Raw genomic sequence first — 56,291 nt, forward strand, 5'->3', positions numbered from 1 at the left:
ACCACTACCGTCAAAACCCGACCGTCACGACGGCCGAGACCAGAGAACCGAGCCTCCACTGAAGTCGGGGCGGTTCAGAACGTCGTGACGTCAGGGGTCGTGAAGGTAGCGTCAGACACGTCGAGGTCTTCCTGGATGGTGGCGTGAGAACTTCCATCCTCGGGAGGCCTCGACCTCTACCCGGGCACCGACGCGCCGACCGCCCCGCGCGCCACCCGACCGCCAACTACACCCTCAACTGGGAAGAGCCGGCTAAGCCTGACGCGCGACACGTTAATCCTGAAGGTCTTCTTGAACTGGTCTGATCTGTCCGTCGCAAGACATATCATCCCAGGTCAGCAGCACTTTCTTCGTCTACGGGTTAGGAGTCAGACACTGCAACTGATGCTCACAGGTCGCAACGCCTTTGACTGGCTTCACACAGACCCTTGACTCGCTAATCGCTCTCTCGCTAGCGTCGCAGGCATCGCCACCAGCAGGGGGTTGGCGCTATCCACAGGGGGAGAACCATGCGTATGCGAAAGTCAACGAAGACTGGCACTCCTCGTCGATCGCGGCGGGCCGGCGCCAGCATGATCCTGGCGATGGTCGCGGTGATGGGTGCCACGGGAACGGCGTACGCAGCTGGCTCCTTCACCTCGAGCCTTGACAACGTCCCCCCGGGCTTCGGCTCTCGAGAGTGGTCCGACAGCAACAGTGACGCGAACCAGACAACCATTCGCACCTGGTCGTGCTGGGACAACCTGGTCTTCCAGTCGACCGCCAAGCCGACGTACGAGCTCCTCAAGCGCAACGTGGGCCCGGTGACCAGTTACGGACGGGTCGAGACGACCGATTGCAAGGGCAACCAGTATTCGTACGCACGCTGGACCCGGCCCCCGTCCGGGACCTACAACTTCGCCTACCGGCTGGTCAACGGTCGCAGCGACAACTTCTCGGCAGCCGAGATCTACGTGACCTGGTAAGCGCTGGTGCAATTCTCAAGTGTGAGTCATCGCTACGGCCGTGCCCGCGTGCTGGAGTCGTTCGACTGGGTTGTCCCGTCCGGGCGCACTGCACTGCTGGGGCCCAACGGTGCTGGCAAGTCGACCCTGCTAGCCATCGGCGCTAGCGGACTGCGCCCGCGCGGGGGCCACGTCGCGATCGACAGCGTGACGTGGCCCTCGCGGCGCGGGGTTCGTTCCTACCGTGCCCACGTCGGCTGGATGCCGCAGCAGAACGAGTTCGCTCCTCACCTGACGGTACGGGAGAACGTCGAGCTGGCGGCGTGGCTGAAGGCGGTTCCCGTGCAACAGCGGCGGAGCGCCGTCGGTGAGGCACTCGAGCAAGCGAACCTGAGCGGGCGAAGCGATGACGTGGCTCGCCGGCTCTCGGGCGGACAACAACGTCGACTTTGCTTCGCGCAGGCGATCGTGCACCGTCCGACCGTGCTCCTGCTCGACGAGCCAACAGTCGGCCTCGACCCGGCCCAACGTGAGGGCCTGCGGGCGGTGCTCGCTGGGGTCGAAGGCGCTGACATCGTGATCTCGACCCACCAGGTCGATGACATCGACGAGGCGTTCGACACCGTCGTCGTGCTCCATCAGGGCCGGATCCGATTCCAGGGCAGCACCGAGCAGTTCCTCGGCCTCGTCGAGCCCGGGGACCGGCGTGGTGAGCGCGCTTACCTCGCGCTAGCACCTGACGTCAACGCGTGATCGCGGTCCTCTTCGGCCTGGCGCGCTGGCGTTGGCTGTTGCCACTGACCTGGGCGCTAGCCATCTGGTGGGCGCTCATCACCGACCCGAATCTCATCCAGGGCCGCTTCCTCAATGCGGCAGTCCAGGGCGCGCAGGTCGTCATGTTCCTGGCGCCGGCGACCGCGGTCGCCGGCGTACTGGCCGGGGCGACGATGCGCGCGAACACCCGTCGGGTCCTCACCGGAGTCCCCCCTCAGATGCTGCTGATGGCCGGGGTATGCGCCGTCCACACGCTCATCTGCGTGAGTGCGCTCACGCTTTGCGCTGTCATGATCGGTCTGATCGAGCACGCGGCAGGCGCCGACGGATGGCAACTGATCGCACTGGCTGGGTTAACGGTTGCGGGTTCCAGTGCAGTGGGCCAGGCACTCGGCCGGGCGCTCCCGGAGGTCGTGGCGGCACCCGTCGCGCTCCTCGGCTCCTACGTCGTACTGGCTTTCCCGCGCAGCTTCGGCGATCCGTTGTGGCTGCGACACCTGGCCTTCGTCGACAGCTGCTGCAACTCCCCGGACCAGGTCAGCCCTCGCGTTCTCGCGGCGATCGCGACTCTGGCCAGTGCCACCGTGGCGGCAGCGCTGCTCACCACCCTTCGGGGACGCCGCCGGGCACCAGGCCTGCTGGCCGCCGCGGTCGCACTCGGCCTCGCATGGAACCTCAGCACGTCCCTGGTAGACGACCTGGACTGGTCACCGGCTACTCCTCGCGCCGGGCAGACTCGGTGCGAACCCTCTGGTCATGGCGAGGTGTGCGTCTGGCCCGAGAACACGGCCGCACTCCCCGACCTGGCCGCGGCCTGGGCCACCCTTCAAGCCACAGCTCAAAAGCACGGACTGGACCTGCCCACCACTGTCTCCGAACGCGCCCAGGGTCAGGTCGTCTACGGTGACGGCCATATCTCGCTCACGCCGCAGATCTCTGCTGACGTCATACCGGAACTGCTCGCTACGGGCGCTCTGCCGGCCATCGATCCCTGCGTCATCGGCGGCACCATGGACAGCAGGATCGACAACGCGTGGCTGACCCTCGCGAGGTGGTGGCTTACCACCTCCGGTTACAGCCCCTCTCGCAACCTGCTCGAGCCCCCGTACGAGTACCTCGACGTGCCGCCCGACCAGCTCGACGCACGACTGCAGACCCTCATCGACGCCATCCGCACCTGCGACGCGAGCAACTTGCCATGACCGGATGGCTGCGAGCCCGTCGCGCTGGTTGGTGCACAGTCGTCGCTGTCGCACTTGCATTGACCGCCGGGCTGGCGGCTGGCCGCCTCCCCTCCTTGAATCTCCTCTACCGCACAAGCGAAGGTGCACCCTTCCGGCTGGTTCTGCCGGCTCTCGTCTCCACCGCGATCCTGACCGCGCTCATCAGCCCCACCCCACGAGCGGACTTCACCTCGTCCAGGAACGCAGGCCGGGATCTCGCCATCGCCGGTGTTCTCGCCATTGCCTCGATGGTCTCGGCGGAGACAATTCCCCTCGTGCTGAACGACGCCGACGCCCCGGGCACCTTCACCCGGAACCTGCTCGGCTTCCTCGGCATCGGACTCATCGTGCGAGTCGTCATTCCCGCGTCGCTCGCTCCGTTGCTTCCCCTGGCATGGATGATCCCCACCCTGACGCTGGCTCCGCCCGAGGGCACCCTTATCGCCTGGCCTCTGCTCATCGACGCCTCAGACCCTCGTGGCATCGTCGCAGCGGCAACCCTGCTAGCTGTAGGACTGACCACCGAGTACACCCGGACAAGGCGCGCTCCTCAACGCGCACACTGACTTCTCCTCTGGATGAGCAGTGCGCCCAGCCTTCACCGGCGGCCGACCGTCACGGGGGTAGTACCGCCTCGGCGTTCTCCGCCGCGGCACGGGTGCGCTCGGCCTCACCCTGGCCGCGGTCGTGCTCGCCACGCTCCATCGCCGCGCGCACGGCCGACGGGTCCGCGTGCAGCTGGTCGACGTCGACGCCGTACCGGGTGCGCAACTCCTCACGCATCCGGGTCTGCGACCGGTGACGTCGTGCGCGGTGCGTCGTGCGCCTGTCCGGCCCGCAACCGCTCCAGGACGGCCTGCGGGTGCGGCGCCGCACCAGCCGTCCTGCCGTCCTGCCGTCCTGCCGTCCTGCCGTCCTGCCGTCCTGCCGTCCTGCCGTCCTGCCGTCCTGCCGTCCTGCCATGATGGACGGGGCGGCGACGACGCGGCCCGCGCCGGCGAGGAGGCCACGGATGACGAGCAGCGACCACCCGGCTCCGAGGTCGCAGAGCGGCCGGGCGCCCGGTCCCGTGCCGGACCCGCGGGACGGCTGGCACCCCGACGTCCTCGGTGAGGGCTGGGAGGCCCTGACCCTGCCGTTGGGCCCGGACGTCCAGGGCGACGGCGTCGCCACGCTCGTGCGGCGCGTACGCACGTCCGACGACGCGCGGGGCGCGAGCCCGGCCGCCGGCCCCCGCAGGCGCGCGGTCCTCTACGTGCACGGCTACGTCGACTACTTCCACCAGCCGCACCTCGGGGACTTCTGGGCCGGCCTGGGCTACGACTTCTACGCCCTCGACCTGCGCGCGCACGGCCGGTCGATCCTCCCCCACCAGCTGCCGAACTTCTGCACCGACCTCGCGGTGCACGCCGAGGAGCTGGACCTCGCGGCCCACATGCTGCGCGAGGACGGGTACGACGTCGTGATCGGGCACGGTCACTCGACGGGCGGCCTGCTCCTGGCGTTGTGGGCCGACGCGCGGCGCGACCGCGCGCAGGGTCCCGTCGTCGACGCGCTCGTGCTCAACAGCCCGTGGCTCGAGCTCAACCGGGGCTGGTTCGACCGCCACGTGACGACCCGGGTGGTCGACGTCCTCGGGGTCGCGGCGCCGCACGTCGTCGTCGGGCAGATCGACCGGAGCTACGGCGAGCACCTGCACCGCAGCACGGGTGGGGCGTGGGACTACGACCTCGCCTGGAAGCCGCTCGAGGGGTTCGGCGCCCGGGCCGGGTGGCTGCGTGCGATCCGTCGCGCGCACCGCCGCGTGCACCGCGGCCTCGCGATCGACGTCCCCGTGCTCGTGTGCACGAGCGACGCGACCGGCCCCGCCGACCGCTGGCACGACGCGCTCGACAGGACCGACAGCGTCCTGTCGGTCGACGACATCGTGCGGTGGGCACCCAACCTGGGCCCGGACGTGACGCTGGCCCAGGTCCCGGGCGGCATCCACGACCTCGCCCTGTCGGCCCTGCCTGCGCGCACCGCCTACTTCGAGGCCGTCTCGCGCTGGCTCGCCGAGCGGCTGCCCGTGGCCGGCGGCGCGGCGCACGCGTAGGGACGGCGCACTCGTAGGACCGTGCACGGTCGGGGACGGCCCACTGTCCGGGACGTCGGGCCCGGGGCGCCGTCGGGCCCTGTGGGATCCTTGGTCCCACGAAGGGGAGTAGCTCCCGGCCGTCGATGCGTCGACAGCCGGAGGTGTGTCGACATGCTGGTGGGAGACCACCCGGTGCACCGCCCGACCGCTGTCAGGTGAGCGAGACCTTCGGCACCTCTCGTGCCGGAGCGACCCCTCATGGCCTTCGGCAGCCGCACGACCGGAAGGCCGCACCTCCCCCATGTCCGTCCTCACGTTGCTGCTCATCGCCCTCGGGGTGTCCGCCGACGCCTTCGCCGTCGCCCTGGGCAAGGGCCTGCACATCCGCCGGCTGTCGGTGCGCGACGCCGGCGCCATCTCCCTCTCGTTCGGCTTGTTCCAGGGCCTCATGCCGGTCCTCGGCTGGCTGCTCGGCAGCCGCCTGCGTGACTACATCACCGAGGTGGACCACTGGATCGCGTTCGGGCTGCTTGCCGCCATCGGCGGCAAGATGCTCTACGAGGCCCTCGGCTCGAGCGAGGACCGCGAGCCCGACGAGGACCACATCGGCCTCCGGGAGCTGCTCGTGCTCTCCGTGGCGACCAGCATCGACGCCCTCGCCGTCGGCATCGGCTTCGCGTTCCTCGACGTGCAGATCATCCCCGCGGCACTCACCATCGCGGCCGTCACGGCCGTCATCTCGCTGGGTGGCGTGCTCATCGGCCACCGCGCGGGTGTGCGGTTCCGCGGACCCGCGGAGGTCGTGGGCGGGCTCGTCCTCATCGCCGTCGGGCTCCGCATCCTCCTGGACCACCTCGGCGTCTGGTGACCCACCGAGCCCGGGCAGGCAGGTGAGTCCCGGCTAGCGTGGGGTGATGGGCGACGACGCCGCGCGGCACACCATCGAGGGCCTCTTCGAGGGGCACCCGGACGGGCTCGCGATCTGCCGGGCCGTCGAGGCCGCGGTGCTCGCCCTCGGGCCGGTGCAGGTGCGGGTCACCAAGAGCCAGGTGACGTTCGCGCGCCGACGCGGCTTCGCCTTCGTGTGGCGGCCCGGCCAGTACGTGCGCAGCGACGTCCCCGCGGTCCTGTCGATCGCCCTTCCGCGGGCCGTCACCTCCAGCCGCATCAAGGAGGTCGTGCACCCGTCCGGTCGGGTGTGGGTGCACCACCTCGAGCTGTGGGCGACGTCCGAGGTCGACGACGAGATCGGCAACTGGTTGGCCGAGGCGTACGACGCCGCCGCCTGACCGCGCGTCGGGCGCTGGATCGCCAGGCGGGCGTCGGGCGTCAGGCGGGGCCGCCGCCATCGTCGTGCGCGACCCAGCCGGGGGCGTCGAGGCGTACCGGCCGGGGGCCGACGAGCGCCGTGAGGTGCGCCTCGAGGTCCGCGAGCGCGTCGGGCCCGATCTGCTGAAGCCAGCGGTCGCGGAGCTCGTCGAAGATCGCCTCGCCCTGCCGCATGACCTCCTCGCCGAGCGAGGTGACCTGGAGGAGCTTGCGGCGCGCGTCGGCGGGGTCGGGCTCGCGGGCGACGTAGCCGCGCTCGGCCAGGACGGCGATCGTCTTCGCCGCCGCCTGCTTGGACACGGACATCCGGCGGCCGAGCTCGGAGGCGTTGTCGGCTCCGGCGGCGATCGCCCGCATGGCGAAGTCGTGCACCGGGCGGACGTCGTCGAAGCCGCGGCGGGCCAGCTCGGCGGTCGCGTCGTCGACGAGGGTGCGGAACCCCCCGAGGAGCAGCAGCGCGAGGTCGGCGCCGGACCGTGACATGGGGCAAGCCTACGGACCCCGGACCTCGACACGGACAACCTTGTTGTCTATTGTTAGACAACAAGGTTGTCTAACACAGGAGCTCCCATGGACATCGCCCCCACCGGCCGCACGATCCCCGAGGTCACCCACCACCACGTCGAGCTCGACGGCACGCGCCTGCACCACGTCGCCGCAGGAACGCACGGGACCCCGATCCTCCTGGTGCACGGCTTCCCGGAGAGCTGGTGGACCTTCCACAAGGTCATCCCGCTGCTCGCCGAGGCGCACCGGGTCGTCGCCGTCGACCTGCGCGGCTTCGGCGACTCGGGCACCGCCACGGACGCGTTCGACAGCACGGCGGCCGCCGAGGACCTCCACCGGCTGATCGAGCACCTCGGCGTCGGGCCCGTCCACCTCGTCGGCCAGGACATCAGCGGCGCGACCGTCGTCCGGCTCGTCACCACCTACCCGCAGGACGTGCGCAGCCTCACCGCGATCGAGATGGGCCTGCCTGGGTTCGGGCTCGAGGCGCTCGCGGACGTCACGCACGGCGGCGCCTGGCACATCGGCGCCCTTGCGGCACCCGGCATCCCCGAGCTCGTCCTCGCCGGGCGCGAGCGCGAGCTCCTCGGCGGACACCTGTTCCCCGCCATGAGCGCGACGCCCGGGGCGATCACGGACGCCGACGTCGAGGAGTTCGCGCGCACCTACGCGCGGCCCGACGGCTGGCGTGGCGCCGCCGGCCTCTACCGGTCGATGCTGCGCGAGGGTGAGGAGATCAGGGCCATCACCCGGTCCCCCGGTCTGACGGTGCCCGTGCTCGCGATCGGCGCAGGCGGCGGCCCGTTCACCGCAGACACGATGTCCCGGGCCACCGGTGGCGAGGTGTCCGCCGCGCAGCTCGCGGGCGTCGGCCACTACGCCGCCATGGAGGCCCCCGGCGAGGTGGCCCGCGCGCTCCTCGACTTCCTCACGGACGTCGACGCGCGGTAGCCGGGCGGGCGCTCGGACCGGGGTCGCCGTCTGCGACCGAGACCGCCGTCACGGACCGGCGACCTCGGTCGGGAACGGCGACCTCGGGCTCACCTCGTCGTCGACACAGGGAACGTCCTCCATGGGGTCGGCCCCCTCCGCGCCCTCCGCGTCCTCGCGGTGGTCGCCGAGGAGTCCGTCGAGCGCCACCGCCGCCGGACGCCACACCGACGCCGCACCGAGGGCCAGCGCCACGAGCCCCGCCTGGGCGAGGAGAGCGTCCGCTCCACCGTCGAACCACGCCGCCGCGTCCGGCCCCGCCAGCCACACCGCGGCGACTCCTGAAGCGACGAAGCCGTGGACTCCCCCGCCCGCGAGGCCGGCAAGGGTGAGGGCGACCGCGAGGGTCACACTCGACGACGCCAGCGACCACACGGCGTCCGGCCCGCTCAGGTACCCCTCCTGCACCTCCGTGACGCCCTCGAGCGCGAGCGCCGCGACGCCACCCAGCACGCAGAGGCCACCGCACAGCAGGGCCGCGGTCACCCGGGCGACCCCCGAGGGGCGTCGGGGCCCGACGAGCGCCTCGGCCGCACCCCTCCGAGCGGTCAGTGCGGCGACGACGAGCGTGGTGACGACGGCGAGGACGACCCACGTCACCGGATGGCCCGGCGTCCACGAGGTGTCGCGCGGCAACAGGGTCCAGGGCACGAGCGGCAGCGGCCACTCGACGAGTGCGCCGGACGCCGACAGGTCGCCCCAGCTGATCTGGACCCAGGGTGAGGCTGCGGAGAGGGCGAGGACGACGGCCGCGCCCGCGAGCACGACGAGCACGGGAGCCATTCCCCGAAGTGCTCGGCTCCGCCGGGTCGCCGCGTGGACGAGCGCGGCCAGCGCCGCCATGGCCGGGAGCCACGTCGCCGCTCCCACGAGCGCCTCGGGCACCGTCGGCTGCCACGCGGCGATCACGGCCGTCAACGCGTCGGGCTCCGACGCGGCCGAAGCGGCAGCCGCGAGGTGCCGCATCTCCACGAGCCACGCCGCCGCGGTCACCCCTGCGGCCATCAGGACGGCGCCGCCGGTCACCGCCCAGCCGGCGAACGCTCGACGACGAGTGCTGCGTCTCCGTGTCGACATGGCCACGGGTGATCATCGGCACGACTCGGAGCCACATCAAGGGCGTCTGGCGCCCGACGGCATGCGGGTGGCCCCCCTCGGCGACCCGCATGCCGTCGGGCGCCAGACGCGAGGTCGCCGGGTGCGACCGAGACCGCCGGTCAAGATCGGCGCCCTCGGGCAGGATCGGCGACCTCGGGCCGGTCGGGGTTACCGTTGCCTCGCGGTGCGCGACGGCCACGGGCCCACGCGCGCCCACCAGACCTGCCTCACCTCATGCTTCACACCCGCCGGAGGACCCCATGGCCATCAGCCCCGTCACGATCACCACGCAGCCCACCCAGGAGTCGGCGGGCGGCTGCGGCTGCGGTGGGTGCGGCTGCGGCGGCGCGTCCGCCGAGGTCGACGCCGCGCAGGGCACGGCGGCCGGCTTCACGGCCGCCTACGCCGTCGACGGGATGACCTGCGGCCACTGCGTCTCCGCCGTCACGCAGGAGGTGTCCGCGATCGAGGGCGTCACCTCGGTGGACGTGGTGCTCGTCGCCGACGGGACCTCGACCGTGACCGTGGCCTCCGAGGCCCCGCTCGACGACGAGGCCGTCCGGGCCGCCGTCGAGGAGGCCGGCTACGTGCTGGTCGCCGGTCGCTGATCACGCCCCCTCCACCCGCACCCTCCCCCGTGCCCGTCCAGGCCGCTGCGGCTCCGACGCCGCTCACCAGCGCGTCGGAGCCCGCGTCGACCGCACCCGGGGTGCCGCGGCTGCAGTTCCGGCCCGCGGCCGCGCACGACGCGGTGCGGACGTTCCACCCGCGGCGCAGCCCGCTCGGGCCCGCGCGGCTGGCGGCCCTCGAGGAGCTGTGGCCGACCCACGGCTTCTCGGTGCACGACGCCGCCGCGGGTCCGCCGCCCCTCACGTCCGCCGGGGCGCTCGACCTCCCGCGCCTGTTCGGCCGGACCGCCCCCGTGGTGCTCGAGATCGGCTCGGGCATGGGCGAGACGGTCGCCGCGATGGCCGCCGCGGACCCAGGGCGTGACTACCTGGCCGTCGAGGCCCACCTGCCGGGGATCGCGAACCTGCTGCGCATCGTCGAGGCCGGCGGCCCGACGAACGTCCGGGTCGCCCACGGTGACGCGCTCGAGCTGCTGCGCCTCTACGTCCCGCAGGCCACGCTCGACGCCGTGCACGTGTTCTTCCCGGACCCGTGGCCCAAGGCGAAGCACCACAAGCGCCGCATCATCGCCCCGGACCACGTGGCGCTCATCCGCTCGCGCCTCCTCCCCGGCGGGACGCTGCACTGCGCGACCGACTGGGCGACCTACGCCGACGTCATGCTCGCGACGCTCGAGGCCGACCCGGGCCTTCGGAACGTCCACGAGGGCTTCGCGCCGCGGCCCGCGCACCGTCCCGTGACGAAGTTCGAGCAGCGCGGGATCGACCTGGGCCACGAGATCGCAGACCTGATCTTCACGCGCACCGCGTAGGCCCCCGCGCGCCCTGAGGCGCGCGTTCCCGGGCGCGCCGCGACGCTGCGGGCCCAGTCGGGCCTCACCCGTGCCACCCCCGTCCACGGCCGCGGCCGCCCGACGCCCCGACGCCCGCCCTCGGAAGCGCCGTCGCCTCACCCAGCCCGCGTCACGCCGTCGGCCCTCGCATGCGCCCTCCGGAGTGAATTGGTCCAAAGAACCACTAGACCGGTTGACGCAGAACTAGACCACTCCCTACAGTGACGCTCAGTTGGTCCGACTTTCACGGCATGCGGTCTAGCCGCCGAGGGTCAGCCCCGCCAGCTCGCCCGGCACAGCCGCCCGGCGCCGCGTACGACCCGAGGAGTAGCTCCGTGCTCGACATCGACACCTCCACCATCGACTTCCTGGTGACCGACACCATGGCCGACGAGGCGGACCAGCTGCTGGCCACCGGCCTGGCCCAGGTGGACGCCGTGTTCGCCTCGCTCGGCGACCGCCGGGTCGAGCGCGTGGTGTTCGTCGCCTGCGGCTCGCCGCTGTGCGCCTGCGAGACGGCCGCGATGCTGCTCACCCAGTACTCGACCGTGCCGTGCCTCACGACGTCCGGCTGGGACTTCCTCGACCGGACGCCGGCCGGCCTCGACGAGACGACGCTCGTCGTCGGCGTGAGCGACTCGGGCAACACCGAGGAGGTCGCCAAGAGCCTCGTCGCCGCGCGCGCCGCCGGGGCCGTGACCGTCGCCGTCACCAAGGACGCGACCGGCAACCTGGTCGCGGACGCCGCGGAGCACGTCGTCGCCTACGGCGGCTCGGCGATCTGGGTCATGCACTGCCTCATCGGGTACGCGATCGCCATCGCGGTCATCGACTCGCACGGCGGCCACCCGGAGATCGACGGCCTGCGCGCGGACCTCCCCCGCCTGCCCGGGGTGCTGCGCCGGCTCGTCGCGGAGCAGGAGGGCCCCGCCAAGGAGCGCGCGGCCCGCGCCGTCGCGTGGCCCTTCGTCTACACCGTGGCCGGCGGCAACCTCGTGCCGCTGGGCTACAAGGAGGGCATCATCACGATGCTCGAGTTCACGTGGACGCACGGCGCCGCGCTCAACGCGTCGGAGTTCCGCCACGGCCCCCTGGAGGTCGTCGAGCAGGGCGTGCCGTACGTGTTCCTGCTCGGCACCGACGGCTCGCGCCACACGACCCAGCGCTGCATCGACTTCGTGACCAAGCTGACCGACGACGTGCTGGTGTTCGACGCCGCCGAGCTGGAGACCGGTCTCCACCCGGCCCTGGACCCCATCGCGCTGTTCGTCCCCCTCGAGTACTTCTACCTGCACCTCTCGCTCGCCAAGGACCACAACCCCGACGACCGCCGCTACTACGGCGGCCTCGTCGCGTACTGACAGCACCGTGACCGAGCCCCGGCTCCACACCCGCCGCGCGACGGCGAGCCCGCGCGTCCTGACGCGCCGGTGAACGACCCGCGCGTCGTCCTGCGCCCGCCGGGCGACAGGATGGCGCGCGGCGCTCCGGTCCCACATCGACGTGGGTCCGTCCAGACAAGGAGCACGTCCATGAACAGCAGTGCAGCGTCCGGCGGACAGGCTGGACACCTCGCCCGACGCCTCGGCCTCCCGGCCGCGGTCGCGATCTCCGTCGGCACGACCGTCGGCTCCGGCGTGTTCTCGTCGCTCGGCGAGATCGCCGGGGCCGCCGGGACCGCGACGTTCGTCATCCTCGCGTTCGTCATCGGCGGCCTCATGCAGATCCCCGCGAACCTCTGCTACGCGGAGCTCGCGACCGCCTACCCCGAGGACGGCGGTCAGTACATCTACTTCCGCGAGGCCGGCTCCCGGCCGCTCGCGTTCCTCACGGGCTGGATCAGCTTCTGGGCGACCGACCCGCCGTCGATCTCGATCATGGCTCTGGCCATCGTCAACTACATCGGCTACTTCATCGGGATGACGCCCTTCGTCAGCTCGTGCGTCGCCGTCGCGTTCGTGCTCGTCTTCATGGCCGTGCACGTCAGGTCGGTCGAGGGTGGCGCCCGCTTCCAGACGGCCATCACCGCGATCAAGATCATCCCGTTCGTGCTGCTCATCGGGATCGGCGCGTTCTTCATGAAGGGCGACTACCTGTCCGCGCCCGCCGCGATCGGTGCGCCCGTGGGCATCATGGCGCTGCTGGCGGCCGTGTCGGCCACCACGTGGTCGTACGACGGCATGGCGTCCGTCTGCTACATGAGCGGCGAGATCAAGGACCCGCACCGGACGATGCCCCGCGCGCTGATCATCTCCGTGCTCACGGTCATGGGCCTGTACGTGCTGCTGTCCACCGTCGCGAGCGGCCTCCTGCCGATCGGTGAGCTGGCCAGCAGCGACGCCCCGATGGCCGACGCCGCCGCGCAGATCCCGTTCGTCGGGAGCGCCGCCGGCGCGGTGACGGCGGTCATGGCCATCATCGTGATCATCGGCTCCCTGTCGAGCTGCATCATGTTCCAGCCGCGCATGGAGTACGCGATGGCGAAGGACGGTCTCTTCTTCCGCTCGTTCGCCAAGGTCCACCCGCGCTGGCAGACGCCGGCCTTCTCGATCGTCGTGCAGTGCGCCGTCGCCATCGTGCTGATCTTCGCCTCGAACCTGACGACGCTGCTCGGGTACTTCACGCTCGTGGCCCTCGTGAAGAACTTCCTCACGTTCGGCACGATCTTCGTGCTGCGCCGCAAGGTGCCCGGCTACAAGCCGAGCTGGCGCATGCCGTTCGGGTACGTGATGGCCGCGGTCGCCATGTTCATGACGGGGACCCTGATCGTCTCGACGTTCTTCTGGGCGCCGATCCCGGGGCTCATCGCGGCACTCGTCGCCATCGGCACGGGCCTGCCCGCCTACTACTATTGGGCCCGCCGCGGCGGTGGCACACCGACGGCGTCCACCGCGACCGACGTCGCCGCGAGCGTGTGAGCGTCAGCGAGCGCGGCCGGGAGGACCAGGACGATGCAGCGGCTCACCGTGCGACCCGCGCAGGCGGCGCAGGAGCGCCTCGAGGCGTACATCCGCCACGAGGGTCTGCGGCCCGGCGACCGGCTGCCCGCCGAGCGGGACCTCGCCGAGCGCTGGGGCGTCAGCCGGGGCGCGGTCCGCTCCGCGATCCGCACGCTGTCCGAGGAGCAGGTGCTCAGCCAGCGTCAGGGTGCCGGCACGTTCGTGGCCACGCCCCGGGTGCTGCGCAACCTGCGCGACCTGCGCCCCTTCGCGCAGGTCGTGCAGGACGCCGGCCGGTCGGTCCGCACGGAGGTGCTGGTCTGCGCCACGGAGGCCGCGGGCATGCAGCTCGCGGACCGGCTCGAGCTCGAGCCCGGCGAGCGCGTGTGGCACCTGCGGCGCCGTCGGTGGATCGACGACCGTCCGGCGGCTGTCGAGGACTCCTACCTCGGGGTGGCCCGCTTCCCCGGGCTCGCTGACCACGTGACCGGGGACCGCTCGCTGTACGAGGTGATGGCCGACCACTACGGGGTCGACGTCGACCACGGCTACCAGCGTCTCGAGGCCTGCGACACCGACCGGGAGGACGCCGAGCTCCTGGACCTCCCGGTCGGTGAGGCCGCGTTCCGCCTCACGGGTGTCGCGGACGACGCGGACGGCTCGCCCGTCGAGTACTTCACCTCACGGGTCCGCGCTGACCTCGTCGCCTTCGCCAGCACGCTCGACGTCGCCCGCGCCTGACGCCGGCACCCCTTCCCCCACCCACGGCTCGGACCACCCGGTCCGGGCCCGGGTCCACCATGCTCATCGAGGAGCCCTCATGACCAGCATCGTCGCGGTCGGTGACAACTGCATCGACTACTACGCCGCGCTCGGCGTCGCGCGCCCGGGCGGCAACGCCGTGAACGTGGCCGTGAACACGGTCCGTCACGGCGGGACCGCCGCCTACGTCGGTGTCGTCGGCGACGACCCGCACGGCGTCCTGCTGCTCGACGCGCTGCGCGCCGAGGGCGTCGACGTCAGCCACGTGCGGGTCGTGCCCGGCGCGACGGCCGTCACCCAGGTCGAGCTCGTGGACGGCGAGCGTGTGCTCGGCGACTACGACGACGGCGTGCAGGCCGACTTCCGGCTCACCGAGGAGGACCTGGCCTTCGTCGCGGGCCACGACCTGCTCACCGCGGGCCTGTGGGGGCACGTCGAGCACGACCTGGCGGCGGTGCGCGCGCTCGGCGTCCCCGTCGCGTTCGACTGCGCGACCGAGCCCGGCAACCCGGTCGTCGACGTCGCGCTCCCCTCCGTCGACGTCGCGTTCTTCTCGACCGACGGGCCGTCCGACGCCGCGCTGGAGGACCGGATGGTGGGCCTCGCCCGGCGCGGCCCACGGCTCGTCGTCGCGACGCTCGGCGAGCACGGGTCGGCGGCGTGGTCCGACGGCGCCCTCGTCACGTGCCCGGCCGAGGTGACCAGCGTGGTCGACACCATGGGCGCCGGTGACAGCTACATCGCCGCGTTCTGCTGGGCGATGGTCAACGGCGCCCCGGTGGCGGAGTGCATGCGCGCGGGCACCCGCTCGGCGACACGCACCCTGCAGCTCGACGGCGCCTGGTGACCCGGCGACCGGGGACGCGCGAAGATGGCCGGTGATGGACGCCACGACCCCCCGCTACCTGGAGCTGCGCCGCTGGTTGCGGCGACAGGTCGAGCAGGGGACGTTCCAGCCGGGGGCACCGATCCCCTCGCTCAACGAGCTCGCGGCGGAGCACGGCGTGAACCGTCTGACGGTGCTCAAGGCCGTCGAGCCCCTGGTGGGCGAGGGCATCCTGAAGCCCGTGGTCGGCCGGGGCTTCTTCGTGGTCGGCGAGGCAGTGGCCCGCGAGCTCGAGACGCTGGACGGGTTCACGCGCACGATGACGGAGCGCAACGCCCAGCCGTCCGTGAAAGTGCTGACCAAGGCGCTGCGCCCGGCCGGGCCCAAGCACGCGGCGACGTTCGGCCTCGCGGAGGACGACGACCTGGTGCTCATCAAGCGCCTGTGCCTCGCCGGTGGGGAACCGTTCTCGCTCGAGGAGATCCTGTTCCCGGCGACGCTCCTGCCCGACCCGGGGGCCCTCGACCTCAAGGTCTTCTCGCTCTACGAGCTGTTCAGCTTCTACGGCGTCACGCTGTCCCAGGCGTGGCAGACCGTCGAGCTGACCCGCCTCGACCAGAAGGACGCGCGCACGCTCGGCGTGACCGCTGACACCGCTGTGCTGCTCTTCGAGTGCACGAGCCGGGACGCCGACGACCGTGTCGTCGAGTTCACGCGCACGTACACGCGCAGCGACCGCGCGAACTTCGTCATCCACTTCCGCCGCTGACCCCCGGTCCACCCGGGGAGACAACGAGGTCTCACCATGCCGTCGCCGACGGTCGATCTTCTGCTGCGCTCCGACCTGATCCTCACCCCCTCCGGCCTGCTGGACGGCTACCTCGCGGTCGCCGACGGGCACGTCGTGGCCGTCGAGCCCGGACCGCCCAGCCCGACGCTGGTGGCCGGCGCCACCGAGGTCCTCGACCTCACCGGTCGCCTCGTCACGCCGGGGTTCGTCGACGTCCACACCTTCTTCCCCGGCTGGCTCGCCGAGCGCGAGGGCGTCCCGCTGGAGGACGCGGGCCCGCTCCTCGCCGACCCCGTACGGGTGCGTGAGGGGTTCGCTGCCTACCAGGCGCTCCTGCACTCCCGGGGCGTCACGACAGTCAAGGAGATGGCGTTCGACGACGGCGGCGGGATCCCCGAGCTGCTCGTCGCACTCGACGCCGAGGACGCACTGAGCCTGCGCGTCCACGTGATGTCCCAGCCCGTCGAGGCGGCCCTCGACGTGAGCACCGGCCGCCGGCTCGACGCCCTGCTCACCGGTCCCCGCCTGCGGTTCAGCGGCTTCAACGTCATGACCGACGGGTCCCTGAGTGACCACGAGGCGGACCTGCTCGACCCCTACGTGGACGGTGCGCCCGGCCCGGAGGTCGACTGGGACGGCATCGCCCGGGCCGTCCTCGACGCGGACCGGGCGGGCTTCCGCGTCGCGCTCCACGCGCAGGGCGACGCCGCGGTCCGACGGTCCCTCGACGTCCTGGGACGCTGCCGGCGCGACACGTCCGGCCGCCTGCTGCTGCGGCACGCGCTCACCGACCTGGAGATGACCGACCCCGCCGACGTCCGGCGGATGGCCGAGCTCGGCGTGGTCGCGGAGATCTACCCGCAGATCACCTCACGCCGGACCCGTGCACAGGCGGCCGAGCTGCTCGACGCCACGGTCGGGCCCGCGCGCCGCGACAGGTTCTGGCGACGGCGCGCGATGGCCGACGCCGGGGTCGCGCTCGCGTGCGCCACGGACCTGCCGCTGCTCGTCCCGGACGTCCCCGCGTCCGTCGACCACGCGTGCCGGGGCCTCTTCGCCGACGGCGCGGGCCCGCTGGTCGAGGGCGGAACCCTGACGCCCGAGGAGCTCGTGCACGCGTGGACCTCGGGCGGCGCCTGGGACCTCGGCGCCGAGGCGGAGATCGGCGCGCTCGCGGCCGGGCGCCGGGCTGACATCGCGGTCCTGGACGCGAACGTGCTCGCCCCTGACGGAGCCGCGCCCCGGGCGACGGGCGTCGTCCTCACAGTGGCGGGCGGTCGCATCGTGCACCGCGCCTGAGGCGCGCAGGAGAACACGGGGGAACGCCGCCGCGCCTCCTGCCGCGATGATCACGCGGACCACATGTAACGCGCGTGGCGCTCGTTTACCGACTGGGTTCGTCGTGGGGCGCTTCGGGTGTTCGCTCGACCTGGAACTCACCCGCTCGGAGCATGCCCAAGACGGGCGGCGCTACACCCAGTCGCGACGCTGTCGTGGAGACGGACTCTCGTACGTACGGGAATGCCGCCATGACGCTCACCCGCTCGACGAACTCGGTGACGACCGCCTCCGGCACGGTGAGCTCTTCGGCGAAGCGGTACAGGACCGCGACCTCGGCCGAGATGTCGGCGTCGGCAAGCGTGATGTCGATCCGTACGCGGGTCTCGAGTTCTCCCGTATCCCCACGTGCCTGGATACTCATCGATGTCCGCGGCTCGGTCGGTCGCCCGTCGCTCTCCTCGGCGTGGACGCCATGGACGAGGAGATGCCGGATACCGACCAGCTCGGTGAGCCCAACGAGTTCTCTCGCGTCCGCTACGCCACGAGGCCGTGCGTCTTCGCTCATGCGGCGAGGCCGAAGCCCACGGGCGCGGACGTCGGCGCTGCCACCGTGTACGCCGTTCGCGCGGGTCCCGTGTGAACGGTGAACGCGACGTCCACGTCGATCGAGTCCCAGCCAGGTGACACGACGGCATCGTCTCGGATCACCGTGTGGGAGATGGTCGCCCCGACTGCATGCGCGTAGCGTCGGATCGTCGAGAGCTTCGGGTCGTTGTCATGACGCTCGAAGCCGGCAACGGTGGGCTGTGCCACGCTCATGCGCTCGGCTACGTCCTTCTGGGACAGACCCTGTTCCTGCCGGGCCTTGATCAGCGCCGCCAACAGCATCTGGTCTGCCTCGGCAAGTGCGCGCGCTCGCCGCCGCGACGGTGTGTTCGGATCACGGTCGAACCTGGGGGCCATAGGTTGCAGCCTATGTCGACACGATGCGAGGCGTCTAATCCTCGCCGTGGGTGAAGTACGGCAACCGCGTGAAACGCTCCTGGCCGGAGCGCATCTCCGACTCCTGGAGACGGTCGATCCGCGCCTGCGGCCCGTCGAGGCACTTCCAATGCACTTTCAGGGCCAGCAGAAGATCGGCGACCCGTCGAGGCTCAGCGTGGTACATGCGGAGCTGATCCGACCCCCAGCGCCAGCGCAGCTCCCACAGCGATGGAGCGACCCGCACCGGCGTCGCGCCCTCCGCCTCTGGAGCCATCAGTCGGCCAGCCGCAGCACGCGCTCTGACTGCCGCCACCTCTTCGGTGCGCAGGTCGTACTCGGCTTGCGAGGAGCATCGCTCTTCGAGACACGACCAGAGCTCGTTCTCGACTACCCGCTCGACACCAGCGCAGTAGTCCTCCCAGCGATAGGGAGCACCGTCAGGCAACGCCGTCCGGGAGACGCGATCCCGTCCAGGCGGCCGCGCGGCATGATTCACGCGCCGCAGGCTATTCGCCGCCACTGACACCCGGGAGCGCCCAACCTGACGCGGTCACACTCGGTGCTCCGTGCACGGTCGCGAGGCCATCACCAATCCGGCGACCCCCGACTCGGTGCACGCCCGAAGGCACCGACGAGCCTCGTCAGGCCGGGCGGCCCTCGGCGCGCAGGAGCTGGGTGGACTCCTCGTCGCTGAACAGGCGTGAGCGGATGAGGAACCGCACGCCGTCGGGCGCCTCGAGGGAGAAGCCGGCGCCGCGGCCGGGCACGACGTCGATGGTCAGGTGGGTGTGCTTCCAGTACTCGAACTGGTTGCGGCTCATCCAGACCGGCACCGTGAAGCCCGCGTCGGCGTCGGGCCCGGGGCGGGTCCCGCCGCCGTCGGCTCCCGACGCGTCGGCCGGCGGCACGACGAGGTCGCCGAGGTGCACGTCCGCGTCGCCCGTGAGGAAGTCGCCGTCGGGGTAGCACATGGGCGACGAGCCGTCGCAGCACCCGCCGGACTGGTGGAACATGAGCGGCCCGTGCCGCTCGCGCAGGGTCCGGAGCACGGCCGCGGCGGCGTCGGTGAGGGCGACGCGGTCCGGCCCGCCTGCGGTCACGTCGGGTGCGGGCTCGCCCTCGGTGTCGGGCCCGACGTCGGGGACTGCGTGGGGCGGGCCGGCCGGGACGGCGTCGGGCATGGCACTCCTTCGACGAGGGCGGACGGGAGCGGCGCCCGGGCGGGGGCTGTGCGCGCCCCCGCCCGGGCGGGTCCGGTCAGAAGAAGCCGAGCTTCTGACCCGAGTAGGAGACGAGGAGGTTCTTCGTCTGCTGGTAGTGGTCGAGCATCATCTTGTGGTTCTCGCGGCCCACGCCCGAGCCCTTGTAGCCACCGAACGCCGCCGCGGCCGGGTACGCGTGGTAGCAGTTGGTCCACACGCGACCAGCCTCGATGTCACGGCCCGCGCGGTACGCGATGTTGCCCTCACGGGACCAGACGCCCGCACCCAGGCCGTACAGGGTGTCGTTGGCGATCGACATGGCGTCGGCGTAGTCGGTGAAGCTCGTGACGGCGACCACGGGGCCGAAGATCTCCTCCTGGAAGATCCGCATCGAGTTCTTGCCCTCGAAGATCGTGGGCGTCACGTAGTACCCGCCCTCGAGGTCGCCGCCCAGGTGCGCGCGCTCGCCGCCCGTCAGGACCGTCGCGCCCTCGGCCTTGCCGATGTCGATGTAGGACAGGATCTTCTCGAGCTGGTCGTTCGAGGCCTGGGCGCCGATCATCGTCTCGGTGTCGAGCGGGTTGCCCTGCTTGACGGCCTGGGTGCGCGCGGTCGCGTCGGCCAGGAACTGGTCGTAGATCGACTCCTGGATGAGTGCGCGCGAGGGGCACGTGCAGACCTCGCCCTGGTTGAGGGCGAACATCGTGAAGCCCTCGAGCGCCTTGTCGTAGAAGTCGTCCTGGGCGCGCGCGACGTCCTCGAAGAAGATGTTCGGGCTCTTGCCGCCGAGCTCGAGCGTGACCGGGATGATGTTCTGGCTCGCGTACTGCATGATCAGCCGGCCGGTCGTGGTCTCACCCGTGAACGCGATCTTGCGGATCCGCGCGCTCGACGCGAGCGGCTTGCCCGCCTCGACACCGAACCCGTTGACCACGTTGACCACGCCGGGGGGCAGCAGGTCCCCGATGAGCTCCATGAGGACGAGGATCGACGTGGGCGTCTGCTCCGCGGGCTTGAGCACCACGCAGTTGCCCGCGGCGAGCGCCGGGGCGAGCTTCCACGTGGCCATGAGGATCGGGAAGTTCCAGGGGATGATCTGCCCGACGACGCCCAGCGGCTCGTGGAAGTGGTACGCGATGGTGTCCGCGTCGATCTCGGAGATCGACCCCTCCTGTGCGCGGATCGCGCCGGCGAAGTACCGGAAGTGGTCGATGGCCAGCGGCATGTCCGCCGCGAGGGTCTCGCGGACCGGCTTGCCGTTCTCCCAGCTCTCGGCGACCGCGAGCATCTCGAGGTTCGCCTCCATCCGGTCGGCGATCTTGTTGAGGATCACGGCGCGCTCGGTCGCGGTGGTGCGACCCCAGCTGCGTGCGGCGCCGTGGGCGGCGTCCAGCGCGCGCTCGATGTCGGCGGCGTCGCCGCGCGCGACCTCCGTGAAGACGGCCCCGGTGACGGGCGTCGGGTTCTCGAAGTAGCGGCCTGCGGCGGGTGCGACGAACTCCCCGCCGATCCAGTGGTCGTAGCGCGCGCGGTAGGTGGCCGGGCTGCCGGCCTGCCCGGGAGCTGCGTACACGGTCATGGGCGAACCTCCGGTGTGCTGGGCGCTGGGCCCGGTGGCCGCACCGTTGCGGCCACGACCGGACGGTAGGTCGGCGAGGGTTGCACGACCGTTGCAGCCCGACGACGACGCCGTACGCCTCTCGCCGGTGGCCGCCGCGGGCGGGGTCTCCCCGCGCGCGGACCTCAGCCCGCGCCGAGCTCCCGTTCGAGCAAGGTCAGGTGCGCGCGGGCCCGCGCGGCCGCCGGGGAGCCGGGCGGCGCGAGCGCCGTGAGACGACGCCAGGCGCTCCAGTCGTCGGCGCCGTGGGCCGAGCACGTCCACGCGAGCACCGCGGCGACGTCGTCGGTCGCCTCGACGGCGGCACGCACCTCGGCGTCCAGCTCCTCGCGGAGGCGCACGACGCCGGGCGCGGTCGACCGCGGCAGCACCGGCCCCCGGTACGCGCGGACGCCGGCGGCGACGTCACCCCGCGCGAGGTGCACGCGCACGGCGTCGGCGTCGGTCACGAGCGGCGCGGCGAGCCGGTACGGGCGGGAGGGACCGAGGAGCGGCCCGACGACGCGCCGCAGACGTGAGACCTCGGCGCGGACGGTCACCCCGGAGAGCGTCCGCTCGTGGAGCTCGCACGCGAGCCGCTCGGCGCTGAGCCCCTCGGGGTGGGCCGCGAGCAGCAGGAGCACCTCGGAGTGGCGCAGGCCCAGCTCCTCGTGCTGGTCGGCGGCGCTCTGCGGGTCGAGGACGAGCACCGCGCCGGCCTGGCCGAGCACGTCGAGGCGCGCGGGCGGCGGTGGTGTGGCGGTGGGCGCCTTGGTCATGTGCCTGGCCGTCGAGGCGGGGTCGGGCCTCAGGGCCGGGTCAGCCGTCGGGACCAGAGTGGCCTCGTCGTCCGGCTGCTGGACCGCGTCTGCCCGCAGCGGCCTTCGTGCCGTGGCCGCGTGCCGGGACGTGGCCGCGCGCAGCGCACGGACCGCGAGCTCGGACTCCATCGCGGCGACCGTGGCGCGCACGAGCTGGAGGGCGTGCGGGGCAGCGGCGATGTCACCCCCGGTGATGTCGAGGACGCCGAGCACCCGGCCGTCCGGGGCGTGGATCGGTGCGGCGGAGCAGCTCCACGGCTGCACGGCGGCCGCGAAGTGCTCGGCGGCGAACACCTGGACGGCGTGGTCCTTCGCGAGCGCGACACCGGGCGCGTTGGTCCCCGCGGCACCCTCGTCCCAGGTCGCGCCCTCGACGAACCCCGCGCGCTCGACGGCCCGCCGCACACCCCGGTCGCCCTCGACCCACAGGAGGCGCCCCCGGTGGTCGGCGACCGCGACGACGAGCCCGTCGGCGCCGGTGCCGTCGAGAAGCAGCCCGCGGACGATCGGCATGAGCGGCGCGAGCGCGTGCCCCGCACGGTACGCAGCGAGGTCGGCGGCCCCCAGGTCCACCTGGACCCGTGGCCGCGCCGGGTCGACGCCGCTGCTGCGGCTGCGCCGCCAGGACTCGAGCACCACCGAGCGCACGGGACCGATCGGCGCCCCCGAGAGGAACGACTCATGGGCGCTGCGTACCCGGGCTGCGAGCGCGGCCGGATCGGTCCCCGCCGGCCATGCGACCCACGGGTTGGTGCGCACGGCTGCCTCCTCGACGTCGCTGTCGGGACAGGTGCGGCCTCGGCGCCGCACCGTGGGGGCAGCGTAACCGGGCACTCACGCGATGGGCAGGGCGGCGCTGTCACGGTCCCCGCGCGGCGCCCGGCCAGCGCGAACATAGATCGCTATCTTCACCATGTGTCGTACCCGGTGCTGGACGTCAGCCGCTGGGAGGTGATGTCCGTCGAGGCCGGCGGAGCGGACGAGAAGCTCTGGCTGACGGAGGCGTCACATACGCGAGATGTTGAGCGCTCCGAGTGGTGGCTCTACAAGTCGGTGAAGTACGGGTCCCTCAAAGGACCGGGGGACCAGACGATCGGGCCGTACCGCCGCTCCGACGACCGTGTCGAGAAACTGGCCTGCGAACTCGCACGCCTGATCGCTCTTCCCGCGGCGGACGTGGAACTCGCGGTTCGAGACGGCGAGGAAGGGCTCATCTCGCACAACGTCGCGTCCGAGGGCTGGGACCTTCAACCAGCCGATGTCGTCCTCTCCGAGGCCCCCGGATACAGGTCCTGCGCACAGGATCGCAAGATGCGCGAACGGCCCGGACACAACCTCCGCAACATCCGGACGCTCCTCGCACCGATGCTCGGACCATCTGAGACAGCGACCGCCGGGTGGGACGCATTCGACGTGTTCACCGGGTACCTAGTCTTCGACGCTTGGATCGCCAACTCGGACCGACACGCCATGAACTGGGCCGTCCTCCTCAAGCCGGGGCAGGAGCGTCTCGCGCGTAGTTTCGATCATGGAAGCGCGCTCGGGTCTGGCCTCACTGATGCAGGACGACGACGCCACCTCGAGCATGGCATTGCAGGATGGTGCTCTCGCGGGTACGCGCACCGCTTCGAGGGCGGCCGCAGAGTTACGCTCGTCGAGCTGGCCCAAGCAGCCGTCGCTCAAGCAGGCCCTCACGCAGCCGATTGGAGAGACCGCATCTCGGGTGTCACCCGTCCTGCGTGGCAGCACGTGATCAGTCGAGTCCCTGGAATGTCGGAGGTCGAACGTAGGTTCGTCGATGAGGTGCTGCACGAGAACCAGAGGAGGTTGTGCGATGACCGTCGAACTACTTGACGCCGCCCCACTGCCGGCAACGCACACAGGACGACTCCTGGTCACGCAGCGGAGTGCGGAGGACCGCCGCTACCGATCGGTGGGGTTCCTCACCTACGACGGGTCTGCGTACTCGTTCGCGTACCTTCAGTCAGCGGTGGGCCAGGCATGGTTCCGCCCGCTCCCCGGACTGGCTCGCGTCGGGCAGCCCTACGTCAGCGGCGAACTGTTCCCGCTCTTTCGGGAGAGGCTCCTCTCGCCCCGGCGCCCGGACTACGGGGCTACCCTCGCCGCGCTCGACCTACCAGCGGAGGCCGAGCCGTTCGAGGTCCTCGGGCGCTCCGGAGGGCACCGGGCCGGCGACTCCGTCGAGGTGATTCCGGTGCCGGTCCCGGACAGTGACGGTCACGTCTCGATGTCATTCTTCGCCCACGGCGTCCGACACATGAGTCAGGAAGCACAGAGCGCGATTGCGGGGCTGCGTCGCGGCGAGGCCCTCGGCTTGGTGCACGAGTCGTCCAACGAGGTAAACGACCGCGCGCTCCTCGTGACACACCGCGGCGCCCTCAGACTCGGCTACGTTCCAGACCCCCTTGTGGGATTTGTGCATGAGGTCCGTCGGGCAGAACACCGCTTGACGGTGGAGCGAGCCAATGGCCTCGACGTCCCCTTCCACTATCGGCTTCTCATCCGCGTTGATGGGTTCGTCTCTGCTGACCACGTGCCATTCAGTGGATCTGAGTGGACCACGGTCTCGTGACGGTCAGTGCGGTCCATCGCACTGGCTAGCGCAGCCGCTCAGCGTCGGGGCCTCGCCCCCTGACCGCGATGACATGAGCCGACGAGGCGGGGACGCTCGTCTCGCACCTCTGGCAGGAACCGACGTCAGGACCGCCCCGCGTCCGCTCGCATCACCACGGTCCCGTCGCCCGCGCGCAGCTCGACGGAGGCGATCTGGGCGCGGGTCAGCAGCGTGCCGCCGGGCACCTCGACGTCCACACCGGGGACGGCCGACCAGGTCGCAACCTGCTCGACGCCTCCCGCGGTGTCCCGGATGACCAGCGCGTACCCGGCACCCGCGGCGTAGCCCGAGGCCCCTGGCGTCCCGTCCGCGTCCTGCGGCACCCCGTAGCCGTCGCCGGTGCTCGGCGTGGCGTCCGTATTGGGCGTGGCACCGGCGTCGCCCTGCGCGTCCCCGTTCGAGTGGCGGCACGTGACCGTGACGCGGGTGCCCCACGGGACCTGCTCGAGCTGCACCGAGGCCGTCACCGGTGAGTACCCGACCGGCTCGAGCTCGATCGCCTCGACGGCGACCGGGGGCGGGGCCACGGGGTCCAGCAGCGCGCGCGGCAGGACGATGGCGAGCGCGACGACCGCCGCCGCGACGAGCCCGCCGACCAGCACGCGCCGACGACGCCGCAGGGTCTCCTCACGGCGGGCGGCACGCAGCAGCTCCGCGAGCAGACGGGGTGGCGGCTCCGGGCTCCCCGGTGCGGGTGAGCCCGACGCCCCCTGCGGCGCGGCGCGCAGACCCGGCGACACCCCACCCGACCCGGTCGCGTCGCGCTCGACGGGCATCGCACCCTCTGGTCCGCCCCCTGCGCCCCCGGACCCGACGCCCCCACCGCCGGGCACACCACCCGCTCCTCCGGGCGCGGCCGCGAACAGCTCCGACACGAGCCGCTCGGGCACCCGGTCGAGCAGCGCGGGCACGTCGGCGAGCTCGTCGACGGCCCCACGGCAGTCCGCGCATGTCCGGAGGTGGCGCTCGAACGCGGCACGCTCGCCGGCGTCGAGCGCACCGAGCACGTAGGCCCCGGCGTCGGGCACGCACGCGTCGTGGTCGGGCGTCGTCATCGGGTCACCCCCATCTCCTGCAGCACGAGGCGCAGCTGTCGCAGCGCGTAGAACGTCCGGGACTTCACGGTGCCCTCGGGGATGCCGAGGCGGCGTGCAGCCTCGGCGACGGAGCAGCCGCCGTAGTAGCAGAGCACCACGACGTCGCGGTGCTCGGCGGAGAGGCGGGCGAGCGCGTCGGCCACGAGCCAGCCCTCCAGCAGGTCGTCGGTCGCGGAGCCTGCGGGCTCGCGGGGCTCCGGGATCTCCGCGGTGGGCAGCTCGCGGCGTGACCGCCCGGACCGCCACTCGTCGATCACGATGTGCCGGGCGACCGTGAACAGCCACGCGCGCACACCGCCCGACGTCCCCGTGAGCACCTGAGGGCTGCGCCACGCCCGTAGGAACGTCTCCTGGACCACGTCCTCCGCACGCGACCTGTCGCCGCCGGTGAGACGCAGCACGAAGCCCCACAGCGGCTGCGCGTGCTCGGCGTGCAGCGCGATCATCACGTCCGACGAGCTCACGCCCATGTCCCACCTCCCCCCGAGAACACGAGGCAGGCGGCCTCCCGGTTCACCTGGACCCTGATCTGAACCGCGGGCGGCCATGCCACGTGTTCCCGGATGGTGGCCCCGCCGGGGCCTCGAGGCAAGGAGCAGCCATGACCGCACACCCCTTCCCCGGACAGACGACGCAGCCCGACGTCGCCGCCGCGCCGCAGCCGGCCACGGCCGCGGCGAGCCCGCTCGGCGCCACCGCGACGACCGCGCGCGCCCTGACGGCGGCGTCGGTGCTGCTCTCGGCCGTCGTGCACCTCGAGCTCTGGGCACTCGGCATGGATGCGGTACCGATCATCGGGCCCGCGTTCCTGGTCAACGCCGTCGGCGGTCTGGTCATCGCGCTCGCGGTGCTCCTGTGGCGCAGCGCCCTGCCCCTCCTGGCGTCGATCGCGTTCGGTGTCGCGACGCTCGGCGCGTACATCATGTCGATCACCGTGGGCCTCTTCGGCATCCAGGAGGAGCCGGGTGGCGTCGCCGCGACCCTGTCGGCCGTCTCGGAGGTCACGGCCGTCCTGTTCGCCCTGGTCGCGCTCCTGGCAGAGCGACGCGCGGGTCGCGCCGCTCAGGCCTGAGCCTCGCCGGCTCGGACCCGAGCCTCGCCGGCTCGGGTCTGAACCTCACCCGCTCCGGCCTGCGCCTCACGCGGACCTCCGGCAGGCACCCCGCGGGCTCAGACCTCGACCACCTGGCCGTCGCGGACCTCGACCTCGACGGGCGGGAGCGGGCTCGGCGCCGGGCCGTCCACGTTCTTGCCCGTGAGGTCGAACACCGAGCCGTGGCACGGGCACACGATCTCCTCACCGTCCGGGGCGACGGTGCAGCCGCTGTGCGTGCACACGGCGCTGAACGCGACGACCGTCCCCTCCTCGGCCTGCACGAGGATGATCGGGTCGCCCGCCGCGGTGGTCGCCGACAGCGCACCCCCGACCGGGACGTCCTCGAGCGCGGCCAGGGATGCGCCGCCGCCCGCCTCCCCCGACCCCTCGCCGCCGCCGCTGCCCGCACCGGCCGATCCGGCATCCTGCGCCGGGGCGTCGTCGTCGGGCGCACCGCACGCGACGAGCACGCCGGCGCCGGCGAGCGAGGCGCCCACCGCGAGCACCGCGCGACGCGTCGGGCCCGTGTGCGCGTGGGCGCAGGTCCCGGCGCAGGCACGGGACGCGCCCGACGTCGCTGCGGTGGTCTCCTGGGTGACGAGAGGTGCGGCCATGACGTCTCCTCGGTTCGCGGGGGAGCCACGCCGGCCCCCTCCTCGGCGAGGAGTACGGACCGCGGCCCCCGACGGTTCACCGCGTGACCGCACCCCTCACCCCGCGGTCGGGATCCACACGCGCATGGTGCTCGGCCCGCGGTTGGCCCACTCGCGGTACGGGATGAGCACCAGGTCGACCTGCCGCGACCGCGGGAGCGACACCGGTGGCCCGTAAGGCCAGGACGTGTCGTCGTGCTCGACGACCCAGCCCGACGCGCGCGCCCCGTGGCCGTGGTCCTGGAGCGGGACGGTCGTGTCGATGAGCACCTCGTCGACCTGGAGGTCGTCGGGCAGGTCCACCGACTCCGCGCAGAGCACGAGGGGTCCGCGCTCGACCGCGACGGTGCCGCGCACGGCGTCGACGCGGGTGTCGGCTGCGGTCAGGCGCGGGGCCACGGGCAGCTCGACGTGGATCTCCTCGCCCACCTCGAACACGCGCCAGAGCCTGGCGACGTCCGTGGCCGGTGCGCCGTCGACCGTCGCGCCCGTCGCCCACGCCGGGATGCGCAGGGCCAGCTCCCACGGCGTGTCGGCGGTCTGCGTGACCACGAGGACCACGTGCCCGTCCTCGGGGTAGCGCGTGCGCACCTCGAGGCCGACCTGCCGCCCGTCACCCAGCGTCGTGCTGATCTCGCACTGCGCGTAGTGGTGCAGCTGGAGGCCGTTGTCGGACGTCGTCGCGAGGTAGCCGCCCAGCGAGGCGAGCGTGCGTGCGACGTTCGTCGGGCAGCACGACACCTCGAACCACGGCGCACGCAGCTGGGCGAGCGCGCGGGGGCTCACGGTGTCCGGGTCGGCCGTGGCGCCGGGCACCCGCTTGTGCAGGGGGTTCGTGTAGAAGAACGCGCGCCCGTCGGCCGACGGCGAGGCCGCCACGACGTTGAAGAGCGTGCGTTCGACGACGTCGCCGTAGGACAGGTCGCCGGTCGCGAGCATGAGCCGCCACGCGACCATGATCGACGCGACGCCCGCGCAGGTCTCGCAGTAGGCGCGGTCCGGCGGCAGCTCGTAGTCGTCGCCGAACGCCTCGTCCTGGTGGTGCGAGCCCATGCCGCCCGTCAGGTAGGTGCGCCGCGCGAGGGTCGTGCGGTACTGGTGCTCGACGGCGTCCAGCAGCACGTCGTCCTGCGTCTCGACCGCGACGTCGATCGCCCCGGCCGCGAGGTACAGGGCGCGCACGCTGTGGCCGCGCAGCACCTCGGCGTCCCGGATCGGCACGTCGTCCTGGTAGTAGGCGCGCCCGAACTCGATGTCCGGCAGCGTGCCGTGGCCCCGGCGGTCCACGAACAGCGTCGCCTGGTCGAGGTAGCGCCGCTCGCCGGTCGCCCGGTAGAGCTCGACGAGCGCGGGCTCGACCACCGGGTGACCGCAGACGCTCTCGATGCCGCCGACGCCGAACACGTCGCACACGTGGTCCGCCGCCCGCCGGGCGATGGCGACGAGCTCGTCGTCGTGCCCCGTGCGCAGCCGCGCGACGGCGGCCTGGATGAGGTGCCCGTAGCAGTAGAGCTCGTGGCCCCACGCGAGGTCGGAGTAGCGCGGCTCCTGACCGGGCCGGCCGAACCGGGTGTTGAGGTAGCCGTCGGCCTCCTGCGCCTCGCCGATGAGAGCGGCGAGCTCGTGGATGCGCGCGTCGAGCCGTTCGTCACCGGTGCGGCCCACCTCCCAGGCCATCGCCTCGATGAGCTTGTAGACGTCGGAGTCGGAGAACTCGCGCCCGGTGCGGGTCTCGGCGACGGTGCCGTCGACGGCGGCCCGGAAGTTGTCGATCCAGCCGACGCGCTGCTCCCAGTGGTCGCAGTGGTCGATCGACACCTCGCCGTTGATCCGCTGCCGCTCGGCCCAGAAGCCGCCCGTGAGGCGGACGTCGTCGAGCGGGAGGGGGGTCAGCGCACCGGTCGCGGGCACGACGGGGCGCGCGTCGGCGAGCCGCGGGGCGGGAACGTGGTTGTGCATGGTGGTCATCCCTTCAGCGCACCGGACATGAAGCCGTTGACGTAGTGGCGCTGCAGCACGAGGAAGAGGATCACGCACGGCACCGTCAGCACGACCACGCCCGCCTGGGTGGCGCCGTAGTCGATGACCCCCATGACCTGCTGGCGCAGGTTGACCAGCGCGAGGGGCAGCGGCTGGTTGTCTCCCCCGAGCAGGAACAGGGGGACCATGAAGTCGTTCCACGCGGCGAGGAACGCGAACAGCCCCACGGTGATGAGGCCGGGCTTGACCGCGAAGAGCAGGATGCGGCGCAGCGCACCGAACGTGCCGCAGCCGTCGACGAGCGCGGCCTCCTCGATCTCCTTGGGGATCGCCTCGAAGGAGATGCGCATCATGAACATCGCGAAGGGCAGCTGGAACACCGCCAGGACGATGCCGACGCCCACGAGCGAGTTGCTCAGCCCGATGTTCTTGAGCCAGATCATCAGCGGGATCAGCAGGGTCGCGTAGGGGACCATGAGGATCGAGAGCGTGAGCAGGAACAGCGCGTCCTTGCCGGGGAACGAGAACCGCGCGAACGCGTACCCGCCGAGCGTCGACGCCACGAGGGTCACGACGACGGCGACGAGCGAGATCACGAGCGAGTTGCGCAGGTACGTCCCGACGCCGGCCTGGTAGTTCGCCAGGGTCGCGTAGTTGCCGAGGCCGAAGCCGTCGACCTGGGCCGAGCCGGCCTGGGGCGACACCGAGCTGATGGTCGTCCAGATGAGCGGGTACAGCATGAGGATCGCCAGCCCGCCGGTGAGCACGTAGTACGGGGTGCGGGAGAGCCCGCGGGTCACGGAGCGCACGGGTCGGCCCTCAGTCCTGGTCGGTGGCGCGCATGGCACGCAGCTGGAAGATGTTCACGACAACGAGGGCGAGCAGCACGATCACGGACAGCGCGGCGGCCATCCCGAGGTCGCGCTTGGACTCGAACGCCAGGTTGTAGACGAGCTGGACCAGGGTCATCGTCGACCCGTCGGGGCCGCCCTTGGTCAGGATGTAGAACTGGTCGAACGCCAGCAGCGACCCGGTGACGCACATGATCGTCGAGAGCGCGAGCGACGGCCGCAGCAGCGGGAGCGTGATGCGCGTGAAGATCTGCCACGTCTTGGCGCCGTCGATGCGCGCGGCCTCGTAGACGTCACCGGGGATGCCCTGGAGGCCCACGAGCAGCAGCAGCATGTAGAAGCCGGCGTAGCGCCACACGATGAGGACGACCGTGGCCCACAGCGCGCCGTCGGGCGTGCCGAGGATCGTCACGTCGCCGTCGGACAGCCCGAGGCGTTCGAGCAGGGGGGACACGGGCCCCACCTGCGGGGAGTACAGCGCGTAGAACAGCAGCGACGCGGAGGCGAGGCCCAGCGCAGTGGGCAGCAGGAACGCGGTGCGCAGGAAGGCGCGCCAGCGCGAGGACTCCTGGACGACCATCGCGAGCCCGAGCCCGAGGCCGATGAGCAGGACGGTCGCGATGACCGTGTACTTGACCGTGAAGCCGACGGCCGGCCAGAACGAGCGGTGCTCGAGGACCGCCGTGTAGTTCTCCGGGAAGTTCGTGCCCTTGTTCCCGCCGAGGAGCATCCAGTCGGAGCCGGACATCACGATGACGAGGACGATCGGGACGACGAAGAAGACGAGGACGAGCGCGGCGGTCGGGCTCGCGTAGGCCCAGCCCTGGAACACGCGTCGGTCTCTGCGTTGACCGGCCGGGCGAGCCGCACGGGGCGGTTCGGCCACGGGGACCGGCACGGGGGTCGTTGTGGTCATGACTGCTGCTCTCTGCTGCGCTGGTCGTCGGGCCGCCGTGGCACGGGCGCGTCGCGACCGGTCGGTCGCGACGCGCCCGCGGGGCTCACTGGGAGAGGATCTCGGTGATCGCCTCGGTGTCCTCGGCCACGGAGTCCGTGCCCTCGAAGACGGCGTTGCGCACGAGGGTCACCCAGGGGCTGCCGGACGCGTTGAACGCCTCCGCGAAGTACGGGGCGACCGGGGTGCGTCCGTTCTCGACGACCTTGTTCATGGTCAGCGCGATCGGGTCGGCCGACGAGTACTCGTTCTCCAGCAGGGACACGCGGCCGGGCACGTCGCCGGCCTTCGCGATGACCTCGAGCTGCGTCTCCTCCGAGAGCATCCAGGCCAGGAAGTTCCACGCCTGGTCGACGTGCTCGGAGTCCTTGGAGATGCCGAGCGCGTCACCGCCGAGGAAGGTCGACTCGCCGCCGTCGGCACCGGGGATGGGTGCGACGCCGACGTCGATGCCGGCCTCGATGGCCGCGGCGACAGCGGTGTTCGGGTACTGCATCACGCCGACCTCGCCGTTGGAGAACGGGGCCGTCCACGTGGCGCCCGTCTCCTCCTTCGAGCCCGCGCCGACGGCCCCGGACTCGACGAGCGACGCGTAGGTGTCGTACACGGCCTGCGCCGCGTCGTTGTCGACGAGCGCCGCGCTGCCGTCGTCGTTCAGGACCTCCTCGCCGGACGCCCACACCGACGGGAACCAGGTGAAGACGAGGCAGCCGCCGCAGTTGCCGCCGAAGTACGTGCCGGAGACGCCCGGCTTGTTGAGCGCCGCGACGGCCTCCGCCTGCTCCTGGAACTCGGTCAGGCTCGTCGGGCCCTGCTCGGGGTCGAGGCCCGCCTCCTCGTACAGGGCCTTGTTCCACACCATGACGGACACGTCGATGACGAAGGGGACGGTGTGCTTGGCGCCGTCGGCGTCGGTCCCTGCGTCGATGTGGCCCGTCGAGACGTCGTCGACGAAGTCCAGGCCGTCGATGTTCTCGCTGATGTCGGTGAACAGGCCGTTCTCGACCCAGTAGGGCAGGCGCACGACGTCGCCCGCGAGCAGGTCGGGCAGCTCGCTGTTCGTTGCGGCGCCGCCGACCTTCCCCTCCATGTCGTCGTTCGGGATGATCTCGAGCTTGACCTGGTTCTCGTGCGAGGCGTTGTACGCCTCGACGAGCTGCTTGGCCTGGCGCTCCAGCGGGGCGCGGGTCCACATCGTCAGCTCGGTTCCGTCGTCGAGCCCGTCGGCGGACGCGACAGCGTCGTCCGTCCCTCCGGAGCCCTCGTCGTCACCGCCGCCGCAGGCGGTGAGGCCGCCGATCGCCAGACCGGCCACCGCGAGGCCGGCGGCCAGGCGCACCGGTCGGGCGGAGAAGAGACGCTTGCTCATCGTGTGCTCCTCGAACCTTCGTCGTCGAAGTCTCGGACGCCGCCGGGGGGCGGTGCCGCCGTTCCGCGCCACGCGAAGCAGATTACGAAACGGTTTTCGGAAAACCTATGGCTTCCCCGTACCGTCGTCAAGGGTCCCAAGGTCTCGGATCGGTTACCATCGGTCGAAGGGTCCCGCGGGACGCACGCCGTCCAAGGCGACGAGGAGCAGGCAACGATGCAGGCAGGAAGCAGTTCTAGCCCCAAGGTGACGACGCTGGCCGACGTCGCACGGCTCGCCGGCGTGTCCATCGCCACCGCGTCGAAAGCCCTGAACGGACGCAGCCAGGTTCGCGAAGAAACCCGACAGCGTGTGTTTTCGGCCGCCGACCAGCTCCAGTTCTCCCCCAACGTCCTGGCACGGCACCTGCTCTCCGGGCGCTCCGGCACCATCGGGCTCGTCACGCACGACCTCGAGGGACGCTTCTCCATCCCGACCCTCATGGGCGCCGAGGACGCGATGGGCACCGGCCGCATGTCCGTCCTCCTGTGCGACGCGCGCGGTGACGCGCTGCGCGAGCGGCACCACGTCCAAGCCCTCCTCGGGCGCCGCGTCGACGGCCTCATGATCGTCGGCGCACGCCCCGACCCGCGGTCGTCCCTGGGCCGGGACCTGCCCGTCCCCGTCGTCTACGCGTACGCCCCCTCCGAGGACCCCGAGGACGCGTCGGTCGTGACGGACAACGTCGCCGCCGGGCGCATCGGCGCCGAGCACATGGTCGCGTGCGGCCGCGAGCGCATCGCCGTCATCACGGGCGACCCGACCTACGGCGCCGCGCAGGACCGTGTCACAGGCGCGCAGGCGGCGCTGCGCGACGCCGGCCTCGACATCCTGGGCGGCTCGGCCCTCTTCGGCGCGTGGAGCGAGGAGTGGGGCCGCAGCGCCACGGCCATGGTCCTGGGCCAGCACCGCGACGTCGACGCGATCATCTGCGGCTCCGACCAGATCGCCCGCGGCGCGCTCGACACGCTCCGCGAGCGCGGTCTCGACGTGCCGGGCGACGTCGCGGTGCTCGGCCACGACAACTGGGAGGTCCTGGCCACCAACGCCCGGCCCACGCTCACGAGCATCGACATGAACCTCGAGACGCTCGGCCGGCGCGCCGCCCGCCGCCTGTTCGACGCGATCGAGGGCCACCCGACCGCCGGCGTCGAGGCCGTGCAGAGCCGCCTCGTGCCGCGCGGGTCGACCGCGCCCAAGGCCTGACCGGCGCCCGAGACCTCACCCGCTCGCGAGCCCTGGGAGACGGGCGGAGCGCTCACGTCTCGAAGATGTACCCCATGCCCGGCTGCGTGATGATGTGCCGCGGGTGCGCCGCGTCGGCCTCGAGCTTGCGCCTCAGCTGGGCCGTGTAGACGCGCAGGTAGCCCGTCTCGTTGCTGTAGGCCGGGCCCCACACCTCCTGGAGCAGCTGGAGCCGCGGGACCATCCGGCCGCGGTTGCGCACGAGCGTCTCGAGCACCGCCCACTCCGTCGGGCTCAGGCGCACCTCGGCACCCGAGCGGTGCACGCGACGCCGGGCCAGGTCGATCGTCAGGTCCCCCGCCTCGACGACGGCGTCGTCCGCGGCGTCGACGGGTGCGGCACGGCGCACGGCCGCGCGCAGTCGGGCCAGCAGCTCGTCCATCGCGAACGGCTTGGTCACGTAGTCGTCCGCCCCGGCGTCGAGGGCGTCGACCTTGTCCTCCCCGTGCTGCCGGGCCGACAGCACCACGATCGGCACGTGGCTCCACCCGCGGATCCCCGCGATGACGTCGAGGCCGCTCATGTCAGGCAGCCCCAGGTCGAGCAGCACGACGTCGGGGTGCCAGCGCGCGGCCATGTCGAGCGCCTGCGCGCCGTCGGTCGCGGCACCGACCTCCCAGCCGTGCACCCGCAGGTTGATGCTCAGCGCCGTGACGAGGCCGGGCTCGTCGTCGACGACCAGCACCCGGTTCCCCGTCATGAGGCACCATCCTGCGCCCGCGGGATGCTGACGACCATGGTCAGGCCGCCCCCGGGCGTGTCCTCCGCCACGACCTCGGCCCCCACGGCCGCCGCGAGCCCGCGGGCCACCGCGAGGCCCAGGCCGACGCCGTCGGGCAACGACCTGCCCAGGCGCTGGAAGGGCTCGAACATGCGGTCCTTGAGCTCCTCGGCGACGCCGGGGCCCGTGTCGACGATGCGCACCTCGACCGACCGCGCGTCGGCCGAGGCGTGGACGCGCACGGGTGAGCCGGGCGGGGCGTGGCGGACGGCGTTGGAGACGAGGTTCGCGACGACGCGCTCGAGCAGGCCCGGGTCGGTCTGCACGAGCGGCAGCGTCTCGTCGACGTCGATGGTCACCCGCTCGGTCGGCACGCCGTCGAGCGCCGGCAGGACGACCTCGTCGACGCTGACCGCACGCAGCGCGGGCCGGATGCCGCCGGCCTGGAGCCGGGACAGGTCCAGGAGGTTGTCGATGAGGCCCTCGAGCCGCTCGGCCGAGACGCGGATCGTCGCGAGCAGCGCCGCCGTGTCGTGCGCGTCCAGGTGCACGTCCGGTGCCGTCAGCCCGTCGACCGCGGTGCGGATCATGGCCAGCGGCGTGCGCAGGTCGTGGGATACCGCGCCGAGCAGGGCGTTACGGGCCGCGTCCGTCTCCTCGAGCGCACGCGCGCGCTCGGCACGCTCGTGGAGCCTGCGACGCTCGAGCGCGGCGCCGCTCTGCGAGGCGAACGCCTCGAGCACGCGCCGGTCGCTCGCCGGCAGCGGACGCCCGCGCAGGGCCAGGACCCGCTGGGCGTCGACCTCCACGACCGTGTCCGCGTCGCCGGGCACCTCGGCCGCGTCCGGTCCGTCGGCGGCCAGCACGGTCCACGTGTCGCCGGCACGTTCCAGGAGGGACACGGAGGTGAGCGCGAACGTCTCACGGAGCTTGACGGTGATCGCCTCATCGGTGTCCTCGCCGCGCAGCACGGAACGCGAGACGGCGGCGAGCGCGGACGCCTCGGCCCGGGCCCGGAACGCCTCGGACGTGCGCCGGGCGGCGATGTCCACCACGGAGGCCACCGCGGCCGCGATGACCACGAAGACGACGAGGGCGAGCGTGTTCTGCGGCTCGTCGATCGTCAGACGTCCCGTGGGCGGCGTGAAGAAGTAGTTGAGCAGGAGGAAGCTCGCGACGGCCGAGACGAGCGCCGGCCACAGGCCCCCGACGAGCGCGACACCCACGGTCAGGGCGAGGTACACCACGATGCTCGTCGACAGGGAGAGCCCCTCCCCGGCGGCGAGCAGCGCGGCGGTCACGCTCGGTGGGACGACGACGGCGGCGGCCGAGCCCAGCACCAGACGCCTCCGCGTGAGCGGCCCGCCCCGCCACCTGCGCCCACGCGTCCGCGCCCGCTCGTGCGTGACGAGGTGCACGTCGATCGTGTCCGCGAGGCGCGCGATCTCGACGCCGTTGCTCTCGGAGAGCGCCTCGCTCCACCGGCTCCGCCGCGACACCCCGACGACGATCATGGTCGCGTTCACCCCGCGCGCGAAGTCCACGACCGCCGTCGCCACGTCCTCGCCCACCACCGTGTGGAACGTGCCGCCCAGGGACTCCGTCAGGCGACGCTGCTCCGCGATCGCCTGCGGGGCCGCCGGGGGCAGCCCGTCGCTCGCCAGGACGTGGACGGCCAGCAGCTCGGAGCCCGCGGACCGCTGGGCGATGCGGGCACCGCGCCGGATGAGGGTCTCGCCCTCCGGCCCGCCGGTCACGGCGACGACGACGCGTTCCCGCGCGGGCCACGTCTCGTCGATCCGGTGGTCCTTGCGGTACGTCGTCAGCGCGTCGTCGACCCGGTCGGCGAGCCACAGGAGCGCGAGCTCACGCAGGCCGGTGAGGTTGCCGAGCCTGAAGTACGAGGCCAGCGACGCGTCGATCTGCTCGGGACGGTAGACGTTGCCGTGCGCGAGGCGCCTGCGCAGGGCGTGGGGCGACAGGTCGACGAGCTGGATCTGCTCGGCGTCGCGCACCACCCCGTCGGGGACGGTCTCGCGCTGCCGCACGCCCGTGATGGCCTCGACGTCGTCCGTGAGCGACTCCAGGTGCTGCACGTTCACGGTGGTGACGACGTCGATGCCCGCGTCGAGCAGCTCACGCACGTCCTGCCAGCGCTTCGGGTTGCGGCTGCCCGGGACGTTGCTGTGTGCGAGCTCGTCGACCATCGCCACCTGGGGCGCGCGCGCCAGCACCGCGTCGACGTCGAGCTCCCGGAACGCCACGTCGCGGTAGGTGAGCGTGCGCGGCGGCACCACCTCGAGCCCCGTGAGCAGCGCCGCGGTCCCGGACCTGCCGTGCGTCTCGACGAGCCCCACGACGACGTCGGTGCCGCGCGCGAGCCGACGGTGCGCCTCGTCGAGCATCGAGCACGTCTTGCCGACGCCGGGCGCCGCACCCAGGTACACCGTCAGGCGACCGCGGCGGGCGCGCGGGGGGCCGGGCGACGGGCTGGGGACGTCGGCCTCGGGGCTCGGCGCCCGGGGTGGCCCGGCCGGCCCGGCGGGGGCGCCGGGTGGCGGGGCGGCCGAGGCCGGGGTGACGCTCGGACCGGTCATGGGGCCATTGTCTGCAGCGCGAGGTTCAGCCGGAGCACGTTGACCCGCGGCTCGCCGAGGAAGCCCAGGTCGCGGCCCTCGACCAGGCTGTCCACGAGCCCCGCGACCGCCGACTCGTCGAGGCCCCGTGCGGCCGCGACCCGGGCCACCTGGAGGCGCGCGTACGCGGGGCTGATGTGGGGGTCCAGCCCGGACGCAGACGCGGTGAGCGCGTCGGCGGGCACCTCGCCGGGCGCGACGCCGTCCGCCCGGCTCACCTCGGCACGCCGCAGCTCGACGTCGGCGAGCAGGTCCTGGCTCTCGGGGCCGAGGTTCGACCCGCCCGACGCCGTCGCGTCCCACCCGTCCCCGGCGGCCGACGGCCGCGACCTGAACCACTCGTCGCCGTCGAACCGCTGCCCGAGGAGCGCGGAGCCGATCGCGGGCGTCGGGCCGTCGGCCTGCTCGAGGTAGCTGCCGTCGGCGGCGACGAGCGACCCGTTCGCCTGCCACGGGAGGAGGACCTGGGCGACGCCCGTGACGGCGAGCGGGTAGAGGACGCCCAGGACGACGGTGAGCACGAGCAGGACGCGCAGCCCAGCGAGCGTCTGCCGGACGAAGGGCAGCGCGGCGCCCGGACGACCGCGGCGAGGGGCGGTGACGGCGGGGGTGGCGGTGGTCATGAGGTCATCCCGGGCAGGAGGGTCAGGAGGAGGTCGATCGCCTTGATGCCGACGAACGGGGTCACGAGGCCCCCGACGCCGTAGAGCAGCAGGTTGCGGCGCAGCATGGTCGAGGCCGACGCCGGCCGGTACCGCACGCCGCGCAGGGCCAGCGGGATCAGCGCCACGATGACGACCGCGTTGAACACGACCGCCGAGAGGATCGCGGACTGCGGGCTCCCGAGCCGCATGACGTCGAGGACGCCGAGCTGCGGGTAGAGGCCGACGAACATCGCGGGGAGGATCGCGAAGTACTTGGCGACGTCGTTCGCGATCGAGAACGTGGTCAGGGCGCCCCGCGTGATGAGGAGCTGCTTGCCGATCCGCACGATCTCGATGAGCTTGGTGGGGTTCGAGTCGAGGTCGATCATGTTGCCGGCCTCCTTGGCCGCCGCGGTGCCCGTGCTCATCGCGACACCGACGTCGGCCTGGGCGAGCGCGGGGGCGTCGTTCGTGCCGTCACCGGCCATCGCGACGAGCCGCCCGCCCTCCTGCTCGCGCCTGATCAGCGCGAGCTTGTCCTCCGGCGTCGCCTCGGCGAGCACATCGTCCACGCCCGCCTCGGCGGCGATCGCGCGGGCCGTCGCGGGGTTGTCGCCTGTGACCATGACCGTGCGGATACCCATCGCCCGCAGCTCGTCGAACCTGGCCCGCAGGCCCGGCTTGACGACGTCCTTGAGGTGCACGACGCCGAGCACACGGGCCGGTGCGGACCCGTGCCGCTCCGCCACGACGAGGGGTGTGCCGCCGGAGGCCGCGACCGCGTCCACGGTGGCAGCGACGTCGGGCCCCGTGTGACCGCCCGTGCTGTGCACCCAGTGGCTGACCGCCGCGGCAGCGCCCTTGCGCACGGTGCGGTCGGGCCGGTCGTCGGTGCCGGCGCCGACGAGGTCGAGGCCGCTCATCCGGGTCGTGGCGCTGAACGGCACCAGGACCGACCCGACGAGCTCGCCCTCGTCGCGCGCACGTAGCCCGTACCGCTCCTTGACGAGCACCAGGACGGAGCGGCCCTCCGGGGTCTCGTCGGCCATCGAGGCGAGCTGGGCGGCGTCCGCCAGCGCGCGCTCGTCGACGCCGTCCGCGGCGATCAGCTCGTACGCCTGCCGGTTGCCGAGCGTGATGGTGCCGGTCTTGTCGAGGAGCAGCACGTCGACGTCGCCCGCGGCCTCCACCGCGCGGCCGCTCATCGCGAGCACGTTGCGCTGGACGAGCCGGTCCATGCCCGCGATGCCGATGGCCGAGAGCAGCGCGCCGATGGTCGTCGGGATCAGGCACACGAGGAGCGCGACCAGGATGATCATCGACTGCCGCCCGCCCGCGTGCACCGCGAAGGGCTGCAGGCTCGCGACGGCGAGCAGGAACACCACCGTCAAGGTGGTGAGCAGCACGTTGAGCGCCACCTCGTTGGGGGTGCGGCGCCGCTCGGAGCCCTCGACGAGGGCGATCATGCGGTCGACGAACGTGTGCCCTGGAGGCGCGGTGACCCGCACCACGACACGGTCGGAGAGCACCACGGTCCCGCCGGTCACGGCGGACCGGTCCCCGCCCGACTCGCGGATGACGGGCGCCGACTCCCCGGTGATCGCCGACTCGTCGACGCTCGCGACGCCCTCGATCACGTCGCCGTCCCCGGGGATGGTCTCCCCGGCCGAGACGACGACGACGTCACCCACCCGCAGGCTTGCCGACGGGACGTCCGCCGTCGCCAGCCTGGCAAGGCCCGTCGTGAACACGAGCGAGTCCTGCGGGGCCACGACCTTGTGCGCGACCGTCTGCCGCTGGCTCGCCCGCAGGCTCGCCGCCTGCGCCTTGCCCCGGCCCTCCGCGACGGACTCGGCGAGCGTGGCGAACAGGACCGTGGCCCAGAGCCATACGGTCACCGCGACGGCGAACCCGGTGGGCGACGCCACGGCCAGGACCGTCGTCAGCGCGGCGCCGACCTCGACGACGAAGAGGACGGGCGACGACGCGAGTCGGCGCGGCGAGAGCTTGCGCAGCGCCCCGGGCAGTGCCGCCACGAGGGCGCGCGCCGTCAGGCGGCTCGCGTGCCCGTCGCCGCTGGGCGCGTCCCCGGCGCCCGGGGGCGTCGTGACGTGCTCGACGGAGTCCTGCGTGTGCGTGGTCATGCCAGTGCCTCCGCGATGGGTCCGAGAGCAAGGACGGGGATGAACGTCAGGCCCACGACGACGACCGTCACGGCGACGAGCAGCCCGACGAAGATCGGCCGGTGCGTCGGCAGCGTGCCCTCGCCGGCGGGGACCGTGCCCTGGCTCGCGAGCCGCCCGGCGAGCGCCAGGACGAGGGCGATGGGCACGAACCGCCCGAGCAGCATCACGAGGCCCAGCGCCGTGTCGTAGAAGGGCGTCGCCACCGTGAGTCCCGCGAACGCCGACCCGTTGTTGTTGGCGGCCGACGTGAATGCGTAGAGGACCTCCGAGAGCCCGTGCGGGCCGCCCTCCTGGATGCCCGCCTGCCCCGCGGGCAGCGCGATGGCCAGGCCGGCGCCGACGAGCACGAGCGCCGGCATGGTCAGGATGTACAGCGCGACCAGGGTGATCTCGTGGCGACCGATCTTCTTGCCGAGGAGCTCGGGCGTGCGGCCGACCATGAGCCCGGCGAGGAACACCGTGAGGACGGCGAGCACGAGGAACCCGTACAGGCCCGCGCCGACGCCCCCGGGGGCGACCTCCCCGAGGAGCATGTTCACCAGGGCGACGCCGCCGCCCGGGGCCGTGAGCGAGTCGTGCATCGCGTTGACCGCCCCCGTCGACGTGCCGGTCGTCGAGGCCGCGAACAGCGCGCTGGCCGCCTCGCCGAAGCGCACCTCCTTGCCCTCCATGGCCGCGCCGGCGGCCGTGGGTACCGCGCCGGGGGCGGCGAGCTCGGCCCACGTGAGGAGACCGACGGCGGACACCCACAGGACGGCCATCGCCGCGGCGACGGCCCTGCCCTGGCGCAGGTCGCCGACCATGCGGCCGAAGGTCCGCGGCAGCGAGAACGGGATCACGAGGAGCAGGAAGATCTCGACGACGTTGCTCAGCGGGGTCGGGTTCTCGAAGGGGTGCGCGGAGTTCGCGTTGAAGAACCCGCCACCGTTCGTCCCCAGCTCCTTGATCGCCTCCTGCGACGCGACAGGACCGCCGGGCATCACCGTGGTGCCCCCGGCCAACGACGTGACCTCGACGTGCCCACCGAGGTTCTGCACGACACCCAGGGCGACGAGCAGGAGCGCGGCGACGGCCGCCGCAGGCAGCAGCACCCGGACGACGGCGCGCACCAGGTCGGCCCAGAAGTTGCCGACCCGGCCGTCCGTGCCGGACCGGGCGAAGCCACGCACCAGCGCGACCGCGACGGCGAGCCCCGTCGCGGCGGAGACGAAGTTCTGGACCGCGAGGCCCGCCATCTGGAGCAGGTGACCGGCCTCGGTCTCGCCGGAGTACGACTGCCAGTTGGTGTTGGTCACGAAGGAGACGGCGGTGTTCCACGCGCCCGCCGGGTCCATGGGCGACACCCCGAGGGACAGCGGGAGGAGGTGCTGCGTGCGCGCGAGGCCGTACAGCACGAGGATCGACGCGGCACCGAAGCCGAGCAGGGACAGCAGGTAGCTGCTCCAGCGCTGCTCCGCGTCGGGGTCGACCCGCATGACCCGGTACCCGGCGCGTTCGACGGCGAGGTGACGGCGCGAGGTGAACACGCGCGCCATGTAGTCGCCCAGGGGCCTGTGGACGAGCACGAGCAGCAGGACGACGAGGCCGATCTGCACGACGGCCGCGGTGATCTCGTTCACGCCTACCCCACCTTGTCGGCGCGCAGGAGCTGCACGACGAGGTAGACCGCGAGGGCGGCGGCGACGACGAGCCCCGCCCAGTCCTCGGCGCTCATGACCGCCGGTCCGCGGTCCGGGCCACAGCGGCGAGCCCCGAGAGCACCACCACGGTCAGCACGATGTAGGCCAGGTCGGCCATGACGTCACGTCCTCGTCGCTCCGCGCGGCCCCAGTCGGCCGCTGTGCCTGCGCACGGCTCCGTCCTACGCCCGGCAGGGGGCCTGGACCGTCGCCGTTGACGGGTCCTTCACGCCTGGCCGCCGGGACGTTGACGGTCCCTTGACGCCGTCGCGTCGGCGGCGCGCCCCGTCGGGCACCATCGGGCGCCGTCAGCCGATGATCGGGGCGCTCTCGGGGCGGCGGAACAGCCGCTGGCGCTCGCGGAGAGCGAGCGCCGTGCCGAGCGTGACGGGGCCGAGGCGGCCGATGAACATGAGGACCACGAGGATCAGCTGGTGGCCGGGGTCGAGCCCCGCCGTGATGCCCGTGGACAGCCCCACGGTGCCGAACGCCGAGGTGACCTCGAACAGGACGTCGCCCAGGTCGAGGTCGGACGTGAGGGTGATGGCGATCGTCGGCACGATCACGGTCGCCACGCTCAGCAGGGCGACGGCCACCGCCTGCCGCTGGCTCGTGGCCGCGAGCCGACGGTCGAACACCGTCACGTCGGGGTCGCCACGCAGCTCGGCCCAGATCACGAAGCCGAGCACCGCGAACGTCGTGACCTTGATGCCGCCGGCCGTGCCCGCGCTGCCCCCGCCGATGAACATGAGGATGTCCGTGCCCAGCAGCGTGCCGTCGCTCATCTGGGACGTGTCGAGCGAGTTGAACCCGGCGGTCCGGGGCATCACGCCTTGCACGAGGGACGCGAGCAGCTTGCCCGGCAGGCTCAGGGGGCCCAGCGTCGCCGCGTTGCCCCACTCGGCCATGAGCACGAAGAGGCTGCCGAGCGGCACCAGGACCGCCGTCATGAGCATCGTGATCTTCGTGTGCAGGCTCCACCGCGCCGGGCGCCGGTGCTGGCGCAGCACCTCGATCACCACGGGGAAGCCGAGGCCGCCGATGATCACGGCGACCGTGACGGGCAGGCAGATCCACGGGTCGGCGACGAACCCCATGAGGTTGTCGGTGTAGAGGGCGAACCCGGCGTTGTTGAAGGCCGACACCGAGTGGAAGAGCCCGAGCCAGAGCGCCCTCGGGACGCTCTCGCCGTACCCGACGACGAACCGGGCCGCGAGCATCAGCGCGACCGCGGCCTCCACCGTGAGGGTGATCCGGGCGACCCCCACCAGGACGGAGCGCACGTCGCCGAGGCCGACGCTCCGGGTCGCGGACGCCGCGGTGAGCCTCGACTGGAGCCCGAGCCGCCGGGAGATGAGCATCCCGAGGAGCGAGGCGAGCGTCATGATCCCGAACCCGCCGACCTGGATCAGGCCGAGGATGACCGCCTGGCCGAACCCGGACCAGGCGGTCGCCGTGTCGACGACGATCAGGCCGGTGACGCACACCGCCGAGGTGGCTGTGAACAGCGCGGCCATGAGGCCGTTCCCGCCGCCGGTCGCCGCCACGGGCAGGCTGAGCAGCACGGTGCCCACCGCGACGGCGCCGAGGAACCCGAGGACGACGTACTGGCCGGGCGCGCGCCGGAGGTTGCGCTCGCGCGTGCCGCGCGACGGCCCGGGGCGGAACCTCACCTCGCACCACCGTTCGTCCTCGGCCCGGCCCGCCGGCCGACGGTCGCGACCACTATGCCCAGCCCACCGCCGTCGGCGGCCCTCGACGGGTGCGCGCGCCCGATCCTTGACGGATCCTTAACGCGTCCCGCGTGTCCGGACGCCCGTGGCGCGCAGGCCGGGCCCGGCGTCGACCCGGCCCGGAGCCCGGCGCTCAGCCCAGGGCGTCGTGGCTGAGCACGACCTCGCTGGCCTCGCCCGCCCACGTCCGGACCTCGAACGTCGCGTCGCGGGCGTCGAAGGACAGCTCGACCCGGTGCTCGCCGGCGACCCAGCGGAGCTCGGCGCGGGTGCCGTCCGTGCTCCGGCTGAAGGCGCCCCGGAAGGCGGGGTGCTCGTTGCGCAGGCGGATGGCCGCGACCTGCGCGGCGACCACGGGCCGGGCCGTCGCGGTCCGGACCTCCTGCGCCGTGTAGTGGTGACGGTTCACGTCGCGCCCGACGCCGGTCGCCTCGAGCAGGGCCATGTCGTTGGCCCCGGCGAGCAGCCCCACGTAGTAGACCTGCGGGATCCCAGGGACGAACAGCTGGACGAGCCGGGCCAGCAGGTAGCGCCGGTCGTCGCGCCCGAGGGCGTCGTAGAACGTGCAGTTCACCTGGTAGAGGTCGACGTTGGACGCCGCCGCACCCGTCGCGAGCCGGCTCGTGCCGCCGCTGTTGTCGTGGATGCGCTCGACGAGGGCGTCGATGTGCTCCGGGGCGAGCAGGCCGGGGCCCTCGGCCTCGCTCGCACCCACGTCGATGACCCCGATGCCGTCGTGCGTGTCCAGGACCGTCACCACGTTCGACGGGCGCGCGTCGAGCCACGCGTCCAGGGGCGCGAGGTCCGCCGCGGTGAGCGCGTGGAGCACCAGGGGCGGCAGCGCGAAGTCGTAGACGAGGTCCACGGTGCGCGCGATCTCGACCTGCTGCCGGTAGTGACCGTGGACCTCGACGAGCACCTGTGCGCCGCGGGCGTGCGCGTACTGCGAGATGCGGTCGACGAGCGCGTACGAGGACGGCGTCATGAAGCAGTCGGTCCCCGCCTCCTTGCCCGCGTAGCCGACGGCGTCGAGCCGGAGCATCGTGACCCCGGCGGACGTGAGGGCGTCGATCACCGAGGCGATGTAGTCCCACGCCGCGGGCTCACGGATGTCGATGTCGACCTGGTCGGCCGTGAACGTGGTCCACACGAGGCGCCGGCGCCCGCCCAGCGTCATGGCGGTGAACGGCAGGCCCGGCCGGGGACGGTAGATCCGCGCGAGCTCGTCCTCGGTCGCGCCGTCGGGGAACACCGAGGACATCGTCAGGAACATGCGGGCGAACGGCGAGGCGTCCCCGTGCGCGCGGACGTCCGCGAACTGGGCCGACTCCGCGGACACGTGGTTGACGATGACGTCGGCCATCACGGCGCGGCCCTGCGACAGGCCCCGCACGTCGTCCCACGTCCCCAGGCGCGCGTCGACGCTCGTGTGGTCGCGCGGGTCGAACCCGGCGTCGGCACCGTCGTACGGGTCGTAGAAGGGCAGCAGGTGCACGCCGTCGAACACCCCGGCGAACGGCCCGTCGAGCAGCTCGCCGAGGGCTGCGACGTTCCCGCCCAGACGGTCCGCGTAGGCGATGAGCTGGGGGCCGGACGCCCCGGGGTCTGACGGGCGGGTCATCGCGCATCCTCCATCGACGGGGACCGGTCGGACGGCTCCGAGCCGGTCAGTGCTGTGCCTGTCCGTGCTGTGCCTGCCAGTGCTGTGCCGGTAGGTGCTGCGCCGGCCACGTCGGCCTGCCTCGACAGGATGCGGCGCAACCATCTCGCGCGAGCGGCGCGGGCCTCCTGGGAGAGCTCCGCCGTCGGCGCGAGGTTGTCGAACCCGTGGAAGCCACCGGGCCACACGTGCAGCTCGGCGACCCCGCCGCACGCCCAGAGCCGCGCGGCGTACGAGACGTCCTCGTCGCGGAAGGTCTCTGCCGAGCCTACGTCGATGAACGCCGGCGGGAGGCCGGTCAGGTCGGTCGCCCGCGCGGGTGCCGCGTAGGGCGGGACGTCCGGGCCGCCCGCGCGACCGCCGAGGTAGGCCGCCCACCCCGTCTCGTTCGCCGTGCGGTCCCACACGCCGAGGCCGACCATCTGTGTGCCGGACGCGGAGTCGTTGCGGTCGTCCAGCATCGGGCACAGGAGCATCTGGCCCGCGAGGGCCGGCCCGCCCCGGTCGCGCGCGAGCAGGGCGGCGGCCGCGGCCAGGCCGCCGCCGGCGCTCATCCCTTCCACGACGACGCACCCGGCGTCGAGCCCGAGGTCCTCGGCGTGGCGCGTCAGCCAGACGAGCGCGGCGTACGCGTCCTCCACCGCGGCCGGGTACGGGTGCTCGGGCGCGAGGCGGTACTCGACGGAGGCGACCGCGCAGCCCGCCGCCACGGCCAGCTCGGTCACCGGCACCATGTCCTCGCGGGCGTTCCCGGTGACCATGCCGCCGCCGTGCAGGTGGAGGATCAGCGGCACGGGCCCGGTGGCGTCGGTGGGGCGCACCAGGACGACGGGGACGTCGGGTGCACCGGCGGGCCCGGGCACCGTCAGGGCACGCAGCGTGAGCCGGCCGCCCAGGGTCAGCACCTCGGCGTCGGGGTGCTCGGCGCGTGCGCGCAGGGCGGGGATCTCGTCGGGCGACAACGAGGTCACGACGCGCTCGTGCTCGTCGCGCAGGGCGATCGCGAGCTGGGGGTCGAACGGGGGTGGCGTCGTCATCGCGGTCATCCCTTGAGCGAGCCCTGGAGCAGCGCGGACACGAAGCGGCGCTGGAAGACCAGGAAGATGATCAGTGTCGGCGTGAGGATCAGCAGCGAGCCGGCGCAGAGCAGCGGGATGTCCGTGCCCCACTGGCCCTGGAACGCGCCCAGGGCGCCCGCCATGGTCCGCTGCGTCGGGTCGTCGACGAGCACGACGGCGAGCAGGAACTGGTTCCACGTCCACAGGAAGAGCAGGATCGCCAGGGACGAGAGCGCCGGCATGGACAGCGGGACGTGGATGCGCCAGAACATCTGCCAGGTGCTCGCGCCGTCGATGCGCGCGGCCTCGGAGATGTCCTCGGGCATGTTGATGAAGTGGGCGCGCATCCAGAACACCGCGAACGGCATGTACAGGCCGATGAGCGGCAGGACGATCGCCCACCGGGTGTTCAGGAGACCGAGGTCACGCATCTGGTAGTAGAGCGGGATGATGATGCCCTCGAAGGGCAGCGTGAGCCCGAGCAGGAACCCGATGAAGATGAACCGGCCGCCCGGGGGCCGCAGGTGGCCGAGCGCGAAGCCCGCCAGCGTCGCGACGAGCAGCGACACGGGCACCACACCGATCTCGATGAGCACGCTCGAGACGAGCAGGCTGCCCATGTCCGCGGCCTGGAACGCCGTGAGGAAGTTCGACCAGTGGGGCGTCTCGGGCCAGGACAGCCCGGCCGGGTAGGTGCCGGGCGCGTGCAGGGCCGTGACGAACAGGCTGACGAACGGCATGACCGTGACCAGCATGAGGAGGACGAGGAGGGTCTGGCCGAGCCACCTCTCCCGGCGCGAGACGATCACGAGTCACCTTCCCGGTTGATCCACTGCAGGGGCAGGACGACGGCGAGCACGAGCACCATGAGCGCCACCGCGAGCGCCGAGGCCTGCCCGACCTCGCGCTGGAAGAACGCGAGGTAGTAGATCTCCAGGCCGGGGACGAGCGTGCTGTTGCCGGGCCCGCCCTGGGTGGCGATGTAGACGATGTCGAAGCTGGCGAGCGCGGCGATCACGGTCACGGTCACGCAGACCACGACCTCCTGCCGCAGGCTCGGCAGGGTGATGGAGAAGAACTCCCGGAACGGGCCCGCGCCGTCGATGCGGGCGGCCTCGTACAGCGCGGGGTCGATCTTGGTCATGCCGGCGAGCAGCAGCAGCATGCAGAGCCCGAAGAGCACCCAGGCACCGATGACGCCGACGGCGGGCAGCGCCGTGTCGAAGTCGCCGAGCCACGCGCGCGCCACGCCGTCGAGGCCGATCAGCCGCAGCACCTGGTTGACGAGCCCGTTGGTGGCGAGCTGCCAGCTCCACATGATGCCCGCGGCGACCAGGGGGATGATCTGCGGGAGGAAGAGCACGGTCCGCGCGACCACCGCGAGGCGGCTCGTGGCGAAGCCGCGGATCGTGTTCGCCGTGAACAGGCCCAGGGCGACGGGCACGAAGCTGAAGAAGATGATCAGCTCGAACGCGTTGAGGATGGACCCGGAGAGCTCGGGGTTGCGCAGCAGCGCCGCGTAGTTGTCCGCCCCGACCCAGGTGGCCGGCGTCACGCCGTCCCAGTCGTAGAACGAGTACTGGATCGTCAGGAATATCGGTCGCACCACGAAGAGGACGTAGGCCAGTGCTGCGGGCACCACGAGGGTCAGCGCCAGGCCCCCTCGGCGCAGGCGCCGCGCCTTGAGGGCGCGGCGCCTGCTGTCCGAGGTGAACCGGTCGACTGCCTCGCGGCGACCCGGGACGTCCGTGGTCTGCCGCTGTGCCATCGTCCGCTAGCCGCCGATCTCGGCGTCGTAGTCGGCCTGGACCGACGACAGCAGCCCGGCCGGGTCCTGCTCCCCCGCGAAGAGCTTCTGCAGGTTGGGGGTCCAGCTCTTGGCGTAGATGGAGCCGGTCGCGTTGGCGATGAAGTCCATCGCGCCGTCCTGCTCGCCGATGAGCGCGCCGGCCTCGAGCGTCTGGGCCGTCACCGTGTCCGCGTCGACCTCGGGCATGAAGGCGTCGGCCGGGCCCATGGGGTGCGAGCCGCCGATCTCGACGGCGATGGTGCGCGCCTCCTCGTTGGTCGCGACCCAGTCGAGGAAGAACGCCGCGCAGTCCGGGTTCTCGGCGTACGCGGAGATGCCGAACGTCAGCGGCGCCGACATCGCGCCGACGGCGCCACCCTCCTCGACCGGCGGGACGAGGAAGAACCCGACGTTGCCGGGCATCTGGGTGTCGAGGTTCCCCGACTCCCAGTCACCGTTGAAGATGAAGACGCTCTCGCCGCCGATGAACCGGCTCATCATGGTCGAGTAGTCCATCGAGTTGACGTCCTCGGCGAAGTACCCGGCGTCGACCCACGACGCGAGGTGCTCGGCGGCCTCGAGGTTCGCCGGCGTGTCGATCGTCGAGTCCGGCTGCTGGTAGATCCAGCTGTTGATCTCCGCCGGGTCGCCGTAGGAGGCCATGAGGCCCTGCAGCGGGAAGGCGAAGCCTCCGGTGGCGCCGCCGTTGAACTGGGCGATCGGGGTGAGGCCCGCGTCCTTGGCGGCCTGGAGGTAGGAGTCGAGCTCGGCGAGCGTGGCCGGGGGCGTCGTCATCCCGATCTGCGCGGCGAGGTCCTTGTTGTAGAACACGCCGGTCATCGAGAAGTTGAGGCCCATGGCGTAGAGGGGCCCGTCGCCGCGGCGGCCCTCGTCGTCGACCCGCATCTGCTCGAGCTGGGATGCGGGCCAGGCGTCCCACCCGAACGACTCGGCGTACGGGTCGAGGTTCAGCAGGAGGCCGTCCTCAGCGAGCTCGGACACCTGCGGGAGCCGCATGAGGTCCGGCGGGTCGTCCGCGAGCACGCGGGGGGCGTTCTGGGTGAGGACCGCGAACTGGTCCTCACGGATGTCGAACGTGACGTTCGGGTACTGCGCCGTGAACTCCTCGGTGAGGTCCGTGGCGAGCGGGAAGCCCGTCTCGAAGTACCCCTTGAGGGTGACGGGCTCCGTGCCGCAGGTCGGTGCGCCGTCGGCGTTCGTCGCGGCCGACGACGGCGCCGTCTCGTCCGCGTCGGGGGCGGTGCCGCCGGGGCTGCTGCAGGCAGTCATCACGGTCAGGGCACCCACGAGCAGCGTCGCGGTGACGGCTGCGCGCTGAGCTGATCCACCAGGTCGAGACACCAGTGTCTCCCTTTCGTCGAGCGAATCGAACTCGCCGGGCCGGGGTGCCCGACGGGGTGCTAAATCGGGTTAGCACTGCTAGTTTCGCCACGACGCCGAGACGATGTCAAGGAGCGTCGGGTCACGATGGGGTCTCGATGGTGAGGGTTGCCCCGTCCCTCCGGCGCGCCCCGGCCCGTGTCCCGCCGAGGGTCCGTGCGCCTGCGTCGGCGCGCACCGGCACTACGATTCGCGCAACGAGAGGGCGGGTGTGAGCAGACGACGGGTGACGCTCGCGGACGTGGCGCAGGCGTCCGGGGTCTCGTCGACGACGGCCTCCCTGGTGCTCTCCGGCCGCGGCGCCGAGCTGCGCATCTCCGAGGGCGTCCAGCAGCGGGTCCGCGAGACGTCGGAGGCCCTCGGGTACCGGCCGAACATCGTGTCCATCGGGCTGCGCAAGGGGTCGAGCCGCACCCTCGGCTTCGTCTCCGACACCGTCGCGACCTCACAGCTCGCCGGTGACATGATCAAGGGTGCGCTCGCGGCCGCCCGTGAGCACGGCTTCATGCTGTTCATCGGTGAGACCGAGGGCGACACCAAGGTCGAGCGCAAGCTCCTCGACGCGATGCTCGACCGCCAGGTCGACGGCATCATCCTCGCCTCGATGTTCACCCGGCGCCGCCGCCTGCCCTCAGGGCTGGACCACGTCCCCGCGGTGCTCCTCAACGCGCTCCCGCAGGGCTCCCACGTGACGATCCCCACCGTGGTGCCCGACGAGCACGCCGCGGGTCGCGAGGCCGCGCGCCTCCTCCTGGACCACGGCCACCGCACCATCCACCTGATCGGCGCCGGCCCCGGGCCCGACGACGTCACCCCGGGCACCGTCGCCGGCCGCGAGCGGCTCGCCGGGATCCTCGAGGTCCTGCACGAGGCCGGGCTCGAGCCCGCGAGCGCGCACGTCTGCGCCGACTGGCTGCCCTCCTACGGGTTCGACGCGGCGCGCGACATCATCGCCGCGGGCGGTGCGGCTGGTGCGGGGGGCGCCGCAGGCGGTGCCGGCACGGCGATCATCTCCTTCAACGACCGCCTCGCGTTCGGCGCGTACCAGGCGCTCCACGAGGCCGGGCTGACGGTGCCCGACGACATGTCGATCGTCTCGTTCGACGACCACCCCCTGGCCGACTGGCTACGCCCCGGGCTCACGACGTTCGCCATCCCGCACCACGACCTCGGCCGGCGGGCCGTCGAGCTCCTGCTCGAGGGGATCGCCGCACCCGCCGGGGCCGCCGACCAGGCCCCGGCGGCCGTGCACCGGCTGCCGATGCCCCTGCGCGAGCGCGACTCGGTCCGGACCGTGCGAGCGACCGCCGACGGCGTGGGGACGGCCGCGGGCGTACCGGCCGGGTAGACGTCACGGCGCTGCGAGCGCCGGCGTCGTCGCGGCGCCCTGCGGCCCGCGGGTACCTCAGGGGCACTGCTCCCGGTGACCGCCCGCGTCGGCGGGCTGGAGCATGCGGTCGCGCAGGATCGTCAGGGGCGCCCGGTCCGGCAGCGCGCACACCTCGTCGAACGGCACCGGGAGGGCGTCGTCGTACTCGATCTGGAGCACGTGCTCGCCGTACGCCGCCGTGTACACGCCGCACTCGTCGTACACGGCGCACTCCTCCGTGACGGCGAAGTCGAAGCCGAGGTCCCGGCCGGCGCCCGCGAGCTCCGCGGCGTTCTTCTGGCCGATGGCGAGGCCGTGCTCATGGGCGACCTCGACGTAGGCGCGGGCGAGCGCGAGGGCACCGTCCTCGTCGACGAGCCCGGTCTCGGCATCGGTGAAGCGCGTCCACGTGTCGAGGTTGTCGATCTCGACAGCCTGGAAACCGTCCTGCGCGCAGCCCGCGATCACGGGTCCCAGGACGGCGAGGATCCCGTCGCGCTGCGCTTGAGTGGACGGGTCGAGGACGAGCTCGTCCGGCCAGTCGGGGTCGACGACCAGCTCGCCCGACGCGTCGTGCAGCAGCAGGTCCTCGCGCTCGCTGCGCCACTGCGCCGTGTCGCCGGGCTGCGTCTGGAACCCGTTGACGTAGCAGATCGAGTAGGCGCCGGGCGCGGGCGACTCGGTCGCGTCACGCGCGACGACGTCGAGCCCGTCGACGTCGTACGCCCCTCCGAGCTGGTAGTCGAACGTGCCGCTCGTCGGCGGCAGCACGACGCCCGGACCGCCGCCCGAGCCCGTGTCGGCGGAGTCGGCGGCGGCCGTCGACGTGCCCGCCTGCGCGACGCCCCCGGCGGTCGACGCGGTGCCCGACGGCTGCGTCGCCTGGCATCCCGCGAGCAGGCCGAGCGCGAGCACCGCGGCCGCCGTCCGACGTCGGCCGCCTCGGCCGGGGCCGTGCCTCGCGCTCCTCATGACGACATCATCGCGTGCTCGCATCGCCGCGCGCCGGGGGACTCGGTGGCCGCGCGGCCGGGCGGCGCTCGCCCGCGCCGGCGAGCGCTCGCCCGCGCGGGCGGCCCGTGGCAGATTGGCGCCGCGACGGGTGTCCTCGCGGCGCGACGTCGTGCGTCGTGGGGGTGAGCCGGCAGGTGGCCGGCACGACGAAGGAGCGACGATGACCTACCTGATGATCGTCCGGGTCCCCGAGGACGCCGCGCCGAGCCCCGAGGAGTCGAGCCCCGAGGCGTGGGTCGAGGACGTCACGCGCCGCGGCATCCACCTCGCCGGTCACCGGCTGCGGCCCCCGTCGGACGCGACGTGCATGCGCGTGCGGGACGGCGAGGCGCTCGTCACCCACGGGCCGTTCGTCGAGGTCGCCGAGCAGATCGCCGGGTTCGACCTGCTGCGGGTCGCGGACCTCGCGGAGGCGATCGACGTGGCAGCCGCGCACCCGGTGGCCAGGTTCGGCGCGCTCGAGCTGCGTGAGCTCGCCCCGCACGAGGACGACCCGGCGGGCGGCGCGAACGCCGTGCTCGACGGCGACGCGACCTACCTGCTGCTGATGGGCCGTGAGCCGGGCAGCCCCGCACCGGCCGTCGAGGACACGGGCTCACCCGTCGCCTGGATCGAGGAGATGGCCACGCGCGACCTCGACCGCGGCGGCTCACCGCTCGCCCCGCCCGACGGCGCGGTGACGGTGCGTGTGCGCGACGACCAGGTGCTGCTCACCCACGGCCCGTTCGCCGAGCTCGCGGAGCAGGTCGACGGGTACAACCTCATCGACGCCGCAGACCTCGACGTGGCGCTCGAGGTCGCCGCCGCGCACCCCGCCGCGCGGCACGGCGTGATCGAGGTCCGTCCCCTGTGGCCCTTCTGAACGCACCGCGGGACGACGACGCGGCGCCCCACCGCCCGGCGGGCGCGGCGGCGTCGGCCCAGGCGGCGTCCGCGCTGGCGCGCGCCTTCGCCGACGAGTGGGGCCGCGTCGTCGCGACGCTCGTGCGCGTGACGGGCGACTGGGCGCTCGCCGAGGACGCCGCGCAGGACGCGTTCGCGAGCGCCGCGCTGCGCTGGGAGCGCGACGGCGTGCCGGACCGGCCGGGCGCGTGGCTGACCACGACGGCGCGCAACGCGGCGATCGACCGGATGCGGCGCGACGCGTCCCAGCAGCGCCGCATCCGTGACCACGCAGTGCTCGCTCGCGACACGGGTGAGGCCACGGCCCCGCTCGTGGACGTCGAGGAGGGTGACGAGGTGCAGGACGACCGGCTCCGTCTCGTCGTGACGTGCTGCCACCCCGCCCTGCCGCTCGACGCCCGCGTCGCCCTGACGCTGCGCACGCTGTGCGGGCTCACGGTCGAGGAGATCGCCCGCGCGTTCGGCACCACCGAGGCGGCGATGAGCAAGCGCCTGGTGCGGGCCCGGCAGAAGATCGCGCACGCCCGCATCCCCTACCGGGTGCCGCGCGGACCTGAGCTCGGCGGGCGGCTCCCGGGCGTCCTCGCGGTGCTGTACCTGCTGTTCACAGAGGGGTATGCGCCGACGGGCGACGCCGTCGTGCGGGACGACCTGACCGGCGAGGCCGTGCGCCTGACGCGTGTCCTGGCGGGGCTCGTCCCCGACGAGCCCGAGGTGCACGGGCTCCTCGCCCTCGAGCTCCTGCACGGCTCCCGACGAGCGGCCCGAGCGACGTCAGGCGGCGACGTCGTGCCCCTCGACGAGCAGGACCGGTCGCTGTGGGATGCGGGTCTCGTGGGCGACGGCCTCGCCGCGCTGGGCACGGCCCGGGCGCTCGGTCGACCGGCGGGCCCGTACGTGCTGCAGGCCGAGATCGCGGCGTGCCACGCGACCGCCGCGACGCCCGCGGCGACGGACACCGGACGCATCGCCGTCCTCTACGACGAGCTCACGCGCATCCAGCCGACGCCGCACGTCCGCCTCGCGCGCGTGATGGCCGTGGCGGCGGCCGACGGGCCCGACGCGGGGCTCGCCCTGCTGCCCGACGTCGCTGGCGACCTCGCCGGCTCGTACCTGCTCCCTGCGGCGGAGGCGGACCTCGAGCGACGCACAGGCAGGCTCGAGCGGGCGGCTGACGCCTACCGGCGTGCGCTCGATCTCACGCCGCCCGGCCCGGCGCGCCGGTTCCTGGAACGACGTCTCGGCGAGGTCACGGGCGTCGAGTAGCCCGCGGGCAGCCGCGGTCAGCGCGGCAGGTGGCTCTCGATGAGCTCGACGATCGCGGGGTCGTCGGGAAGCGTGCGTGGCCGGAAGCGATGGACCTCGCCGCCGGGCACCACGACGAACTTCTCGAAGTTCCAGGTGACGCGGCCGGCCCTGCCCTCGCGGTCCTTGGTCTTCTTCAGCTCGGCGTACAGCGGGTGCTCGCGGCGGCCGTTGACGGCCACGCGGTCGAGGACCGGGAAGGTCACGCCGTACGTCGTCGAGCAGAACTCTGCGACGGCCTCGTTGCTGGAGAGCTCCTGGAGGAACTGGTTGCTCGGGAAGCCCAGGACGGTGAACCCGCGGTCCTTGTACTTCTCGTGCATCACCTCGAGCGTCGCGTACTGGGGCGCCAACCCGCAGCGCGACGCGACGTTCACGACCATGACGACGTCGTCGCGATGCTCGGCGAGGGACGTCGACGAACCGTCCATCCGGAGGAAGGGGATGTCGTAGAGGTCCATTCGACGAACAACCCCGGAACCGGGGTGCCGCATTCCCGCGGCGCGCACTCCAGCCGACTCCGCGGCGTCGTCCGGCCCTATGCCGGGAGCACGTACCAGTACATCAGGAGGTAGTGCAGCAGGGCCGCGACCACGACTACGACGTGCCAGATCTCGTGGAAGCCGAGCACGCCGGGCACCGGGTTGGGGCGTTCGACGACGAAGACGACGAAGCCCGCGCTGTACATGAGACCCCCGGCGACCATGAGCGCGTAGGCGCCGAACGGCAGGGTCACGCCCGCGCCGGCGAGCAGCACGGGGATCCAGCCCAGCACGATGAACAGGGTGTTGGTCACGTACTTGGGCAGGTCCCGGCGCAGCGAGCGCAGCACGATGCCCGCGGCCGCGATCGCCCAGACCGCGCCCAGGACCGTCCAGCCGTAGGTGTTGCGGAACAGCACGAGGACCAGTGGCGTGACGGAGCCTGCGATGAGCAGGAACACCGAGTCGTAGTCCAGGGTCCGCAGCACCTCGTTGACGCGCGGGCTCCGGTCGAGCCCGTGGTGCAGGGTGCTCGCGCCGAACAGCATGAGGACGGAGACGGCGTAGACGCTGAACCCGACGATCTTCCACGGGTCGCCCTGCGCGCCGGCCTGGGCGATGAGCAGCGCCGAGCCGACGAGCGCGAAGCACGTGGCCGCCAGGTGGGAGACGGTGTTGATGCGCTCGTCGGTGACGTGGACGCTGCCGTCCTTGCTGAGCGTGGTCGGCTCCACCGCTACCTCTCGGCGATCACAGTCGTCAGTCCCGCGGCGCCGCCCGGTGGCGCGCCCGGCACGAGTTTATGGCGTCCGGGCCGGCAGGAGCCCCGCCGTCGGGAGCGTCCTCGGTGGCGGAGGTCCCCCTGTCCCGTCGACTGCCCCGTGTAGAGTGCCGCGCGATCATGGACGTGGTTGTCGCGTGGTCGTCCGGCTGAGCAGAGGATGCGACATGGGATTCATCAAGGCCTTCTCCGGTGCTGTGGGCGGGATGCTCGCCGACCAGTGGCAAGACTTCCTGGCGCCGCCCGCGGGCCTCGCCCCGACCGCCGCGATCTTCCCCGCCGTCCCGTACGGGCAGAACGCGGGCCGCGGCTCCAACACCTCGGGCTCGCAGAACATCATCAGCAACGGCAGCCGCATCGTGGTCCCCGAGGGCTACGGGCTCATGACGTTCCAGGACGGCGAGCTCACCGGCTTCGTGGCCGAGCCCGGCGGGTTCGTCTTCACCTCCGAGGACCCCAACTCGCAGTCCCTGTTCGCGGGTGACGGCATCCTGAGCGCGACCGTGAAGATGTCCTGGGAGCGCTTCAAGTTCGGTGGGCGCCCCGGGACGCAGCAGCTCGCGTTCTACGTGAACCTCAAGGAGATCCCGAACAACCGGTTCGGCACCCAGTCGGAGATCTACTGGGACGACGCGTACCTGGGCGCCCAGGTGGGCGCGATCACCCGCGGCTCCTACACGCTGCGGATCGTCGACCCGATCCTGCTGGTCAAGCAGTTCGTGCCGCTCACGTACCTGAGCGCGACGGCCCGTGTGTTCGACTTCTCCGACCTCGACAACGACGCCGCGAGCCAGCTCTTCAACGAGGTCGTCGGCTCCCTCGCCGCCGCGTTCTCGAACTACACGAACGACCCCAGCAAGGGGAACCGCATCACCCGCATCCAGGGCGACGCGATCGGGTTCGCGCAGTCCCTGTCGCAGGCCGTCGAGGACGCCTACGGGTGGACCACGGGCCGCGGCCTCGCGATCGTCAAGGTCGCCCTCCAGGCCATCGAGTACGACGAGGACACCCGGGCTCTGCTCTCCGACGTCAAGAAGGCCGACGCCCTGGGTGGGGCGCGCGGCAACTCGTTCATGCAGCAGGCGGCTGCGCGTGGCTTCCAGGCCGCGGGCGAGAACGGCGGCGGCGCCGGCGGAGCGGCGGGCATGGCCTTCCTCGGCATGGGCGTCAACGCCACGGCGGGTGCCGCGAGCGGCCTCCAGCAGCCCCACGTGCAGCCCCCCAACCAGCAGGGGACCCCGGCGCCTGCCCCCGCACCGGCCCCGCAGGCACCGGCCGCACCGGCCGCCGCCCCGGCGGAGGACCCGGTCGCCAAGCTCGCCCAGTTCAAGTCGATGCTCGACCAGGGCCTGATCACGCAGGCCGACTTCGACGCCGCCAAGGCCAAGGTCCTGGGGCTGTAGG

Annotated in this window: 55 protein-coding genes; 24 read left to right on the plus strand and 31 right to left on the minus strand. The window is 72.5% G+C overall.

All coding sequences use genetic code 11. From position 1 onward, the window contains the following. Nucleotides 1–803: 803 nt before the first annotated feature. The 4 genes from FZ988_RS18450 to FZ988_RS05925 all read left to right on the plus strand — a co-directional run bounded on the left by FZ988_RS18450 (nt 804) and on the right by FZ988_RS05925 (nt 3,507). Nucleotides 804–965 carry a hypothetical protein gene (locus tag FZ988_RS18450; protein ID WP_188078994.1) on the plus strand — a complete coding sequence of 54 codons (162 nt, stop codon included), beginning with the start codon at nt 804–806 and terminating at the stop codon, nt 963–965. Nucleotides 966–986: 21 nt separating this feature from the next. Then, nucleotides 987–1,697 (plus strand): ATP-binding cassette domain-containing protein, encoded by a 711-nt coding sequence (locus FZ988_RS05915; protein WP_188078995.1) that lies wholly within the window; start codon nt 987–989, stop codon nt 1,695–1,697. Beyond that, nucleotides 1,694–2,920 carry a GyrI-like domain-containing protein gene (locus tag FZ988_RS05920; protein ID WP_149203116.1) on the plus strand — a complete coding sequence of 409 codons (1,227 nt, stop codon included), beginning with the start codon at nt 1,694–1,696 and terminating at the stop codon, nt 2,918–2,920. The genes FZ988_RS05915 and FZ988_RS05920 overlap by 4 nt, the downstream gene beginning before the upstream one ends. 95 nt (nt 2,921–3,015) lie before the next feature. Next, entirely contained in the window at nt 3,016–3,507 is a 492-nt protein-coding gene (locus tag FZ988_RS05925; RefSeq protein WP_149203117.1) for a hypothetical protein, read from the plus strand. A 49-nt stretch (nt 3,508–3,556) separates the two neighbouring features. On the opposite strand, the gene FZ988_RS18455 is transcribed toward FZ988_RS05925, so the two are convergent. Beyond that, complete coding sequence (locus FZ988_RS18455; protein ID WP_188078996.1) at nt 3,557–3,724, minus strand: hypothetical protein; 168 nt, start codon at nt 3,722–3,724, stop codon at nt 3,557–3,559. A gap of 229 nt (nt 3,725–3,953) precedes the next feature. Here FZ988_RS18455 and FZ988_RS05935 point away from each other — a divergent pair, with 229 nt between their 5' ends. The 3 genes from FZ988_RS05935 to FZ988_RS05945 all read left to right on the plus strand — a co-directional run bounded on the left by FZ988_RS05935 (nt 3,954) and on the right by FZ988_RS05945 (nt 6,307). Beyond that, nucleotides 3,954–5,036: an alpha/beta hydrolase gene (locus tag FZ988_RS05935; RefSeq protein WP_149203118.1), complete on the plus strand. Its 1,083-nt coding sequence runs from the start codon at nt 3,954–3,956 to the stop codon at nt 5,034–5,036. Between the two features lie 283 nt (nt 5,037–5,319). Further along, nucleotides 5,320–5,886, plus strand: coding sequence for a manganese efflux pump MntP (locus FZ988_RS05940; protein WP_149203119.1), 567 nt, complete (start codon nt 5,320–5,322; stop codon nt 5,884–5,886). 46 nt (nt 5,887–5,932) lie between these two features. Continuing rightward, entirely contained in the window at nt 5,933–6,307 is a 375-nt protein-coding gene (locus FZ988_RS05945) for a DUF5655 domain-containing protein (protein ID WP_149203120.1), read from the plus strand. Nucleotides 6,308–6,347: 40 nt separating this feature from the next. Here the strand turns inward: FZ988_RS05945 and FZ988_RS05950 are convergent, their stop codons facing one another. Then, nucleotides 6,348–6,830 carry a MarR family winged helix-turn-helix transcriptional regulator gene (locus tag FZ988_RS05950; protein ID WP_149203121.1) on the minus strand — a complete coding sequence of 161 codons (483 nt, stop codon included), beginning with the start codon at nt 6,828–6,830 and terminating at the stop codon, nt 6,348–6,350. Nucleotides 6,831–6,917: 87 nt separating this feature from the next. Between FZ988_RS05950 and FZ988_RS05955 the strand changes: the two genes are divergently transcribed. Then, nucleotides 6,918–7,805: an alpha/beta fold hydrolase gene (locus FZ988_RS05955; protein ID WP_149203122.1), complete on the plus strand. Its 888-nt coding sequence runs from the start codon at nt 6,918–6,920 to the stop codon at nt 7,803–7,805. Nucleotides 7,806–7,853: 48 nt separating this feature from the next. Here FZ988_RS05955 and FZ988_RS05960 read toward each other — a convergent pair whose 3' ends face one another. Beyond that, nucleotides 7,854–8,921 (minus strand): hypothetical protein, encoded by a 1,068-nt coding sequence (locus FZ988_RS05960; RefSeq protein WP_149203123.1) that lies wholly within the window; start codon nt 8,919–8,921, stop codon nt 7,854–7,856. A 281-nt stretch (nt 8,922–9,202) separates the two neighbouring features. On the opposite strand from FZ988_RS05960, the gene FZ988_RS05965 reads away from it, so the two are divergent. From FZ988_RS05965 to FZ988_RS06000, 8 genes are all read left to right on the plus strand, one after another. Further along, nucleotides 9,203–9,550 (plus strand): heavy-metal-associated domain-containing protein, encoded by a 348-nt coding sequence (locus FZ988_RS05965; protein WP_149203124.1) that lies wholly within the window; start codon nt 9,203–9,205, stop codon nt 9,548–9,550. A 29-nt stretch (nt 9,551–9,579) separates the two neighbouring features. Then, on the plus strand, nt 9,580–10,383 hold the full coding sequence (gene trmB, locus FZ988_RS05970) for a tRNA (guanosine(46)-N7)-methyltransferase TrmB (protein ID WP_246169264.1): 804 nt from the start codon (nt 9,580–9,582) through the stop codon (nt 10,381–10,383). 356 nt (nt 10,384–10,739) lie between these two features. Beyond that, nucleotides 10,740–11,765: an SIS domain-containing protein gene (locus FZ988_RS05975; protein WP_149203125.1), complete on the plus strand. Its 1,026-nt coding sequence runs from the start codon at nt 10,740–10,742 to the stop codon at nt 11,763–11,765. A gap of 171 nt (nt 11,766–11,936) precedes the next feature. Then, the gene (locus FZ988_RS05980; RefSeq protein WP_149203126.1) at nt 11,937–13,322 is read left to right on the plus strand and encodes an amino acid permease; all 1,386 of its coding nucleotides are present in this window, start codon (nt 11,937–11,939) and stop codon (nt 13,320–13,322) included. A gap of 33 nt (nt 13,323–13,355) precedes the next feature. Beyond that, nucleotides 13,356–14,084 carry a GntR family transcriptional regulator gene (locus FZ988_RS05985; protein ID WP_149203127.1) on the plus strand — a complete coding sequence of 243 codons (729 nt, stop codon included), beginning with the start codon at nt 13,356–13,358 and terminating at the stop codon, nt 14,082–14,084. A 79-nt stretch (nt 14,085–14,163) separates the two neighbouring features. After that, nucleotides 14,164–14,952, plus strand: coding sequence for a fructoselysine 6-kinase (gene frlD / locus FZ988_RS05990; protein ID WP_149203128.1), 789 nt, complete (start codon nt 14,164–14,166; stop codon nt 14,950–14,952). 34 nt (nt 14,953–14,986) lie between these two features. Next, on the plus strand, nt 14,987–15,700 hold the full coding sequence (locus FZ988_RS05995; RefSeq protein WP_149203129.1) for a GntR family transcriptional regulator: 714 nt from the start codon (nt 14,987–14,989) through the stop codon (nt 15,698–15,700). Nucleotides 15,701–15,736: 36 nt separating this feature from the next. Continuing rightward, nucleotides 15,737–17,020, plus strand: coding sequence for an amidohydrolase family protein (locus tag FZ988_RS06000; RefSeq protein ID WP_149203130.1), 1,284 nt, complete (start codon nt 15,737–15,739; stop codon nt 17,018–17,020). 85 nt (nt 17,021–17,105) lie between these two features. Here FZ988_RS06000 and FZ988_RS06005 read toward each other — a convergent pair whose 3' ends face one another. The 6 genes from FZ988_RS06005 to FZ988_RS06030 form a co-directional block, all read right to left on the minus strand. Next, on the minus strand, nt 17,106–17,567 hold the full coding sequence (locus FZ988_RS06005; protein WP_149203131.1) for a hypothetical protein: 462 nt from the start codon (nt 17,565–17,567) through the stop codon (nt 17,106–17,108). After that, nucleotides 17,564–17,965 carry a helix-turn-helix domain-containing protein gene (locus tag FZ988_RS06010; RefSeq protein WP_149203132.1) on the minus strand — a complete coding sequence of 134 codons (402 nt, stop codon included), beginning with the start codon at nt 17,963–17,965 and terminating at the stop codon, nt 17,564–17,566. Before FZ988_RS06010 ends, FZ988_RS06005 begins: the two co-directional genes overlap by 4 nt. A 34-nt stretch (nt 17,966–17,999) precedes the next feature. Beyond that, nucleotides 18,000–18,482, minus strand: coding sequence for a hypothetical protein (locus tag FZ988_RS06015; RefSeq protein WP_149203133.1), 483 nt, complete (start codon nt 18,480–18,482; stop codon nt 18,000–18,002). Between the two features lie 145 nt (nt 18,483–18,627). Then, nucleotides 18,628–19,167: a DUF779 domain-containing protein gene (locus tag FZ988_RS06020; protein ID WP_149203134.1), complete on the minus strand. Its 540-nt coding sequence runs from the start codon at nt 19,165–19,167 to the stop codon at nt 18,628–18,630. A 76-nt stretch (nt 19,168–19,243) separates the two neighbouring features. Beyond that, nucleotides 19,244–20,767, minus strand: coding sequence for an aldehyde dehydrogenase (gene adh / locus FZ988_RS06025; RefSeq protein ID WP_149203135.1), 1,524 nt, complete (start codon nt 20,765–20,767; stop codon nt 19,244–19,246). Nucleotides 20,768–20,931: 164 nt separating this feature from the next. Continuing rightward, complete coding sequence (locus FZ988_RS06030) at nt 20,932–22,365, minus strand: GAF domain-containing protein (protein ID WP_188078997.1); 1,434 nt, start codon at nt 22,363–22,365, stop codon at nt 20,932–20,934. A 156-nt stretch (nt 22,366–22,521) separates the two neighbouring features. Here FZ988_RS06030 and FZ988_RS18925 point away from each other — a divergent pair, with 156 nt between their 5' ends. Next, nucleotides 22,522–23,460, plus strand: coding sequence for a HipA domain-containing protein (locus tag FZ988_RS18925; protein WP_149203136.1), 939 nt, complete (start codon nt 22,522–22,524; stop codon nt 23,458–23,460). Next, complete coding sequence (locus FZ988_RS06040) at nt 23,441–24,199, plus strand: hypothetical protein (protein ID WP_149203137.1); 759 nt, start codon at nt 23,441–23,443, stop codon at nt 24,197–24,199. The genes FZ988_RS18925 and FZ988_RS06040 overlap by 20 nt, the downstream gene beginning before the upstream one ends. A gap of 125 nt (nt 24,200–24,324) precedes the next feature. Here FZ988_RS06040 and FZ988_RS19135 read toward each other — a convergent pair whose 3' ends face one another. Next, a complete protein-coding gene (locus FZ988_RS19135) occupies nt 24,325–25,296 on the minus strand; it encodes a zf-HC2 domain-containing protein (RefSeq protein ID WP_223145047.1) in 972 nt (323 codons plus the stop codon). Next, entirely contained in the window at nt 25,293–25,808 is a 516-nt protein-coding gene (locus tag FZ988_RS06050) for a sigma-70 family RNA polymerase sigma factor (protein ID WP_149203138.1), read from the minus strand. Before FZ988_RS06050 ends, FZ988_RS19135 begins: the two co-directional genes overlap by 4 nt. A gap of 131 nt (nt 25,809–25,939) precedes the next feature. Between FZ988_RS06050 and FZ988_RS06055 the strand changes: the two genes are divergently transcribed. Next, nucleotides 25,940–26,410, plus strand: coding sequence for a hypothetical protein (locus tag FZ988_RS06055; protein WP_223145048.1), 471 nt, complete (start codon nt 25,940–25,942; stop codon nt 26,408–26,410). A gap of 98 nt (nt 26,411–26,508) precedes the next feature. Here FZ988_RS06055 and FZ988_RS06060 read toward each other — a convergent pair whose 3' ends face one another. From FZ988_RS06060 to FZ988_RS06080, 5 genes are all read right to left on the minus strand, one after another. Further along, nucleotides 26,509–27,048, minus strand: coding sequence for a QcrA and Rieske domain-containing protein (locus tag FZ988_RS06060; RefSeq protein WP_149203139.1), 540 nt, complete (start codon nt 27,046–27,048; stop codon nt 26,509–26,511). A 96-nt stretch (nt 27,049–27,144) separates the two neighbouring features. After that, nucleotides 27,145–29,055 carry a glycoside hydrolase family 127 protein gene (locus FZ988_RS06065; RefSeq protein ID WP_149203140.1) on the minus strand — a complete coding sequence of 637 codons (1,911 nt, stop codon included), beginning with the start codon at nt 29,053–29,055 and terminating at the stop codon, nt 27,145–27,147. Then, nucleotides 29,052–29,876 (minus strand): carbohydrate ABC transporter permease, encoded by an 825-nt coding sequence (locus FZ988_RS06070; RefSeq protein WP_223145049.1) that lies wholly within the window; start codon nt 29,874–29,876, stop codon nt 29,052–29,054. Before FZ988_RS06070 ends, FZ988_RS06065 begins: the two co-directional genes overlap by 4 nt. Nucleotides 29,877–29,886: 10 nt before the next feature. After that, a complete protein-coding gene (locus FZ988_RS06075; RefSeq protein WP_149203141.1) occupies nt 29,887–30,834 on the minus strand; it encodes a carbohydrate ABC transporter permease in 948 nt (315 codons plus the stop codon). Between the two features lie 85 nt (nt 30,835–30,919). After that, on the minus strand, nt 30,920–32,242 hold the full coding sequence (locus FZ988_RS06080; RefSeq protein WP_149203142.1) for an ABC transporter substrate-binding protein: 1,323 nt from the start codon (nt 32,240–32,242) through the stop codon (nt 30,920–30,922). A gap of 216 nt (nt 32,243–32,458) precedes the next feature. On the opposite strand from FZ988_RS06080, the gene FZ988_RS06085 reads away from it, so the two are divergent. Beyond that, complete coding sequence (locus FZ988_RS06085) at nt 32,459–33,487, plus strand: LacI family DNA-binding transcriptional regulator (protein WP_149203143.1); 1,029 nt, start codon at nt 32,459–32,461, stop codon at nt 33,485–33,487. 52 nt (nt 33,488–33,539) lie between these two features. Here the strand turns inward: FZ988_RS06085 and FZ988_RS06090 are convergent, their stop codons facing one another. From FZ988_RS06090 to FZ988_RS06145, 12 genes are all read right to left on the minus strand, one after another. Further along, a complete protein-coding gene (locus FZ988_RS06090) occupies nt 33,540–34,226 on the minus strand; it encodes a response regulator (RefSeq protein WP_149203144.1) in 687 nt (228 codons plus the stop codon). Continuing rightward, nucleotides 34,223–36,844, minus strand: a complete 2,622-nt coding sequence (locus FZ988_RS06095) for a DUF4118 domain-containing protein (protein WP_149203145.1) — start codon at nt 36,842–36,844, stop codon at nt 34,223–34,225. The genes FZ988_RS06090 and FZ988_RS06095 overlap by 4 nt, the downstream gene beginning before the upstream one ends. Beyond that, complete coding sequence (gene kdpC, locus FZ988_RS06100; RefSeq protein ID WP_149203146.1) at nt 36,841–37,506, minus strand: potassium-transporting ATPase subunit KdpC; 666 nt, start codon at nt 37,504–37,506, stop codon at nt 36,841–36,843. The genes FZ988_RS06095 and kdpC overlap by 4 nt, the downstream gene beginning before the upstream one ends. Then, on the minus strand, nt 37,503–39,671 hold the full coding sequence (kdpB, locus tag FZ988_RS06105) for a potassium-transporting ATPase subunit KdpB (protein WP_149203147.1): 2,169 nt from the start codon (nt 39,669–39,671) through the stop codon (nt 37,503–37,505). Before kdpB ends, kdpC begins: the two co-directional genes overlap by 4 nt. Then, entirely contained in the window at nt 39,668–41,332 is a 1,665-nt protein-coding gene (gene kdpA, locus FZ988_RS06110) for a potassium-transporting ATPase subunit KdpA (RefSeq protein ID WP_149203148.1), read from the minus strand. The genes kdpB and kdpA overlap by 4 nt, the downstream gene beginning before the upstream one ends. A gap of 2 nt (nt 41,333–41,334) precedes the next feature. Next, nucleotides 41,335–41,427 carry a K(+)-transporting ATPase subunit F gene (gene kdpF / locus FZ988_RS06115; protein WP_149203149.1) on the minus strand — a complete coding sequence of 31 codons (93 nt, stop codon included), beginning with the start codon at nt 41,425–41,427 and terminating at the stop codon, nt 41,335–41,337. Between the two features lie 273 nt (nt 41,428–41,700). Next, complete coding sequence (locus tag FZ988_RS06120) at nt 41,701–43,065, minus strand: TrkH family potassium uptake protein (protein ID WP_149203150.1); 1,365 nt, start codon at nt 43,063–43,065, stop codon at nt 41,701–41,703. Between the two features lie 193 nt (nt 43,066–43,258). Next, nucleotides 43,259–44,746, minus strand: a complete 1,488-nt coding sequence (gene gtfA / locus FZ988_RS06125) for a sucrose phosphorylase (protein WP_149203151.1) — start codon at nt 44,744–44,746, stop codon at nt 43,259–43,261. Next, the gene (locus FZ988_RS06130; RefSeq protein WP_342781155.1) at nt 44,743–45,822 is read right to left on the minus strand and encodes an alpha/beta hydrolase; all 1,080 of its coding nucleotides are present in this window, start codon (nt 45,820–45,822) and stop codon (nt 44,743–44,745) included. Before FZ988_RS06130 ends, gtfA begins: the two co-directional genes overlap by 4 nt. A gap of 5 nt (nt 45,823–45,827) precedes the next feature. Continuing rightward, a complete protein-coding gene (locus FZ988_RS06135) occupies nt 45,828–46,652 on the minus strand; it encodes a carbohydrate ABC transporter permease (protein WP_149203153.1) in 825 nt (274 codons plus the stop codon). After that, a complete protein-coding gene (locus FZ988_RS06140; RefSeq protein ID WP_149203154.1) occupies nt 46,649–47,611 on the minus strand; it encodes a carbohydrate ABC transporter permease in 963 nt (320 codons plus the stop codon). The genes FZ988_RS06135 and FZ988_RS06140 overlap by 4 nt, the downstream gene beginning before the upstream one ends. A gap of 6 nt (nt 47,612–47,617) precedes the next feature. After that, on the minus strand, nt 47,618–48,994 hold the full coding sequence (locus FZ988_RS06145; RefSeq protein ID WP_246169266.1) for an ABC transporter substrate-binding protein: 1,377 nt from the start codon (nt 48,992–48,994) through the stop codon (nt 47,618–47,620). Between the two features lie 250 nt (nt 48,995–49,244). Between FZ988_RS06145 and FZ988_RS06150 the strand changes: the two genes are divergently transcribed. Then, complete coding sequence (locus FZ988_RS06150; RefSeq protein ID WP_246169269.1) at nt 49,245–50,381, plus strand: LacI family DNA-binding transcriptional regulator; 1,137 nt, start codon at nt 49,245–49,247, stop codon at nt 50,379–50,381. Nucleotides 50,382–50,438: 57 nt separating this feature from the next. Here FZ988_RS06150 and FZ988_RS06155 read toward each other — a convergent pair whose 3' ends face one another. Continuing rightward, on the minus strand, nt 50,439–51,374 hold the full coding sequence (locus FZ988_RS06155) for an endo alpha-1,4 polygalactosaminidase (protein WP_149203155.1): 936 nt from the start codon (nt 51,372–51,374) through the stop codon (nt 50,439–50,441). Nucleotides 51,375–51,576: 202 nt separating this feature from the next. Here FZ988_RS06155 and FZ988_RS18705 point away from each other — a divergent pair, with 202 nt between their 5' ends. Both FZ988_RS18705 and FZ988_RS06170 read left to right on the plus strand, forming a co-directional pair. Continuing rightward, nucleotides 51,577–52,278: a YciI family protein gene (locus FZ988_RS18705; RefSeq protein ID WP_223145050.1), complete on the plus strand. Its 702-nt coding sequence runs from the start codon at nt 51,577–51,579 to the stop codon at nt 52,276–52,278. Then, entirely contained in the window at nt 52,266–53,585 is a 1,320-nt protein-coding gene (locus FZ988_RS06170; RefSeq protein WP_246169270.1) for an RNA polymerase sigma factor, read from the plus strand. Before FZ988_RS18705 ends, FZ988_RS06170 begins: the two co-directional genes overlap by 13 nt. 17 nt (nt 53,586–53,602) lie before the next feature. Here FZ988_RS06170 and FZ988_RS06175 read toward each other — a convergent pair whose 3' ends face one another. Both FZ988_RS06175 and trhA read right to left on the minus strand, forming a co-directional pair. Next, nucleotides 53,603–54,085 (minus strand): glutathione peroxidase, encoded by a 483-nt coding sequence (locus tag FZ988_RS06175; protein WP_149203156.1) that lies wholly within the window; start codon nt 54,083–54,085, stop codon nt 53,603–53,605. Between the two features lie 77 nt (nt 54,086–54,162). Beyond that, nucleotides 54,163–54,840 (minus strand): PAQR family membrane homeostasis protein TrhA, encoded by a 678-nt coding sequence (gene trhA / locus FZ988_RS06180; protein ID WP_149203157.1) that lies wholly within the window; start codon nt 54,838–54,840, stop codon nt 54,163–54,165. Nucleotides 54,841–55,054: 214 nt separating this feature from the next. On the opposite strand from trhA, the gene FZ988_RS06185 reads away from it, so the two are divergent. Continuing rightward, nucleotides 55,055–56,290 carry an SHOCT domain-containing protein gene (locus tag FZ988_RS06185; RefSeq protein WP_149203158.1) on the plus strand — a complete coding sequence of 412 codons (1,236 nt, stop codon included), beginning with the start codon at nt 55,055–55,057 and terminating at the stop codon, nt 56,288–56,290. Nucleotide 56,291: the final 1 nt, after the last annotated feature.

The sequence above is a fragment of the Actinotalea subterranea genome (genome assembly GCF_008364845.1).
Classification (GTDB): Bacteria; Actinomycetota; Actinomycetes; order Actinomycetales; family Cellulomonadaceae; genus Actinotalea; species Actinotalea subterranea.

Coding starts and splice junctions, on each gene's coding strand:
- FZ988_RS18455 (WP_188078996.1), bottom strand. CDS start 3,724: ATGCGTGAGGAGTTGCGCACCCGGTACGGCGTCGACGTCGACCAGCTG.
- FZ988_RS05935 (WP_149203118.1), top strand. CDS start 3,954: ATGACGAGCAGCGACCACCCGGCTCCGAGGTCGCAGAGCGGCCGGGCG.
- FZ988_RS05940 (WP_149203119.1), top strand. CDS start 5,320: ATGTCCGTCCTCACGTTGCTGCTCATCGCCCTCGGGGTGTCCGCCGAC.
- FZ988_RS05945 (WP_149203120.1), top strand. CDS start 5,933: ATGGGCGACGACGCCGCGCGGCACACCATCGAGGGCCTCTTCGAGGGG.
- FZ988_RS05950 (WP_149203121.1), bottom strand. CDS start 6,830: ATGTCACGGTCCGGCGCCGACCTCGCGCTGCTGCTCCTCGGGGGGTTC.
- FZ988_RS05955 (WP_149203122.1), top strand. CDS start 6,918: ATGGACATCGCCCCCACCGGCCGCACGATCCCCGAGGTCACCCACCAC.
- FZ988_RS05960 (WP_149203123.1), bottom strand. CDS start 8,921: ATGTCGACACGGAGACGCAGCACTCGTCGTCGAGCGTTCGCCGGCTGG.
- FZ988_RS05965 (WP_149203124.1), top strand. CDS start 9,203: ATGGCCATCAGCCCCGTCACGATCACCACGCAGCCCACCCAGGAGTCG.
- FZ988_RS05980 (WP_149203126.1), top strand. CDS start 11,937: ATGAACAGCAGTGCAGCGTCCGGCGGACAGGCTGGACACCTCGCCCGA.
- FZ988_RS05985 (WP_149203127.1), top strand. CDS start 13,356: ATGCAGCGGCTCACCGTGCGACCCGCGCAGGCGGCGCAGGAGCGCCTC.
- frlD (WP_149203128.1), top strand. CDS start 14,164: ATGACCAGCATCGTCGCGGTCGGTGACAACTGCATCGACTACTACGCC.
- FZ988_RS05995 (WP_149203129.1), top strand. CDS start 14,987: ATGGACGCCACGACCCCCCGCTACCTGGAGCTGCGCCGCTGGTTGCGG.
- FZ988_RS06000 (WP_149203130.1), top strand. CDS start 15,737: ATGCCGTCGCCGACGGTCGATCTTCTGCTGCGCTCCGACCTGATCCTC.
- FZ988_RS06005 (WP_149203131.1), bottom strand. CDS start 17,567: ATGAGCGAAGACGCACGGCCTCGTGGCGTAGCGGACGCGAGAGAACTC.
- FZ988_RS06010 (WP_149203132.1), bottom strand. CDS start 17,965: ATGGCCCCCAGGTTCGACCGTGATCCGAACACACCGTCGCGGCGGCGA.
- FZ988_RS06020 (WP_149203134.1), bottom strand. CDS start 19,167: ATGCCCGACGCCGTCCCGGCCGGCCCGCCCCACGCAGTCCCCGACGTC.
- adh (WP_149203135.1), bottom strand. CDS start 20,767: ATGACCGTGTACGCAGCTCCCGGGCAGGCCGGCAGCCCGGCCACCTAC.
- FZ988_RS06040 (WP_149203137.1), top strand. CDS start 23,441: ATGACCGTCGAACTACTTGACGCCGCCCCACTGCCGGCAACGCACACA.
- FZ988_RS19135 (WP_223145047.1), bottom strand. CDS start 25,296: ATGACGACGCCCGACCACGACGCGTGCGTGCCCGACGCCGGGGCCTAC.
- FZ988_RS06050 (WP_149203138.1), bottom strand. CDS start 25,808: ATGGGCGTGAGCTCGTCGGACGTGATGATCGCGCTGCACGCCGAGCAC.
- FZ988_RS06055 (WP_223145048.1), top strand. CDS start 25,940: ATGACCGCACACCCCTTCCCCGGACAGACGACGCAGCCCGACGTCGCC.
- FZ988_RS06060 (WP_149203139.1), bottom strand. CDS start 27,048: ATGGCCGCACCTCTCGTCACCCAGGAGACCACCGCAGCGACGTCGGGC.
- FZ988_RS06065 (WP_149203140.1), bottom strand. CDS start 29,055: ATGACCACCATGCACAACCACGTTCCCGCCCCGCGGCTCGCCGACGCG.
- FZ988_RS06075 (WP_149203141.1), bottom strand. CDS start 30,834: ATGACCACAACGACCCCCGTGCCGGTCCCCGTGGCCGAACCGCCCCGT.
- FZ988_RS06080 (WP_149203142.1), bottom strand. CDS start 32,242: ATGAGCAAGCGTCTCTTCTCCGCCCGACCGGTGCGCCTGGCCGCCGGC.
- FZ988_RS06085 (WP_149203143.1), top strand. CDS start 32,459: ATGCAGGCAGGAAGCAGTTCTAGCCCCAAGGTGACGACGCTGGCCGAC.
- FZ988_RS06090 (WP_149203144.1), bottom strand. CDS start 34,226: ATGACGGGGAACCGGGTGCTGGTCGTCGACGACGAGCCCGGCCTCGTC.
- FZ988_RS06095 (WP_149203145.1), bottom strand. CDS start 36,844: ATGACCGGTCCGAGCGTCACCCCGGCCTCGGCCGCCCCGCCACCCGGC.
- kdpC (WP_149203146.1), bottom strand. CDS start 37,506: ATGACCACCGCCACCCCCGCCGTCACCGCCCCTCGCCGCGGTCGTCCG.
- kdpB (WP_149203147.1), bottom strand. CDS start 39,671: ATGACCACGCACACGCAGGACTCCGTCGAGCACGTCACGACGCCCCCG.
- kdpF (WP_149203149.1), bottom strand. CDS start 41,427: ATGAGCGCCGAGGACTGGGCGGGGCTCGTCGTCGCCGCCGCCCTCGCG.
- gtfA (WP_149203151.1), bottom strand. CDS start 44,746: ATGACCCGCCCGTCAGACCCCGGGGCGTCCGGCCCCCAGCTCATCGCC.
- FZ988_RS06130 (WP_342781155.1), bottom strand. CDS start 45,822: ATGACGACGCCACCCCCGTTCGACCCCCAGCTCGCGATCGCCCTGCGC.
- FZ988_RS06140 (WP_149203154.1), bottom strand. CDS start 47,611: ATGGCACAGCGGCAGACCACGGACGTCCCGGGTCGCCGCGAGGCAGTC.
- FZ988_RS06155 (WP_149203155.1), bottom strand. CDS start 51,374: ATGAGGAGCGCGAGGCACGGCCCCGGCCGAGGCGGCCGACGTCGGACG.
- FZ988_RS18705 (WP_223145050.1), top strand. CDS start 51,577: ATGACCTACCTGATGATCGTCCGGGTCCCCGAGGACGCCGCGCCGAGC.
- FZ988_RS06175 (WP_149203156.1), bottom strand. CDS start 54,085: ATGGACCTCTACGACATCCCCTTCCTCCGGATGGACGGTTCGTCGACG.
- FZ988_RS06185 (WP_149203158.1), top strand. CDS start 55,055: ATGGGATTCATCAAGGCCTTCTCCGGTGCTGTGGGCGGGATGCTCGCC.